The 57,671-nt window shown below is 33.6% G+C and carries 45 protein-coding genes and 1 riboswitch (1 of these 46 running past the window's edge); of the genes, 13 read left to right on the top strand and 32 right to left on the bottom strand.

The window, feature by feature from the left end; genetic code table 11:
* The 5 genes from FC80_RS09100 to FC80_RS09080 form a co-directional block, all read right to left on the bottom strand.
* Positions 1 to 1,056, bottom strand: the 5' portion of a protein-coding gene (locus FC80_RS09100) for a sensor histidine kinase (protein ID WP_057829828.1). Its footprint begins 57 nt before the window's first position; the window shows 1,056 of its 1,113 coding nt (coding positions 1-1,056); it begins with the start codon at positions 1,054 to 1,056; its stop codon lies off the left edge, out of view.
* The gene (locus FC80_RS09095; protein WP_057829827.1) at positions 1,046 to 1,810 is read right to left on the bottom strand and encodes an ABC transporter permease; all 765 of its coding nucleotides are present in this window, start codon (positions 1,808 to 1,810) and stop codon (positions 1,046 to 1,048) included. Before FC80_RS09095 ends, FC80_RS09100 begins: the two co-directional genes overlap by 11 nt.
* A 2-nt stretch (positions 1,811 to 1,812) precedes the next feature.
* Positions 1,813 to 2,700 carry an ABC transporter ATP-binding protein gene (locus FC80_RS09090; RefSeq protein WP_057829826.1) on the bottom strand — a complete coding sequence of 296 codons (888 nt, stop codon included), beginning with the start codon at positions 2,698 to 2,700 and terminating at the stop codon, positions 1,813 to 1,815.
* A gap of 107 nt (positions 2,701 to 2,807) precedes the next feature.
* Positions 2,808 to 3,272, bottom strand: coding sequence for a GNAT family N-acetyltransferase (locus FC80_RS09085; protein WP_235807267.1), 465 nt, complete (start codon positions 3,270 to 3,272; stop codon positions 2,808 to 2,810).
* Positions 3,273 to 3,359: 87 nt separating this feature from the next.
* Complete coding sequence (locus FC80_RS09080; RefSeq protein ID WP_057829825.1) at positions 3,360 to 3,743, bottom strand: MarR family winged helix-turn-helix transcriptional regulator; 384 nt, start codon at positions 3,741 to 3,743, stop codon at positions 3,360 to 3,362.
* A 219-nt stretch (positions 3,744 to 3,962) separates the two neighbouring features.
* Here FC80_RS09080 and FC80_RS09075 point away from each other — a divergent pair, with 219 nt between their 5' ends.
* Positions 3,963 to 5,237 carry a YhgE/Pip domain-containing protein gene (locus tag FC80_RS09075; RefSeq protein ID WP_057829824.1) on the top strand — a complete coding sequence of 425 codons (1,275 nt, stop codon included), beginning with the start codon at positions 3,963 to 3,965 and terminating at the stop codon, positions 5,235 to 5,237.
* A 549-nt stretch (positions 5,238 to 5,786) separates the two neighbouring features.
* On the opposite strand, the gene FC80_RS09070 is transcribed toward FC80_RS09075, so the two are convergent.
* Positions 5,787 to 7,184 (bottom strand): MFS transporter, encoded by a 1,398-nt coding sequence (locus tag FC80_RS09070; RefSeq protein ID WP_057829823.1) that lies wholly within the window; start codon positions 7,182 to 7,184, stop codon positions 5,787 to 5,789.
* Positions 7,185 to 7,362: 178 nt separating this feature from the next.
* Between FC80_RS09070 and FC80_RS09065 the strand changes: the two genes are divergently transcribed.
* Entirely contained in the window at positions 7,363 to 8,004 is a 642-nt protein-coding gene (locus FC80_RS09065) for a YdcF family protein (RefSeq protein WP_057829822.1), read from the top strand.
* A 139-nt stretch (positions 8,005 to 8,143) separates the two neighbouring features.
* Here FC80_RS09065 and FC80_RS09060 read toward each other — a convergent pair whose 3' ends face one another.
* From FC80_RS09060 to helD, 6 genes are all read right to left on the bottom strand, one after another.
* A complete protein-coding gene (locus tag FC80_RS09060) occupies positions 8,144 to 9,601 on the bottom strand; it encodes a glycoside hydrolase family 1 protein (RefSeq protein ID WP_057829821.1) in 1,458 nt (485 codons plus the stop codon).
* Between the two features lie 13 nt (positions 9,602 to 9,614).
* Positions 9,615 to 11,429: a beta-glucoside-specific PTS transporter subunit IIABC gene (locus FC80_RS09055; protein WP_057829820.1), complete on the bottom strand. Its 1,815-nt coding sequence runs from the start codon at positions 11,427 to 11,429 to the stop codon at positions 9,615 to 9,617.
* A 119-nt stretch (positions 11,430 to 11,548) separates the two neighbouring features.
* Complete coding sequence (gene licT / locus FC80_RS09050; protein ID WP_057829819.1) at positions 11,549 to 12,400, bottom strand: BglG family transcription antiterminator LicT; 852 nt, start codon at positions 12,398 to 12,400, stop codon at positions 11,549 to 11,551.
* 346 nt (positions 12,401 to 12,746) lie between these two features.
* Positions 12,747 to 14,285 (bottom strand): glutamine-hydrolyzing GMP synthase, encoded by a 1,539-nt coding sequence (guaA, locus tag FC80_RS09045; RefSeq protein WP_187327451.1) that lies wholly within the window; start codon positions 14,283 to 14,285, stop codon positions 12,747 to 12,749.
* Between the two features lie 137 nt (positions 14,286 to 14,422).
* Positions 14,423 to 15,343 (bottom strand): type I pantothenate kinase, encoded by a 921-nt coding sequence (gene coaA, locus FC80_RS09040; protein ID WP_057829817.1) that lies wholly within the window; start codon positions 15,341 to 15,343, stop codon positions 14,423 to 14,425.
* A gap of 57 nt (positions 15,344 to 15,400) precedes the next feature.
* Complete coding sequence (helD, locus tag FC80_RS09035; RefSeq protein WP_057829816.1) at positions 15,401 to 17,689, bottom strand: RNA polymerase recycling motor HelD; 2,289 nt, start codon at positions 17,687 to 17,689, stop codon at positions 15,401 to 15,403.
* 179 nt (positions 17,690 to 17,868) lie between these two features.
* Here helD and FC80_RS09030 point away from each other — a divergent pair, with 179 nt between their 5' ends.
* The 3 genes from FC80_RS09030 to FC80_RS09020 all read left to right on the top strand — a co-directional run bounded on the left by FC80_RS09030 (position 17,869) and on the right by FC80_RS09020 (position 21,296).
* Positions 17,869 to 18,510, top strand: a complete 642-nt coding sequence (locus FC80_RS09030; RefSeq protein ID WP_057829815.1) for a VTT domain-containing protein — start codon at positions 17,869 to 17,871, stop codon at positions 18,508 to 18,510.
* A gap of 165 nt (positions 18,511 to 18,675) precedes the next feature.
* Entirely contained in the window at positions 18,676 to 20,535 is a 1,860-nt protein-coding gene (locus FC80_RS09025; protein ID WP_057829814.1) for a cation:proton antiporter family protein, read from the top strand.
* Between the two features lie 89 nt (positions 20,536 to 20,624).
* Complete coding sequence (locus FC80_RS09020) at positions 20,625 to 21,296, top strand: histidine phosphatase family protein (protein ID WP_057829813.1); 672 nt, start codon at positions 20,625 to 20,627, stop codon at positions 21,294 to 21,296.
* A gap of 189 nt (positions 21,297 to 21,485) precedes the next feature.
* On the opposite strand, the gene FC80_RS09015 is transcribed toward FC80_RS09020, so the two are convergent.
* The 5 genes from FC80_RS09015 to FC80_RS08995 form a co-directional block, all read right to left on the bottom strand.
* Complete coding sequence (locus tag FC80_RS09015) at positions 21,486 to 22,439, bottom strand: ABC transporter ATP-binding protein (protein WP_057829812.1); 954 nt, start codon at positions 22,437 to 22,439, stop codon at positions 21,486 to 21,488.
* 16 nt (positions 22,440 to 22,455) lie between these two features.
* A complete protein-coding gene (locus FC80_RS09010) occupies positions 22,456 to 23,505 on the bottom strand; it encodes an ABC transporter ATP-binding protein (RefSeq protein ID WP_057829811.1) in 1,050 nt (349 codons plus the stop codon).
* Positions 23,506 to 23,513: 8 nt separating this feature from the next.
* Complete coding sequence (locus FC80_RS09005; RefSeq protein WP_057829810.1) at positions 23,514 to 24,539, bottom strand: ABC transporter permease; 1,026 nt, start codon at positions 24,537 to 24,539, stop codon at positions 23,514 to 23,516.
* A gap of 4 nt (positions 24,540 to 24,543) precedes the next feature.
* Positions 24,544 to 25,473 (bottom strand): oligopeptide ABC transporter permease, encoded by a 930-nt coding sequence (gene opp3b / locus FC80_RS09000; protein WP_057829809.1) that lies wholly within the window; start codon positions 25,471 to 25,473, stop codon positions 24,544 to 24,546.
* Between the two features lie 155 nt (positions 25,474 to 25,628).
* Entirely contained in the window at positions 25,629 to 27,254 is a 1,626-nt protein-coding gene (locus tag FC80_RS08995; RefSeq protein WP_057829808.1) for a peptide ABC transporter substrate-binding protein, read from the bottom strand.
* Between the two features lie 391 nt (positions 27,255 to 27,645).
* On the opposite strand from FC80_RS08995, the gene hflX reads away from it, so the two are divergent.
* Positions 27,646 to 28,929, top strand: a complete 1,284-nt coding sequence (hflX, locus tag FC80_RS08990; RefSeq protein WP_057829807.1) for a GTPase HflX — start codon at positions 27,646 to 27,648, stop codon at positions 28,927 to 28,929.
* A gap of 270 nt (positions 28,930 to 29,199) precedes the next feature.
* On the opposite strand, the gene FC80_RS08985 is transcribed toward hflX, so the two are convergent.
* From FC80_RS08985 to FC80_RS08970, 4 genes are all read right to left on the bottom strand, one after another.
* Positions 29,200 to 30,009 (bottom strand): DUF6681 family protein, encoded by an 810-nt coding sequence (locus tag FC80_RS08985; RefSeq protein WP_057829806.1) that lies wholly within the window; start codon positions 30,007 to 30,009, stop codon positions 29,200 to 29,202.
* A 15-nt stretch (positions 30,010 to 30,024) separates the two neighbouring features.
* Positions 30,025 to 30,477, bottom strand: coding sequence for a hypothetical protein (locus tag FC80_RS08980; RefSeq protein ID WP_057829805.1), 453 nt, complete (start codon positions 30,475 to 30,477; stop codon positions 30,025 to 30,027).
* A 61-nt stretch (positions 30,478 to 30,538) separates the two neighbouring features.
* Complete coding sequence (locus FC80_RS08975; protein WP_057829804.1) at positions 30,539 to 30,982, bottom strand: Fur family transcriptional regulator; 444 nt, start codon at positions 30,980 to 30,982, stop codon at positions 30,539 to 30,541.
* A gap of 61 nt (positions 30,983 to 31,043) precedes the next feature.
* Entirely contained in the window at positions 31,044 to 31,604 is a 561-nt protein-coding gene (locus FC80_RS08970) for a guanylate kinase (protein ID WP_057829803.1), read from the bottom strand.
* Positions 31,605 to 31,864: 260 nt separating this feature from the next.
* Here FC80_RS08970 and FC80_RS08965 point away from each other — a divergent pair, with 260 nt between their 5' ends.
* The 5 genes from FC80_RS08965 to FC80_RS08945 all read left to right on the top strand — a co-directional run bounded on the left by FC80_RS08965 (position 31,865) and on the right by FC80_RS08945 (position 38,795).
* Complete coding sequence (locus FC80_RS08965) at positions 31,865 to 33,253, top strand: amino acid permease (RefSeq protein WP_057829802.1); 1,389 nt, start codon at positions 31,865 to 31,867, stop codon at positions 33,251 to 33,253.
* 159 nt (positions 33,254 to 33,412) lie between these two features.
* Complete coding sequence (locus FC80_RS08960) at positions 33,413 to 35,839, top strand: Xaa-Pro dipeptidyl-peptidase (RefSeq protein WP_057829801.1); 2,427 nt, start codon at positions 33,413 to 33,415, stop codon at positions 35,837 to 35,839.
* 59 nt (positions 35,840 to 35,898) lie between these two features.
* Complete coding sequence (locus FC80_RS08955; protein ID WP_057829800.1) at positions 35,899 to 36,798, top strand: proline iminopeptidase-family hydrolase; 900 nt, start codon at positions 35,899 to 35,901, stop codon at positions 36,796 to 36,798.
* Positions 36,799 to 37,103: 305 nt separating this feature from the next.
* On the top strand, positions 37,104 to 38,411 hold the full coding sequence (locus FC80_RS08950) for an MATE family efflux transporter (protein WP_057829799.1): 1,308 nt from the start codon (positions 37,104 to 37,106) through the stop codon (positions 38,409 to 38,411).
* 30 nt (positions 38,412 to 38,441) lie between these two features.
* Positions 38,442 to 38,795, top strand: a complete 354-nt coding sequence (locus tag FC80_RS08945) for a VOC family protein (RefSeq protein WP_057829798.1) — start codon at positions 38,442 to 38,444, stop codon at positions 38,793 to 38,795.
* Between the two features lie 129 nt (positions 38,796 to 38,924).
* Here FC80_RS08945 and FC80_RS08940 read toward each other — a convergent pair whose 3' ends face one another.
* The 3 genes from FC80_RS08940 to FC80_RS08930 all read right to left on the bottom strand — a co-directional run bounded on the left by FC80_RS08940 (position 38,925) and on the right by FC80_RS08930 (position 40,822).
* A complete protein-coding gene (locus tag FC80_RS08940) occupies positions 38,925 to 39,416 on the bottom strand; it encodes a QueT transporter family protein (protein WP_057829797.1) in 492 nt (163 codons plus the stop codon).
* Positions 39,417 to 39,427: 11 nt separating this feature from the next.
* A riboswitch (PreQ1 riboswitch) is annotated at positions 39,428 to 39,474 on the bottom strand.
* A 91-nt stretch (positions 39,475 to 39,565) separates the two neighbouring features.
* Positions 39,566 to 40,288 carry a TerC family protein gene (locus tag FC80_RS08935; protein WP_057829796.1) on the bottom strand — a complete coding sequence of 241 codons (723 nt, stop codon included), beginning with the start codon at positions 40,286 to 40,288 and terminating at the stop codon, positions 39,566 to 39,568.
* Between the two features lie 96 nt (positions 40,289 to 40,384).
* Complete coding sequence (locus FC80_RS08930; RefSeq protein WP_057829795.1) at positions 40,385 to 40,822, bottom strand: helix-turn-helix domain-containing protein; 438 nt, start codon at positions 40,820 to 40,822, stop codon at positions 40,385 to 40,387.
* 94 nt (positions 40,823 to 40,916) lie between these two features.
* Between FC80_RS08930 and FC80_RS08925 the strand changes: the two genes are divergently transcribed.
* A complete protein-coding gene (locus tag FC80_RS08925; protein WP_057829794.1) occupies positions 40,917 to 41,753 on the top strand; it encodes an alpha/beta hydrolase fold domain-containing protein in 837 nt (278 codons plus the stop codon).
* On the opposite strand, the gene addA is transcribed toward FC80_RS08925, so the two are convergent.
* The 8 genes from addA to FC80_RS08885 all read right to left on the bottom strand — a co-directional run bounded on the left by addA (position 41,736) and on the right by FC80_RS08885 (position 55,654).
* Positions 41,736 to 45,473 (bottom strand): helicase-exonuclease AddAB subunit AddA, encoded by a 3,738-nt coding sequence (addA, locus tag FC80_RS08920; protein WP_057829793.1) that lies wholly within the window; start codon positions 45,471 to 45,473, stop codon positions 41,736 to 41,738. The genes FC80_RS08925 and addA overlap by 18 nt on opposite strands.
* The gene (locus FC80_RS08915; protein WP_057829792.1) at positions 45,460 to 49,026 is read right to left on the bottom strand and encodes a PD-(D/E)XK nuclease family protein; all 3,567 of its coding nucleotides are present in this window, start codon (positions 49,024 to 49,026) and stop codon (positions 45,460 to 45,462) included. The genes addA and FC80_RS08915 overlap by 14 nt, the downstream gene beginning before the upstream one ends.
* Positions 49,027 to 49,243: 217 nt before the next feature.
* Positions 49,244 to 49,894, bottom strand: coding sequence for a carbonic anhydrase family protein (locus tag FC80_RS08910; RefSeq protein WP_057829791.1), 651 nt, complete (start codon positions 49,892 to 49,894; stop codon positions 49,244 to 49,246).
* Between the two features lie 199 nt (positions 49,895 to 50,093).
* Positions 50,094 to 51,062 (bottom strand): ribose-phosphate diphosphokinase, encoded by a 969-nt coding sequence (locus FC80_RS08905; protein WP_057829790.1) that lies wholly within the window; start codon positions 51,060 to 51,062, stop codon positions 50,094 to 50,096.
* Positions 51,063 to 51,138: 76 nt separating this feature from the next.
* Positions 51,139 to 52,386, bottom strand: a complete 1,248-nt coding sequence (locus FC80_RS08900) for a glutamate-5-semialdehyde dehydrogenase (RefSeq protein ID WP_057829789.1) — start codon at positions 52,384 to 52,386, stop codon at positions 51,139 to 51,141.
* A 15-nt stretch (positions 52,387 to 52,401) separates the two neighbouring features.
* Complete coding sequence (gene proB, locus FC80_RS08895; protein ID WP_057829788.1) at positions 52,402 to 53,199, bottom strand: glutamate 5-kinase; 798 nt, start codon at positions 53,197 to 53,199, stop codon at positions 52,402 to 52,404.
* Positions 53,200 to 53,242: 43 nt separating this feature from the next.
* Positions 53,243 to 54,589 (bottom strand): hemolysin family protein, encoded by a 1,347-nt coding sequence (locus FC80_RS08890; protein ID WP_057829865.1) that lies wholly within the window; start codon positions 54,587 to 54,589, stop codon positions 53,243 to 53,245.
* A 246-nt stretch (positions 54,590 to 54,835) separates the two neighbouring features.
* On the bottom strand, positions 54,836 to 55,654 hold the full coding sequence (locus FC80_RS08885; protein WP_083486968.1) for a homoserine O-acetyltransferase/O-succinyltransferase family protein: 819 nt from the start codon (positions 55,652 to 55,654) through the stop codon (positions 54,836 to 54,838).
* Between the two features lie 148 nt (positions 55,655 to 55,802).
* On the opposite strand from FC80_RS08885, the gene pepF reads away from it, so the two are divergent.
* A complete protein-coding gene (gene pepF / locus FC80_RS08880; RefSeq protein WP_057829787.1) occupies positions 55,803 to 57,605 on the top strand; it encodes an oligoendopeptidase F in 1,803 nt (600 codons plus the stop codon).
* Positions 57,606 to 57,671: the final 66 nt, after the last annotated feature.

Here is a 57,671-nt window from a genome sequence, read left to right as displayed (position 1 = left end):
ATCATGATAGATTTCAAACTTCCCATTTGCTTGGGACATTCGTTCTCTCATTCCTCTAATTCCATTGCTACCTTCTCTGACAAACCCTTTGCCAATTCCATCATCAATTATTTCAACTCTATAAAGATCCTCATCTGAATAAAAAAGCAACTGAACTTGATGTGCCTTTGCGTGCTGCAAGATATTGTTAATTGCCTCAATCAAAGGCTTCCCGAAAATTGATTGCGTTTTTGTAGGCCATTTGGTTGCCTGCTCTTCGCCGCTCGTAAGTAACAAGATGTTTGCTGTTGCAAGATTTTTACCTTGTTCCATAAGAATTTCATTGAGAGACTTTTGATGCAAATTATTAACAATTGAGCGTACTAATTGTAAATTCTGGCGACTTGTTTGTTCAATATCATTTAATTCTGCAACTACTTTATCCGGATTCTTAATTAAGAGTTTTTTTGCCAATTCTGTTTTTATCGTAATCATCGAAAAGCTTTGCCCCAGTGTATCATGCAAATCACGTGCAATTCGTTCTCGTTCACCGCGCTGGATAATTGTCTCAAGTCTACGATTAGTTTGATTTAATTGATGCTGTCTAAATGATGAAATTGACAACATACTGGAACAGATTGGTGAAACTACTGGAAAAATTATTCCCATTGAGGAACCATCTCTCCAAAATTCAGGATATCTCAATTGTACTCTTACTAGAGTAATTATGATTATTAAATAATATGCCATGATAAAATATTTTTGATACTTTCTTGGATAATGCACTAAAATCCAAGGTACTTGCCAAGCCGGGAAAACGATCAAATACAGATTTAAATTAAAAATTGCAAATATTCCTGTCACTAATAACTCTAGCGGAATTGTGAGATAACGATATTCTTTGACTTCATTAACAATGATATAAAGAATCAGAAATAATCCCGCTAATAAAAGCCAGTAGATGTCTTCATAACTTTTAATTGGGATAAACTGTATCAATGTGTACGGTAAATATATTAACCAGACATATGCTACCCAATCGATTTTTTTTAATTTATTAACGTCACTAAGCTTCACTAATGCTTAACCCCTTCTTTTGCTGCGCTTTTACAACTATGACTGTTATGCTGATCATAATAACTATCCACGCAATAATACCATAAATGTCTCTTAAATCCAGTTCACTATGAAGCATTGTTTTTTCTACCAAATTATTTGCAAAATAAGTTGGCAATACTTTACCAATTGCTTGCAACCAACTTGGCATAGTACTAATTGGCCACCATAATCCGCTAATGATTGCTAATGGAAAGGTAATCAAGTTACTAGCAACACTCAAAGTCTCTTGCGTTTTAAAATTAGACATCAATGTTCCTAACAAAATCATTGGAATCTGTCCAATTAATATAATCAGTAAAATCATAGCAACTTGCTTTAAGCTAAACTCAACATTATTAACAAAACGAGCAAGTATTCCTAAAATGACTAGTGCACAAAGATTTAATAATACAGTAATTGCATATATCGAAATATAATAGTTTTTACTGCCGGTAGGTGTCATCTGCAAGAATAAAGTCAATCCCTTATCACGATCGCTTTTTAAAATTGTTGCCACCCCCATAACAGCCCCGATTACTCCACTATAGATTATCATACTGCCCATGTAGGTCATATAAAATTGACGCAATTCTGGGCCGTTCCCAACATCCATTACCTTTGTAAATAATAAATAAAACCCTGCAGGCATTAGTAGGGTAAAAAATAAAAATGATTTATTGCGAATCACTATCCTTAGTATATCAAATTTTAGCTGTCTTATAAATTTAGTCATTTTTATCGTTGCTCCTTATCTGTTGTCATTTGTAAAAATATTTTTTCTAATGTCTCATGTTCAACTGTAATATTTGAAACTTCTGGACATTCCAACAATAACTCTTTAAGAGTTTTGTCTCCGTCAATTGATTTGATTGCAACTTGACTGCCACTTTTTTCAACCTTAACTACTCCAACCAATTTTGCAAAATTGTATTGTTCACATTCAGCAGTAATGCTAATTGTGGTTTGTTTATGCAATGCTTGTAATTCATTTAAAGTCCCTTGAAATGTAAAGTTTCCTTTTTGTAAAAAGATTATGCGACTAGCAACTTGTTGGATTTCTTCCAGATAATGACTTGTAATAATCATTGTCTTTCCTTGTTCACGAAGTTCTTCAATCAACTCCCAGAAAATATGTCTTGCTTGTGCGTCCATTCCAACAGTCGGTTCATCTAAAAAAAGCAGCTCAGGATTGCTCAACAATGCCTGTGCAAATGTTACTCTGCGCATCAGTCCACCCGATAATTCTTTCAAAAATTTGTGTCGATGCTGTACTAAATCTAACTTTATTAGTATTGGCTCCAATGGAATACTATTGTTATACTGTGTCGCAACTTCTTCCAAAAATTCTTCAATTCTGACATTAGATAGTACTAAGTCTCCTTGTAGCATTGAACCAATCTTTTGTTTTGCAAGCAAAGAACCTGGACGACCACCAAACACCTTGACATTCTGCTTACTTGGTAATAATCCTAACAAAATATTCAATAAAGTCGTCTTTCCAGCTCCATTTTCACCAATTAACCCAATAATTTCACCTTTACTGATACTTAAATTCAACCCTTTTATAATTTCATTTCTACCATAACTAAAATTCAAGTTTTTTATACTTATTATCTGTTCCATGATGCACCTCCATGCAACTTATCTTAAGTCATGGCACCAAAAATCCCCAGTCAGGATTGTAACCAACTGGGGATGACAATTGTCATAATTTTTCTAATAAATAATTATCAGATTGATTTAGCCATCAAAACAAATGGATAAATTCCTCCATTTGTTTTTTGTTCGTGATAATTCACAACCTCAAAACCAATTTTTTGATACAACTTTTGCGCACGTATATTGAATTTTGCAACATCAAACAAAACTTTCTTGGAGCCAGTTACACGAGATATATACTTCAAGATTATTTTTACAAACTCTAGCCCATTCCCTTGGCCTGTTAACTCTGGTGCCATTCCCAGACCAACTTCGACTACTTCTTGTCTATCAGTCTTCTCAACTACAAAAAAACCAATCAACATTCCACTTTGTGTGACTTGATAATAGCCATCACCACGTTTTTCTTCGTCCATCAATTCTTGATAATCTTCTGGATCCGCTACCATATCATAAAAAGAATATTCATCAGGATAATGCCACTGTGCAACAATTACTGCACTTTTTTGAGTCATTTTCTCAATCACAGGTTTCACTACTATTCACCTCGATAACAATTATAACTTACAATTCAAAATCTTCATTTTGTAGAAATACCTTGATAAACTGTTAACCAATTATCATTAATTAAAAACCAACTTTTTTATATCCGTAATCTCTTTATATTGTTCTTTAAGCAAAGTCTCTCCAAGTTTGGTTAATTGTAAAATCAAAAAATTTTTGTTTTTTTGATTATATTTCGTTGTAATCATTTTTTTATCACGCAATGACTTAGTAAGCTTACTAAATTGTGACTTAGACAAATCCAAAATATTAATTAATTCTTGTACATCATTACTGTGATCCTTTGAAATATATAATAAAAATAATATCAATACTTCATTTTTTGTTAACAATGCACCACTAAATGGAAGTCTTACCCTTTTGGAGATCAATTTTTTTATTAAAAAAACCCGTTTTATATTTTCATAAAATTCTTCATTGAAATTATCTATGCCGTCTTTCACAGTAACTCCCCTCCCTACTTTTTATTATAGCTAGTATAGCATAAAATTTTAAAGTTGAGTTGACAAAAAGAAACTCAAGTTTATAATGATATTTACACACTAGAGTTCACTTTTTGAAACTCGGTAGAGAAAGAGGAGATTTTTTATGAGTTTAAAAATTTTATTTTCAGCAAGTTTACATTAATTGCTGTAATTTTTGGTATTTTCTATCATCTTGTTATGCTTGGAATATATTTACCTGGCTATAAAGTAGCAACACATAATTTAAAATATGCTGAAATAGAGCTTATTAATAATGATAAAAGTGATGGGCAGAAAATAGCTAATAGTATTGAAAAAGGAATCAAGAAATCTAAAAGTACACATTTTAAATTAATTCAAAAAAGTAATATTTTGCAGGCTAAAAATAATCTAGCTAATCATAAAAATGTACTAGTAATAGAAATTCCTAAAAACTACGTTGAAAGCTTAAAAAAAGGTAATTCGGTAAAATTAAATTTTTTTGTTAGCTCCGCTGGTGATCAGCTTAGTCACCAATTGGGCACCAAAATTGCCAATAATTTAACTACTAAATTTAATTCTGGGACCTTGAATAATTACTACAAAGCTACTATTTATAATATTTTGCTAAAAGCATCTGCCACAGCTACTAAATCTGAAATCACTAAACTAACTACTTTACAAGTTCAAAAACAAATGCAAAGTATTATTGCTGCAACACCATCACTCAAAAATGATAGCGTTGCGTTGCAAAACGAACAATCTAAAATCGAGGCTAACGTATCCCAAAAAATACAGTCTCAAGTATACAAAAAAGTTAAACAAACCATTAATGCACAAACAAACAAAATTGTAAAAACGACATTTGTTTCTGCAAATATTAAAGATCTTAACACTAACCGTTCGAATCTTTATGAAACTATGGCGCCAATGTTTTTCTCACTTTCTTCCTTTATTGCTGCTATGATTGGTGCCATGATTTTGTCTAGAGGACTTAAATTAACATTTCTTAAAGGAACTAAAAAGCTGCGTGGTTGGCTGTATCTTGAACTAACTTATTTAATAATTGCAGTAATATCTCCAATTATTGGAATCATAATTCTAAAATTAGTTGAACCATTTTCTGTGAAAACATTAATTGAAATTTATCTTCAACATATTTTAGTTTCATATACTTCTTTAAACCTAGTTGGTTTCTTATTTGAAATGCTAGGAAATGTTGCTGGTTTAGTTACCCTACCGCTCATTTTAATGCAATCTTTTTCATCAGGAAGTGTCATTCCCTATAAGATGCTCCCTACTGTATACAAATTTTTCTACAATATTTTACCAGTTCCTGCAAGTGTCCAAAATGATGTTTATCTAATGTTTAATGTAGGTAGTATGAATAATTCAATGACTCGCCTCGTAATAATATTAGTAATATCCCTGATATTACATTTTCTAACTGTAATTTTTAAAAAGTATCCCGTAATGTCGGTAAGTGAAAATTAGTTTCGCTAAACAAGAGTGCCAAAATTTTTTGATGGAATTAATTCATAAATTTTGCTAAGAAAAAAGTACCTTAAAAAGGGGATCCACAAGTAAAATTTGGCTCTACAAAGTTGGGTGTTGATGTAAATTTATCAATACCCAACTTTTTTTAATGTACAATAATGTACATTAAAAGGACAAGTATCAAAATGCATCACCAAATAACGCTAAATGTACAAGTAAAGACAAGAGAAAAATATTTCTATCGTAAATATCTACCATTAATTAATAACATGTTGGCAAGTAATTATTCAAATAGTCCACTAAAAAACATTAATCGCAAAATCAAATAAATTAGCATACGACTACATAAATTGATCACATTTTTTTACCAAAATTAAATTTAAATTTACGATTCGAAAAAAAAGAAAACCAATTCGAAAATGAATTGATTTTCTTATGAAAATTTTTTATCAACAACGTTTGTCTAAAAACCTACAATTTACAGTTCATTAAAATATTTATATTATAGCTTGATTTGTCATAAATTTAACTTATCTCTCAGAAATACTAGTCAGAACTTTTTATATGCTCCGAATTCAATAAATGATGAAACAGTGCAAAAATGATTATACCAAAAACAACTAATAATATAAATGCTATCATACTGCCAGCACTAATATTTTGTGCATGTGTGTAATTAGTACGGTTAACCGAATCCATCAATAAAGCAAGCACGGTTGTTCCGATTGCGCCAGTAATTTGCTGTCCAGTATTATAAAGCGCATTTGCGTCATTGCGAAATTTTTTATCTAGATGCTTCAATCCATAAGCAACTGTGTTCCCAAATGCCATCGAACGGCCAATTGCAAATACCAAATAGGCAATTGTCACACCCCATACACCAAGCACCGGACCAAAAATTGCTAACATAATTAACGACAATGTGAATAATATATCACCCACATAAAGTGGAATCTTCCCCCCTAAATGATCGAGCATCCAACCATATACTGGTTGCCCAAAACCGTTGAATAGACTGCCGGGTAAGAGAATCAAGCCACCTACCAAAGAAGTTGCTTGAAATACATCTTGTACATAGTTAGGTAATAAAAAATTAATTCCAACATTTGAAAACTGCAACAAGATATATGGTAAAAAACTAAATAAAAATGCTTTTTGCCTTAAGACAGCTAACGAAAAAAGTGATTTTGTTGCCTTTTTGGATATCTTAACAAATACTATTGTTAACCCAACACTAATTGCTATTAAAAACAATGACGTTACATAGAGTTGTGAACCCAAATCATTTAAGCCCACTATTAAGCAAAGCAATGCAATTCCTAGCAATAAAAATCTTGTCCAATCAAAAGCGTATTTTCCTTCAATCTTTGAATATTGACGAATCCTACTCAATCCTAATAATAATAACAACAAAGCTAACGGTAACGTTCCCCAAAAAATCATACGCCAACTTGCAAAAGCAACCACTGCTCCGCCAAATGTTGGCCCCAAAGCGGGTGCAATTAAAATAATTAAATTAGCTAATCCAATATAAGTCCCTAATTTAATTGGTGGCACTACATCTAAAATAATGTTAACCATTAACGGTGTACAAATTCCAACACATCCTGCTTGAATTATCCGTCCAATTAATAACATCCAAAAATTGGCTGCAGCACCACAGATGATATCACCAATACTAAATAAAATTGCTGCAGTAACAAAAAGCTGTCGATTGGAAAATTGCCTTTTCATATATGCTGATGTCAACATTACCAGAGCTGCCATAACTAAATACCCTGACGTAACCCACTGTACAGTACTCAAGGATTCATGAAACTCACTCATTAGCGCTGGAAAAGTTACATTCATAGATGTTTCTGTCAATACTCCCATAAATGACATCATGGCGACAATTGCCACCACCAACATTGGATTTTCCTTTTTTGTTACTGAAACTTGCATTTGAAATTCCCCTTTAAATAATTAAATTAACTTCCAATTTTTCTTGCCTTGATAATTATACAGCAAAAAATAAATTTACTGAAAATTAAATTTGTACCTTCTATCACCTTAATTTTGTTTATTTTTGAATTTTCTTGTTATTATATGTTTAATATAGATTCCATAAGGGGCTTAGCATATGAAAACAATCATTCCAAAAACACCAGAAGTTCCAGAATTAACAAAAGACGATATTGCTTTTTTAACAGAAATTACTTTTGGTCCTAAAAAAGCAATAAAAAATTGTGATTCTCTTTTTATTTTTAGTGGTACACATCCCGGACATTGGGAAAAAGCCATTTCTGCTTATCAAAATGGCTATGTTAACAAAATTATTGTTACAGGTGGACGAAGCCTGACTGGTGTTCCCCACAAAGATTGGCATTATGGTAATATGACTGAAGCTGCTGTAATAACTCACTATCTTTTGGAGGCAGGTATTCCTTCTAATATTATTATCACTGAAAATAACTCAACCAATACTTTAGAGAATGTTCTGTATGCAAAAACCGTCTTTGATTTCACAACCATACATTCCTTGATGTTCATCTGTAAAAGTCATGCAACAGGCCGTCAATGGCGAACACTTGCTAGACATCTGCCAGCTCGAATTGAATTTATTCCCTATACATTTGATGCCTCCTATCACAATAATATACTTGGACGGGATACTTGGTCAAAGACTCCGGAAGGTCAAAAACGTGTATGGGGCGAGTATCTTCGCATTTTGCATTATGGTAAAAAAGGCGATATTTTAGAATTGTCCGAAGAACTCAAATAAAACTTCTAATTTAAAGTCTTTCAAGTAGTAGGTTAACATTGTAAAAAAACTTAGTGGTTGCTTATATCGAATAAAAAATTAGAAGCCGAATGACTTCTAATTTTTTTATTGATAATCCAAATATAAATATAGTCTGTTGCTATTTAAGGTCTTCTCCATTAGATTTTATAACTTTTTGATACCAATAAAAGGAATCCTTTCGAGTTCTTTGTAGTGACCCATTGCCTTGATCATCTTGGGCAACATAAATAAAACCATAACGCTTAGACATTTCTGAAGTTGAAAAACTAATAAGGTCAATTGGTCCCCACATAGTATAACCTAATAAATTCACACCATCTTTGATTGCTTCTTTCATCTGTTGAATATGTTGACGTAAGTAATCTATTCGATAGTTATCATGAACTTTCCCATCTTCAAGCTTATCCAAGGCCCCTAATCCATTTTCAACCACAAATAAGGGTTTTTGATAGCGATCCCACATTTCATTCAATGTAATTCGCAGACCAATTGGATCAATTTGCCATCCCCAGTCTGACTCCTCTAAATAAGGGTTTCTACCTCCAGTAGCCATATTTCCGACCGCTGTCCCATCCTGATTAGACTGTGTCACGGTTGTCATATAGTAACTAAAGCTAACAAAATCAACTGGATATTGGGCTAAAATCTGTTGATCGTCTGGATCCATCATTATTTTAATCTTTTGTTCAGCAAAATACCTATTCATAAACTCTGGGTATTCTCCTCGTGCTTGAACATCTGAAAAAAATAGATTTTTCTGATCAGCTATTTGCGTTGCTTGCACATCAATTGGATTTGGTGTTGCCGGATATGTCTGCATTCTTGCTAGCATACATCCCATTTTAGCATTTGGGCAGAGTTCATGTAGCTGCTTTGTTGCCAATGCACTAGCAACAAGCTGATGATGGATTGCCTGATATCTTAGTTGAAGTTGTTCCTTTGAAGACAAATCTTGATCAAGCGCTCCAGTAGCATGAAAACCCCAAGTAGCAGTGTTAATCTCATTAAATGTCAACCAGTACTCAACTCGTTTCCCATAACGTGTAAAAACAGTCTCAGTATAACGCGTAAACATATCAATTACTCGCCGATCAGTCCACCCATTATATTTCTGAGTCAAAGCTATTGGCATCTCATAGTGAGAAAGTGTAATTAATGGCTTGATTTGATATTTTTCTAGCTCATCTAGTATATGATCATAAAATTTAAGCCCATCCTCATTAGGAAATCGATCATCTCCATTAGGAAAAATCCTAGCCCAAGCAATTGAAAAGCGAAAAACTTTAAAACCCATCTCCGCAAATAATTCAATATCCTCAGCATAATGATGATAAAAATCAATTCCGCGACGTTTGGGATAGTTATCTACTAAACTAGTATTTAAAGCTAAATTTAAACTCTCTTGATCAACATCATCCATTGACATTTTCTTCTTATTGGTCGCCTTTGATACAACTTCTGCAGTTGTTAAACCTTTTCCATCTACATTCCATGCTCCTTCAATCTGGTTAGCAGCTGTTGCTCCTCCCCACAAAAAATCTGCAGGAAATTCTTTAGGATAATCAGTATGATACATCAAAAACATCTCCTTATTTTTGTTTAAGTTCTAATAACCAATTGCTTTTGGCAGCTGTTTCAGTTGTCGTAATAACTTCGTAATCCTTGCTATTAGTAATAATCATCATAACAGTTGGGTCATATCCTGCAGATTTAATTTTCTCAAGATCAAACGAAACAAGATTTTCACCAACACTCACATGCTGTTCTTTTTTTACCAACGTTTCAAAATTTTTCCCGTTCAATTTAACCGTATCAATTCCAATGTGTAATAATATCTCAGCTCCCTGATCAGAAATCAAACCAATTGCATGTCCCGTTGGATAAACAGCACTGATAGTTCCATTCACTGGGGCTTTCAAATTACCTTTATCTGGAACAATTGCTATTCCTTTTCCCATTGCTTCGGAAGAAAAAACCTCATCATGTACTGTCTTCAACGGAATAATTATTCCATCCACTGGTGCAATTATCTTGTTATCCTCTTTTTCTTCTATCGTCGTAGTTTCTTTAGAAAAACCAAAAAAGTATGTCAAAGTTGCTGCCAAGAAAAAAGCCACTGTAATTCCAATCAATACTCCGTCAAATCCTTTGCCTAGATATGTTGGCAAGGCAAGTAGACTCGGTAATGTAAACGAACTTGCATGGGCTTGGAAAAGTCCAATAATTGCACCACCAATCCCACCAGAGATAACTGCGCAAATAAATGGTCTTTTCATTTTAAGAGTAAGCCCATAAATAATTGGTTCGGTAATTCCAAAAATTCCTGTGACAACACCGGAACCCGCTAATGCTTTTTGCTTTTTATCTTTTGTTTTCAGAAAAATTCCTAAGGCTGCTCCTGCTTGCGACAAAACTGCTGCACTTAAAATTGGTAATAAAGGATCATAGCCCATCTTGGCAATATTATTCATCATAACCGGCACGAACGTCCAGTGAACACCAAAAATAACAAAAACCTGCCAAAAAGCCCCCATGACAATTCCGGCAATGATTGGTGCAAAATTATAAAGTCCTGATACTGCTTCTGCTAAAATATTACTAATCCCCGAACCAATTGGTCCAACAACGATTAAAGTCAACGGAACCATAATCATTAGAGAAAATAATGGTGTAAAAATATTTCGAACTGCATCTGGAAAAATTTTGTCAAGAACTGGTTGCAAATATGACAGCACCCAAACTGCTAACAAAATTGGAATTACTGATGAAGTATAAGTAGTTGGAATTACTGGAATCCCAAAGAAATGAAGCGTAAGTGATTTAGTAGCTACAGTAACCATTGCTGGGTAGACAAGTGCTGCAGCTAATGCAACCGCAACAAATTGATTAACTTTAAGTCTTTTAGCTGCTGTAAATGCTAGAAAAATTGGTAAGAAGTTAAATAACGCATCTCCAGCTGCATACCAAATTTGATAAGCACCACTTGTTGTTGTTAACCAATTTAATGCAACAAACAAAGCTAAAAGTCCCTTTAAAATCCCAGCACCTGCCATTGCCCCCAAAAATGGAGTGAATGTACCAGAAATAAAAGCAATAAATCGATTAATCAAATTTTCTTTTTTCCCTGTATCTTCAGTTATTGCATCATTTTTATTCTCCAAGCCAGCTTGTTCGGCTATTTGATCAAAAACTTGTCCAACTGAGTTCCCGATTACTACTTGATACTGACCTGCAGATTGAACAACCGTGATCACACCATTTAAATTTTCAATATCCCTTGTATTTGCTTTCTTTTCATCATTCAACTTAAAACGAACTCTAGTCGCACAATGCCAAGCAGTATTAATATTTTCTTTTCCGCCAACATTTTTCAAAATATCAGCTGCTAATTTTTGATAATCCATTTTGGTCACCTCAAAATTTTTTTTAAAAGAAAAACCCAAACATTTCCGATAAAAAAGCTACAATCACTTTTCGAAAATATTTGGGTTTTGCCTAATTGAATAGTAACAATCCCTAATTATTATTTAGTTAATTCATCAATAATTCGTTGTACATGAATAGTCAAATACACTTGTTCATTATACGATAATCTTTGGTGCATTGAATCTGCAATAAAATCAACTACTTTTTGAGTACAAGCAAAAGCAGTTTGATATTTCTTTTTGATATGTTCAAACAAAAAAATATCTTCCTCGTTATCTGCTATCCCCTTTTTAGAAACTCGAATAACTCTCTCAGCTAGAAAACGCAAATGAACTAAAAAACGACGGTAACTAATTGAATCAGCATCTAAAGTAACTTGCAGTTGAAATTGAACAATTTGGATAACATCACCAATTATCTTAGTGAGTGTGGTTGTATCATAATTTTGTGGATGATTCAAACCATTTTCAACAAATTTAAGAGCAATAAATCCAGCTTCATCATCAGTCAAAGTAACTCCAAGACGCTGTCCAATTATTATTAAAGCTGATTTTCCAACTTGAAACTCAGTTGGATAATAGTGTTTCACCTCCCATAAAATTTCATTATGAATATCAATTTTTTGTTGATGTCGAACTACCGCAAAATGAATATGATCCATTAAAGAAATTAGTAAATATTCGTTGAACTTTGTTTGTAATTCAACTTCAGCCAAATGAATAATTTGTGCTGCCACCTCCAAATATTCTGGTGAAACATCTTTTAGTAAATCATTAAAAAGATTGAACCACTTACTTTCTGTTGGAGCAAAAACCTGCTCAACTTTTCCGGTTTGAATAGACATTCCGGATTTTTTTTGAAATCCAATTCCCTTACCAATTAGAATAATCTGATGGTTATTTTGATCTGCCAAAACAACATTATTATTAAATACTTTAATGATTTTCATAAATCACTTCCTCAAACTTCGGCAATAAAAAAACCCGACTACAAAAATTTACTAGTTCTAATCAATAACTAATAAAGTTCCACGCCAGGTTTTGCCCACTTTAGATAGCGGTAACAATCCTTCAATAACAATATATTACAACTTAATGCAAGTTTATGCAAGCCCTTTCTTAAAAAGAATAAAATTAAAGTAATTAAGTATGTTGGTGTTGACTACCATAGCTTTTCGGATTTAAAATTCGTGCACTTTATATCCTTCGAATTAAGACAAAAAAAGTTCTAATCACAAAGTAATTAGAACTCCAATATTTAGATTCACCGACAACAGTTGTCAAAGAACCTGCTTATTATTCCCACTCAATCGTTGCAGGCGGCTTTGAAGTAATGTCATACACTACACGATTAACATGTGCAACTTCATTTACAATACGTACAGAGATTGCCTGTAATACATCCCATGGAATCTTGGCAAAGTCAGCCGTCATTCCATCGATCGAAGTAACCGCACGAATTCCTACCGTATAATCATATGTCCGTCCGTCTCCCATTACACCAACGCTACGAATTCCTGGAAGCACTGTGAAGTACTGCCAGATTTCTCTTTCTAGGCCATGGTTAGCAACTTCCTCACGTAAAATTAAATCACTGTCGCGAACAATTTGAAGTTTCTCTTCTGTAATCTCACCAATAACACGAATTCCAAGACCAGGTCCTGGGAATGGTTGACGCCAAACTAACTCAGATGGCATTCCAAGGCGTTCTCCTAGCTCACGCACTTCATCTTTGAACAATGTGTTTAACGGCTCAATCAACTGAAATTGAATATCTTCTGGCAAACCACCTACGTTATGATGTGACTTAATTGTTTGGGCAGTATCGGTACCTGATTCAATTACATCAGTATACAACGTTCCTTGTGCTAAGTAATCAATCCCATCTAATTTAGCTGCTTCATCATCAAAAACTCGAATGAATTCATTACCTATGATTTTACGTTTCTTTTCAGGATCACTGATTCCTGTAAGTTTGTCCATAAAACGTTTCTTAGCGTCAACTTGAATGATGTTTAATCCAAATTTACCTTCTAGACTTGCCATCACTTGTTCAACTTCACCTTTGCGTAATAATCCATGATCAACAAAAATACTTGTTAGTTGTGACCCAATTGCTTTGTGCAATAGAACACCTACAACAGATGAATCTACTCCGCCAGAAAGCCCAAGTAAGACTTTCTTATCGCCGACTGTCTCACGTATTTTTGAAATTTGCATATCAATAAAATCATCCATTGACCAATTATCACGTGCCTTGCATACATCAAAAGCAAAGTGACGCAAAATTTCATTACCATGTTCAGTATTGCGAACCTCTGGATGAAATTGTAAACCATAGAACTTCTTATCGTCATTTGACATTGCAGAAATTGGGCAGTTTGCGCTTGTTGCTGCTACTCTAAACCCTTCTGGTACACTTGTTACCAAATCACCATGGCTCATCCAAACCGTTTGTGTTTCAGGGAGTTCCTTAAACATTGGTTCGAAAGCCGATGCAACATGAATATCAGCTTTACCATACTCTTTATTATTAGCACTTTCGACCTTTCCACCAAGTTCGTTAGCCATTAATTGCATTCCATAACAAATTCCAAGAACTGGAATTCCAAGTTCAAAAATCTCTGGATCTACATGAAAAGCATTTTCATCATACACACTATTAGGGCCACCTGAAAAAATAATTCCTTTAGGTGCTATTTTTTTAATTTCAGCAGCAGTCAACTTATGTGAAAGCAACTCTGAATAAATACCAAATTCACGAATACGGCGCGTAATCAATTGATTATACTGGCTTCCAAAGTCAAGTACAATAATCTTGTCAAAAGCCTGCATGTCAACATTAGTCAAGAAAGTTCACCTCGTCTTTTTATTTTGAATCATTTACTAAGTTCATTCTACCGATTACATCTTTTACGGTCAAATCAATTTGAACTAAATAACAGTTAATTCCGTACATTTTTTAGGATATTCTAATATTTACGCAAAAAAAGTTCGTTTACTAGGTGATTTTGGGTTTTATGCAAGATTAAATCTGCGCGATTTCTTGTGGGTAAAATATATTCACGTAAATTGGGACTATTAATTGTCTTCCATACTTGCCTTGCCATTGAAACAGCACGAAGTCTGTCACCAATTGCATATGGGTAATAATAATTAGTCGGATCCAAAAAGGCTGTATCCAATAACGTTTCAAAACGTTCAAGATACCAGTCTCTAATCAGGTCTTCTTTGGCATCAACATAAATTGAAAAGTCAAAAAAATCGCTAACATAAAGTTGCTGATTGCTCGGTAATTGTAAAACATTAATTCCTTCGACAATTAAAATGTCTGGATTATCTACAATTTCAAATTTATTTGGTAGAATGTCATATACTTTATGAGAATAAACAGGTGCCTTAGCTGGAAGACCATTTTTGACGTCATTAGTAAAGGTTAGCAATCTTGCCATATCATAGCTTTCTGGGAACCCTTTTTTTTGCATAATTTGCCGGCGCTTTAATTCCTTATTCGGAAAAAGAAAACCATCCGTTGTTATCAATTGAACATTTTTTTCAGGATAAACTGTGCTTAAAAGTGTCTGTAATAGCCTCGCAGTAGTACTTTTTCCAACTGCAACACTCCCTGCTATCCCCAAAATAAAAGGAACCTTGTGTGGTGCAATTCCCAGAAATTCAGCTTGCTTTTTCATTAATTTTCTTCTTGATTCTAAATGAATACCTAACAAATGGACAAGTGGTTGATAGATATCTTGCACATCAGCTAACGATATCCGATCATTCACTGACCTAATCCGGCCCAATTCTTCGGTCGACAAAGAGACCTGATATTTTTGATATAGATCCCGCCATTCTTCACGTGGAATCTTATAATAATTCATCTGATTATACATTACTACTCCTACGTTTTACTTAGACTATGGCTATTATAGCATCTTAATCAGCCGAAATTAATCTAATTGATAAGAATCCTTGTTAACCCGCTCGAATAATGGTGATAATTTAGTTCTTGCTATTACATCCAACCGATGCATTGCACGTGAACAAATTGTATACACTAGCTGTCTTTCATCTTCTTCGTGATAGTTTACTGCACTAGCATCCCACATAATTACTGCATCAAACTCCAATCCTTTAGCCAAAAATGCAGGTACAACAATATTGCCAGCTGCTAAGCGTTGATTCTCTGTCTTAATGAGAGTAACCTTGACCCCTTGTTCCTGTAATTTTAACGTTAATCTCTGACATTCTGCTAACGTCTTGCCAATAATTGCCGTAGTAAAACTTGCTTTATCATTTTCACGTAATTGCTGCTCAACTTTTTCCGTCATTTTATCCTCTTCATCAAAGACTTGAACTCTGGGTAACTCCCCTTTCCGTTCAAAAGCTTCAACTGAAGCCCCACTCAATAAAACCTGTTTCGTAAAATCAGTAATTTGTTTGGTTGAACGGTACGACTTGGTCAGCTGTACAACCTTAATCCCATCCTTAGGGAAGAGTTTACTCAGCTCTTCTAATAAAGTATAGCTTTCTTTTTTAGTAAAAATAGCTTGGTTAAGATCACCTAAAACTGTGAAACGTGCACGTGGGAAACTTGTTTTTAAACATGCTAATTGATATGGTGTATAATCTTGTATTTCATCAATAAAAACATGCCGAATGTCCAATTCACCACGCTTGCCAGTAATCAAATCATACAAATATAGATACGGGCTAACGTCTTCCATTAACATCCTCTTACTTTTAAGCATCATTATCACATTTTCAATCCCACTTTGCCATTTTGCTAGCAACTGCTTATCTGTAATATTCATAAGTTCAGGTGCACTAGTCAAAAAATGCACGTATTGCGCATTAATATTTAAAAAGCGATTATGCTGAATATCACGCTGAATTTGACGATATTGTTGTGTCACATAACGTCTCGCCAAAAAGCACAATTCTGCATCGCCATCTCCAAAATCGCGTGCACGATCGCCATAAAGCTTTGCTAATTCCTCCGGGCTTGATTCTTGAACTGCTTTTTCTACCCATTCTTTTTTAGACTCTTTATCAACTCGGCGACCAAGTTGTTTAAGCAGGCGTTCTTTCGTAGCCTCAAGACGATTTCTCAAATGATAGTTTTCATTAAAACTATAGTAAATATCTTCAATGTGTTCTTTTTCAAAAAAGACTTCTCCTCTAAAACGGATATCCTTGAAACGCATTCCTCTTCTTTCAAGGAAATTTCCGTAAACAGTCGTCGCATTAAAAAAACGTAAACTATCTTTTATAGATTGAATTTTCTTTTCTTCTTCAGATTTAATACGTTCAAATCTCTCCTGTAGTGTCTCGACTTTTAGCTTTGGGAGTCGTCTTTGAGCGTATTGATAATAAGTCATCTGAATCATATTTTGTTCCCCTAAATCAGGCAAAACCTGATCAACATAATCATTGAATAACTGGTTGGGTGAAAACAAAATAACCTGACTTGAGGTAAGATTACCCCTAAATCGATACAATAAATATGCAATTCTTTGCAATACTGCTGACGTTTTACCCGAACCGGCAGCACCTTGCACAAATAACAGTTGTGCCTTTGTTTCTCGGATAATCTGATTTTGCTCTTTTTGAATTGTTGTTACGATACTCTTCATCTTTGTGTCAGAAGAATCATCTAAAACATCTAGCAACATCTGATCACCCACAGCCTCATCTGTATCAAAAACAGTCTGAATTGTAGCATTTTCTACCAAAAATTGTCGTTTCAATAAAACATCGACTGTCTGTGTCCCATCAGGAGTTTCATATGCAACATTGCCTAAGCCACCATCATAATAGACACTTGAAATTGGTGCACGCCAATCATAAATTAAGAAATTATCTGGGCGATCACTAAATGAACCCAGTCCAATGTATACAGACTCCCTATGTTCGCCTTTTTCTTTAAAATCAATCCGTGCAAAATATGGTTTCTTTTCTAATTTGGCCAATACATCAAGTCGCCTAGTTGCTTGCTTCCAATTATTCTCACGTTCTTGCAAAAGTTGTTGCTGTTGTCTTACAGTCATTGCAGTCTCAAATATTCCTGAATAAGACTCAGTTTTAATCCGTAAATTATTCGAAAAATCATCGCGAATTGCCTGAGAATCTTGCTTGGCACTAGAAATATCTTTTTGATATTTTTCTTGTGCAATTTTGATTTTATCGACTACATTATCCATTCTTTGTTGTTCACTTGCTTTAATATCTGAACTCAATTAGTTCCCCCCCATTGCCTAAAATCCTAGTTATACAATTTTAACACCTTTAAGCTATAGTCACAATTAAGGTTATCTTGTGTTAGTTAAAAAAAAGTAAATCCTATGTAAATCACTAGTAATTATCCATCATTTTCGATAAAATAATGTACAACTCAACTCGTAAAGGAAGTGATGTCTTGATTAGCAGTCTATTATATTTTTTGGCACATTTGCAACTGTATCTTATTCCGGTAATTGAGACATTAGGCGGATGGATATATATAGCTATCTTTGTTCTTATATTCATGGAAACTGGATTGGTAGTTTTCGCTTTTCTTCCAGGAGAATCATTAGTATTTTTTGCTAGCACTTTGGCGGCAGTTACAGGTTCCTCGTTAGATATTAAAATTCTTATACCAGTATTCTTCTTTGCTGCATTAATTGGCGATACTGTTAATTATGAAATCGGCCGCAATCTTCATAAGTTGCCTTTTTTCAAAAAACTTCTCTCTGAAGATAAACTTACAAAAGCTCAAGCTTATTTCGATAAACATGGCGGTAAAACTGTTATGTTTGGGCGCTTTGTCCCTTTGATCAGAACTTTCATCCCTTTAATTTCTGGTAGTGCCCGGATGAATTACAAACGTTTTTGTTTCTACAACTTACTTGGTGTCTTACTTTGGGTCTTTTTGGGTTCATCGCTTGGATATTTCTTTGGTCAATTTGACTTTGTTCAAAACAATTTTTCAATAATTCTTGTAACCTTTGGCTTGATTTCTGTTGTTCCTGGCTTAATAATTTCTTGTTATCGCTTTATGAAGAAAAGAACTGCTGTTTAAACTATTTACAATTTATCACAATATAAAACTCAAAAACACGCTTCATGATATAAACCCTATTGTCTTATATCGTGAAGCGTGTTTATTTGTGTATTGTTGAAGTACTATGTATCATTAATTAACGTACTTATTATTTTTCAAATATTAGATTGGGGTTTTTACATCATGGATATTTCATTGATTATTGTTGCATTTGCTTCACTTGTAACACCGTTACTCTTGGCAAAATTAAAAATATCAACTTTGCCTACTGCAGTTGCTGAAATTATTGTTGGCATAGTTTTAGGAAAGAGTTTATTAAATTTGGTTTCTGAAACATCGCTACTTTCTCAATTATCAACAATTGGTGTCATTTACCTTCTTTTTTTAAGTGGCTTAGAAATCGATTTTTCATTATTTACCAAAAATAAAAACCCACAAAATACTTTTGAAAAAAGAAAAGCCGAACTTGAATCCAAAAAAAGTTCACCCGTGCAGATAGCAATCTTATCCTATGTCAGTGTAGTTATCATCTCCTCTTTACTTGCATATTTCCTAAAAATCACAGGTTTATATTCAAACTTTTGGCTCTCCTCAATTCTTTTTTCAACAATTGCACTCGGTGTTGTAATTGCAGCTCTGAAAGAAAAAGAATTACTTAGTAATGAATTCGGTCAAGTTTTACTGCTGATTGCTGTACTAGGTGAAGTAATCCCAATGTTAGAATTGACCACCTATGCATCAATTTTCGATGGACGAGCTCAAAGCCTATGGCTAATTTCCTTATTATTCTTAGCAGCGGCAGTTTTATTTAGGCGATTTCGAGCTTTCTTTGACTTTTTCAAAAAAATTAATAAATCAACTACACAACTCGACATTCGCCTAGCCTTTTTTGTGATTTTCTGTCTAGTAGTGATTGCTCAAGGAGTTGGTGCTGAAAATATTCTTGGCGCCTTTGTTGCCGGTATCGTTATTAAATTATTAGAACCAGAAGAAGATACAAGAGCCAAATTGGACTCAATTGGCTACGGTTTTCTTATCCCTATTTTCTTCATAATGACAGGAGCAGAGTTAAATATTCCTTCACTTTTTTCAAATTCAGAAACCCTGATACTAATTCCTGTTTTTTTAGTTGGCTTCATCCTAGCAAAAAGTGGCATATTCTTCGTACTTAAAAAAAATTTCAATGTACGTAATGATATCGCTGGGACGGTATTATCAAGCACAACTATTACCCTTGTTCTAGCAGTATTAGAGGTGGCAAAAGAACTAAAAGCGATTAACACACAACAATCAGGTGCATTTTTATTAGCTGCAATTCTTTCATGCATAATTTCACCATTAATTTTTAACAAATTATATTCAGCTAAAGTTGAAAAGCAAGAGAAAAAGCAACTTAATGTAATCGGATTAAATCTACTAACGATATCCGTAGTTAAACAACTTTCACCAAATTGGTATGATATTACATTTTACACTGATGATAAAGAGAGCTTTCGCACATATAATTCCGAGGTAAATGCCCAGTTATTACCTAGTTTAGATTCCAAACTATTAACCGAAAAGCAGATTTTTGATACTGATATCTTATTGTTGGGTTATTCAAACTATCATATTAATTACGACTTAGCTCTTTTTGCTAAGGAATATGGGACTCCCCGTGTCATCACTCGTTTTGAAAATCGTGACATCATGAACGACATGGGAAACAACTTGAAAAAAATGGGGATTGAGTACTTCAATTCTCTTGATGCTACAATTGGAATTTTACGTTCTCTAATTGAAACACCATCAACATTGAATTTCTTAAATTCAAGTGATTCACACATCTATGAAGTAATTGTCCATAATCGTAACTTTGTGCAAAAGCGCATCAAAGATTTGACCTTCATTGATAATATCACTATTAGCCGGATTTTTAGAAACCATCACTCAATTGCACCACATGGTGATACTCAATTAGAATTAAACGATCATATTATATTTACAGGTGACCCTGAATCTGTTCAAAAAATAAGAACTCAGATTGAAAAAATGAATGCATAATTTAAGAAAGGGCTTTTATAGTATTTCAACTATCTGTATACTATTAGACGAATACAAAAATAGAAATAGTTATACTTCAGGAGGAAAAAATGACTTTTACAATTTATTTTGTCCGTCATGGGCAAACCATTTTTAATCACTATAATAGAATGCAAGGCTGGTGCGATTCACCACTAACAGACAAAGGAATAGCTGATGCACACAAGGCTGGAAAGAGACTTGCAAAAAAACATTTTGCAAATATCTACCATAGTGATACTTCACGTGCAAAGAATACTTGCCATATTATTATGCAGGAAAATCAAAATGCAGCCACACTTTTGGAACCAACAGTTCTTCCACAGTTTAGAGAACAAGGATATGGATACTTTGAGGGTAACGATTCTGGACAAGCTTGGTTAATGGTTGGTGCCAGTAGAGGATGCCGTTCATTTAGTGAAATAATTTCTAAATATTCGATTGAAGATTCTCGTGATTTCATGAAGGAAATCGATCCTTTCCATGATGCTGAAAATAATGATGAATTTTGGACACGTGTTAATTCAGGATTCGAATATATCCGTAATCACCAAAAAGATGGGGATGAAGTATTAGTCGTCAGCCATGGTACAACTATCAGGAGTATTGTGCATCGTTTCGCACCTGAAATTGATATTGTCTCGCTAAGTCCACAAAATGGCTCTGTTACAAAAATGATTGTCTCAAATAACGATGTGGAAGTTGAATACTTCAATCATTACACCGATGAAATGAATTATTAGAAACATACTTGACAAATATCACAAGAAGTTGAGACTTAACAGAAACACTTTACTACTAAACATAAAACTTTAGGTATACCGTAATTTCTAGCAAAAATAAATAATTAGGGGCTAAGTCAAAATTTTACTTTTGACTTAGCCCCTAATTATTTAGAAACAAAGATTATAATATCGTTAAAATTGTTATTGTTAGTTTTCGTAACTCGCAGCACGTTTTTTATACTTTGCAACTTCATCTTCAGAACATCGTACAAAATGTCCTGGAGTAATTTCATGCATCTTACGTGGCTTGTTTTCTTCATCAACTTCTTGTGAAGCATCATATACAATTTGTTTACGATTTCTTTCAAATTCAGGATCAGGAACTGGGACAGCTGAAATTAAACTTGCTGTGTAATCATGCAATGGCTTAGTATACACATCATCAGAAGTTCCAACTTCAAGTAGTTTACCATAATGCATAACCCCAATTCGATCTGAGATGTACTTAACCATTGAAAGGTCATGGGCAATGAACAAATATGTCAATCCTTGTTCACGTTGCAAGTCCTTCAATAAATTAACAACTTGTGCTTGAATAGAAACATCCAAAGCTGAAATTGGTTCATCAGCAATAATGAATTTAGGCTGTACTGCTAATGCACGTGCAATCCCTATTCTTTGACGTTGTCCACCTGAAAATTCATGTGGATATCGGCTAGAATGGTCCTTATTCAACCCAACAATCTCAAGAAGGTCTTCAACCATTTTACTTCTTTCAGCATTATCTTTTGCCAAATGATGAATATCAATTCCCTCTGCCACAATATCCATAACTTTCATTCGCGGATTCAAAGATGCATATGGATCTTGAAAAATCATTTGCATTTCACGTCTAAACTCATGCTTTTCGCTTCTTGTTTTTAACTTGTTAATGTCTTGTCCATCAAAAATAATCTCGCCATCTGTTGGTTCATATAAATGGATAATACTTCTACCAGTAGTAGTTTTACCTGAACCAGATTCACCTACTAGACCAAAAGTCTCACCTTCATAAATATCGAAACTAACATCATCGACAGCTTTGACCAAATCAGATTTCCCCACATTAAAATATTGTTTAAGGTGCTTAACTTCTAAAAGTTTCTTTTTGTTTTCTGACATGGGTTCTCTTTCCTTCCTAGGCCCTAACTGACTTGTTAGCGTTCATCTGTGAAAATAATTTTTGACGACGCACAATTTCACTTGGTGGTGTCACTTTTGGTGCATCTGGATGTAGCAACCACGTAGCAGCATAGTGAGTATCTGAAACCTTAAAGAATGGTGGTTGTTTTTCCACATCAATCTTCATTGCATATGCACTACGAGCTGCAAAAGCATCGCCCTTTGGTGGATCCAATAAATCTGGAGGAGTACCTGGGATTGCTTCTAGTAAAGTACTTGAAAGAGTTGGCATCGAATTCAATAATCCCCATGTATATGGATGTTGTGGGTTATAGAATATTTCATCAACAGTTCCATATTCAACAATTTTTCCTGCATACATAACAGCAACTCTATCTGCCATACCGGCAACAACACCTAAATCATGCGTGATGAATATAATCGAAGTTTCAATTTTAGATTGAAGTTCCTTCATCAAATCAAGAATTTGTGCTTGAATAGTTACATCAAGCGCTGTAGTTGGTTCATCAGCAATCAAAACTTCTGGATAACATACCAAAGCAATTGCAATCACAATACGCTGACGCATCCCACCTGAAAATTGATGTGGATATTCATTAATTCTTTTTTCAGGATTAACAATTCCAACTAATTTCAAAATATCAAGTGCCTGAGCCCATGCTTTTTTCTTTTCCATTTTTTTATGTTTTATCAAAGGTTCAGCAATTTGTTGCCCAATTTTCATAGTTGGATCTAATGATGTCATTGGATCTTGAAAAATCATTGCTATGTCCTTACCTCGAATACTTTGCATCTCTTTTTCAGATTTTTTCAAAATATCTTGGTCGTGGTACATAATTGATCCGCCAACTACTTCTGCATTATTAGCAAGTAAGCCCATTAAACTCTTCGTTGTAACGGATTTTCCTGACCCGGACTCTCCAACTATCGCAAGTGTTTCCCCTTTATCAAGATGAAAACTTACATCGCGGATGGCTTTGACATCGCCAGCATAAGTATGGAAATTAATTTCTAAATTTTTTATATCTAAAATTCTTTCAGACATTTTGCCACCTACCTTCTAGTTTTTGGATCGAATGCATCACGTAACCCATCACCTAACAAGTTAAAGGCAATCATTAATACACACAATACAATTGCGGGATACCACATTTGATATGGTAAAAACTGAAAGTTCTTTTGCCCATCATTTAACAACACCCCTAAAGAGGTTTGAGGTGCACTTATTCCAATACCGATAAAGCTCAAGAATGCTTCAAAGAATATGGCTGTTGGAATGGTGTACATCGTTTGAATTATTATTATACTCGAAAGATTTGGTACCAAATGCTTCCAAGCAATTTTAGGAGCTGATTCACCCAATGAACGTGCTGCTAAAACATATTCCTGTGATTTAAGCTGGAGCGTTTCCGCACGAATCATTCTTGCCATCGTTGTCCAACTTGAAATCGCAATCGCTGCAATAATTGATGTCATCCCAGGCTTCAAAACTAACAACATTAAAACAACAATAACCAAACTTGGTACCGACGAGATGATTTCAATAATACGCTGCATTACATTATCAACTCGCCCACCTTTCCAACCGGAAATAATACCATAAGCAACACCTATCGTTAAATCAAAAAAGGTCGCCACTAAAGCTACAATTAGAGAGATTTTTGTTCCATAAATTATTCTTTGCGCTAATGATCTTCCTAAATAATCAGTTCCTAAAACAAAATATTTACCAGAAGGAATATTGTTTTGTTTGTACTCATCTACCCATTGACCAGAAACTTTTAACTTGCCGTTAAACCCATTAATTGAAATCCCAGGGATTTTAGCTGGTAAATTAGCATAATTTGGTGACGATTTGACTAATGAATTATGATCAATAAAAGGTGTTGAGCCAAAAGCTATAATCATCATCAAAACAATAATCCAAAGTGAGATAAACGCACCTTTATTTTTCTTAAGTCGGCGCCAAGCATCTTGAACAAAGGTTAATGGTGGAGCAGCAATTTTTTCATTATCTAACTCTTCTGCTTTGGGTAAAGCCTCGAAGCTATCTGGACTTAACTTAATTTTTTCTTCCATCTGCTTAATCTCCATTTCCACTTAGTCGAATCCTTGGGTCAATAATTCCATAAACGATATCTGTTAATAAAATAACAACAACTAGTCCTGCTGAAAACAACATAGTTACACCCATGATGGTAGGATAATCATTCGTTGTTATTGACTTAACGAATTGTTCCCCAATCCCTGGAATAGAGAAAATATTTTCAATAACCATTGATCCTGTCATAAGGGCAACTGTATATGGCCCTATCAATGTTACTAAAGGTATTAAACTATTTCTCAAGGCATGATGATAAACTATACCAAACTTTGTAAGTCCTTTTGCTCTGGCAAGTTCAATATAATCCGAATTTAAGACATCTACCATTCCCGTTCTTATAAAACGGGCAGTCTCAGCCAATGGTCCAACTCCAAGAGCGATTGTAGGTAAGACCGTGTAGCTGAATCCACCCCAATCAGCAATTGGGAACCAACCTAGCTTAAGAGCGATATAAAATTGCAATAACACAGCTAACACAAAGTTAGGCACTGACTTCCCAATAATAGAAAGAATTGTACATAAGGTATCAATCCAAGTGTTGCGATTGATTGCTGCAATAGAACCAATGATAATTCCAAAGAATACACCAAAAACCATTGCTTGGAATCCTAGTTGAGCTGAAGCTCCTATTCTACTTGAAATTAAATATGAAACTGGTTGGTTGCTATATTGGAAAGATGTCCCCAAATCTCCGTGTAGCATACCACCTAGATAAATAAGATACTGTAACCAAACTGGCTTATTCAATCCATATTGTTCGTTCATAATTCGAATTTGCTGTGGTGTCATCTTTTCCTGGTTAGAGTACGGTGTTCCCGGCATCAATTTCATCAAAAAGAAAGTGATTGTTGCTACTAGGAATAACGTCAATACCATGTAGAAGACACGCTTTAAAAGATATTTACGCATTATTTTTTTCCTCACATTCTAGTTCTTAATCCAAAGCTATGACAGACAATACTTATTTTACATTATAATATATTTTTATTCTATACGCCAATTGGGGGATAACTATATTCAGTTAATCCCCCAATTAGCTTCTAATATTTTTTTAACTCAACTAATTATTTTGCAATGTAAGCATTCTTAAAGTTGTAGTTAACACCAGCAGCGTTATAGATTACACCCTTAACTTTCGATTTAACTAAAGTTGCAGTTGCTTGTTGATATAATGGAGAAATTCCTTCATCATTCAATAAGATCTTTTGAGCCTTAACTAAGTCATTCCAACGTTTTGTTGTGTTAGAAGCATCAGTTGTCTTAGAAGCTTCAATTAACTTATCGTATTCTGCATTCTTCCATTTACCATTGTTTTGAGCATTATCAGATGTGAAGAGGTCCAAGAAACTAATTGGATCAGCAAAATCAGCGCCCCATCCAGAAATAACAATTCCAAAATCACCATTTGTAGAACGTGTTAAACGAGTCTTGAATGGTACATTTGAAACGGAAACCTTTGCACCAGGTAAGTTTTCTTCAATTTGACTTTGTAAGAAGGCTGTTGAATCCTTAGCAGAGTCTGTATCATCACTAAGCATTTGAATGTTCAATGAAGTTACACCAAGTTGTTTCAAGCCTTCTGCCCATAATTTCTTAGCTTCTGTACGGTTAGTTTCAACAGCACTCTTGACAGATGCAACATCAGCAAAGTCTTTACCATTTAATTTAGCTAATCCTGTTGATACAAGACCTTTAGCTACAGTAGAACCATCTCCAAGAACCTTATTCACAAATTGCTTACGATCAATAACTAATGAGATAGCCTTACGAATATCAGCATTTTGGAATTCCTTCTTTGTTTGGTTATATTGTAAGTAGAATGTAGAAGCACCACGACGAGTAACAAGTTCTTTTGAAGTAGCTAATTGTTTAGCTTGTTCACCACTCAAGTTTGTTTCATCTAACTTACCTGATTGATATAAGTTATATGAAGTTGTTGTACTCTTATTAACTTTAAAGTTAATTGCTGAAAGCTTAACATTCTTTTTGTCCCAATAATCATTATTCTTCTTCAATGTCCAGCTCAAGTTAGAACCTGTCCATTTTGTAAGTTCAAATGGTCCATTGTATACCATATACTTCGAAGCTGTACCGTACTTGCTACCATATTCCTTAACCGCTTTTTCACTTTGTGGGAAGAATACAGGGAAGCCCATTAATAACTTAAAGTATGGGAGTTTCTTATCCAAGGTAACAACTAACTTGTAGTTACCTTCCGCCTTAATACCTAAAGAAGAAACTGGTTTTTTACCATTCATAATAGCATCGGCATTTGAAATTCCACTAAACAAGTAAGCATATTGTGATGCTGTCTTAGGGTTAACCGTTCTTTGCCAACTGTATACAAAATCTTTGGCAGTAACTTTATCACCATTACTCCATTTAGAATCTTTGCGTAAAGTAAATGTATACTTCATACCATCGTTAGATACCTGTGTATTTGTAGCAATACCTGGTTCAATCTTGCTATCCTTACCTAAACGATACAAACCTTCATTTGTATTATTTAATGTATCAAAACTTACAACATCAGTTGCTGTTGATAAATCCATTGTTGGTAACTCCGCAGTCTCGTTCCAATTAAGAACTTGACTTGAAGACGTTGAACTGCTCTTAGAACCACAAGCTGCCAAAAATACTGCTGATAAAGCAACTGCTGCTCCGAGCTTAGCAAATTTACTTATTTTCATCGTGCTATTACTCCTTTTTTGTTTCGTATACTGAAACTATTTTTTTAACAGTGTTTAAAGTCTATATTATAATTAAATTAAATACAAGTATAATTTCTTACTTTATTCATATTTATTACACATTTAAAATATACTTTCGTCTAATTTTTTAATTTTATTAAATAAAAAAGGCACTAAAATTAAGTTTCCAAAGAAAAACCCTTCTTTTTTTTATAAAGCAAATATACTTCTCCAAAAATTAAATATTGTATACATTTTCTATTCATTTTCTAATATTTACTTTTTTGTTTAAGATTTTCTCTTCTCCTACCTTTTCTATTTTATTTTGTATGACTACATGTCTACCTGGATAAATGTTATACTGAAGTCACTAGTAAAGGAGGGATTTACAATGATACCAGTTATTACTGCAGGCATTGAAGCCCAACAAGAAAATTTTGATTACCTTATGGATGAATTAGCAGAACTTGCTAAAGCAAACAGTATGTCCGTTGTTGCAGATGTTCGCCAACGACTACAAAAGCCTGTATCTGCTACCTATCTTGGCAAGGGAAAGATTGCTGAAATTGCTGAAATTGCACGTGAAACAAATGCTCAATTTCTAATTCTCAATGATGAACTTTCACCTACCCAAATTAGAAATCTAGAAAAAGATGCTGCAATCTCAGTCTTAGACCGAACAGAACTAATTTTAGAAATTTTTTCAAATCGAGCACACTCAAAAGAAGCACAAATTCAAGTCGAAATTGCACGCTTAAAATACAAAATGCCCCGCCTACGTGTGGCACCAGACATCAAGTTAGATCAACAAAGTGCTAGCGGAGCATTAGCGAACCGTGGTGCCGGTGAAACAAAACTCGAATTAAACAAAAGAACGTTGCAAAAAAGAATTTCTTTTTTATCTCATGAGTTAAAAGAAATCGATAAAGAATTTGAAATTAAAAGTAAGTCTAGACGAAATTCAGATTTGCCTAGTGTTGCATTAGTTGGATACACAAATGCAGGTAAATCTACAACTATGAATGGCCTGCTTTCGTTATTTTCAGAGGATGAAAAGAAACAAGTTTTTGAAAAGGATATGCTTTTTGCAACCCTAGACACCTCAGTTAGAAGTTTAAGCTTTTCTGACAACAAAAAATTCCTTTTAAGTGACACAGTTGGGTTCGTAAGTAAGTTACCTCATAACCTTATTGAAGCTTTCAAATCAACATTAGCCGAGGTGCGGGATGCTGACTTATTAATCCAAGTAATTGATGTTTCCGACCCCCATCTGAAAGAAATGATTTCAACAACTAATAAAACACTTGAAGAATTAGAAATTGGCCATAAAACAATGATTTATGCTTACAATAAAGCAGATAAAATTTCATTGGAGTTCCCAACAGTTGAAGGATTAAACCTCACCTACAGTGCTCGCGATGAATCTTCCTTACAGGAATTGGCTTCTTTAATTAAAAAAAGCCTGTTTCCCGGATATCAAAAAATGAAATTTCTAATTCCTTTTACTTCTGGTGCGTATCTTGAAAGTTTAAATTCCAAAGCGAATGTACTTAAGACAGAATATACTGCTAAAGGTAGTATTGTTACTGCAGAAGTTTCTCCTATTCAAGCAAAGTATTATTCCAAATTTAGTTGGAATCCAGATGAAAATAAAACTTCTGCTGAAGAAATTTAGTAATTTTCAAAAATTTTCTTTCACTAGGCTTGGGAGTCACTTTAAAATCTACTCATTTTTTAGTTCTTTATATACAACAACCGCCTTTAAAAAGCCTTACATCATCAACTTTTTAAAGACGGTTTTTTATGCAATTTCATATTAACTTAAAGCTAACAAACTCTTCTCTCCAGCCTTGTAGTGCTCAGTAGATATGCACAGCATATCCTAAAACATAAAATCCACTAAGAAACTCGTGTTATAGTAAGTATGTTTAAGATAGCAAGTATTCTAAGTGAAGTTTTCCTTATACGCTACTTGAACACCCAAACTAAAGGTTTCTTCTTCTGAAACCAAAGAAGATCTTCCTGCAAATTTATGAATCCCACCTTGTATTACGACAGCCGCTAAATAGATTTCATATCTCCTATCCAAATCAGCAATAGGTGTCAATCCAATTCTGGTCAGCTCACCTAACTCCTTTTTCTCCAATGGATTTATTCCACCCAATACAATATAATTAGACCCTTGCTTTTCCAATTCAAAATAAGGGAGTGCAACTGGTTCTAATAATGCATTTATTCCATTTTTGTTTGATCTTGCCATCTTGAATTGCTGTTCTTCTGACAAACCACCGAAGTTTAAATTAAGATATCCTTGTTTTTCTAACTCAGTCACAATCTCTCTTAGATTGTCTTGTTGTTTTTTATCCCCTTTAATCGTAGCAGGCAACATTTTTTCATTATCAAAAATCCCGTTAGTTTGAACATATCCAGCATTACGCAAATTAGATTTTTGCTGTATTTCTTCTTTTGGTTTCATTCCCAATTTTTTTTCAAGCCATGGAGAAAAATCCAACCGTGCTTTTTTGTGTGTAAAATAATAAAAAATATTCAAATATGAGAAATATGCCAAAACAAGAAAGGCTAAAATAAAGAGCAATCCTCTACCCAAAAATCCATTCATAAAAAATTGATAAGCTACATACAGTATATAAAAATTCCCAATTGTTCCTAACAATGTATATACTCGATTTTTTAATTTCACATTTATATTAATATATCCCAAATAACTATTAATAAGACCAATTAAACTAAACACACGAAAACCTCCTTTCTATTCAGTCTTTGTTGATTGAGCACTTGAGCTTACTTCGTTTGTCTGATTATCTTGTGCTGTACCATTTGTGTCATTAGTGGAAGTTGCATTACTTGAACTACTGTCATTTTGGTTTTGTTGTTCATTATCATTTGTTGAAGAAGAACTGCTATTTGACTCAGAATCTTCACTACTTCGCGTAGTAGAGCTACTACTAATTTCACTGCTATCTGAAGAAAGCTCTTCGGAAGAACTACTGGAAAGTTCACTGCTTTGTGAACTACTACTTGATTGACTCGTACTAACAGAACTTGTTTCATTTTGAGACCTATCAACTGTTGAACTATTAGTAACAGTCCGTCCTTCATTTGTGTTTGTTACAGTATTCACTGCGACGTTGGTAGCTCCAAGAGCTAAAACTATCGACATCACGGCGAACGGTGTAATGAATGGTGGCGTTCGATATGCCATTTTTTTCGCTCCATTTCCTAAAAATAATTTATATTACTATTCTAAAGGATATCTACTTTAATTAACAACTCTCCGTGTAGTCTTTCCCTAATCTTATACAATCTGCACAGGTTCCATATAATTCAAAGTGATGATCATCAATCTGACATCCCGGTAGTTGTTCTTCAAAATAATCTAAAGGACACATCTGAACCTCTTGAACTTTTCCACATTTTTTACAGATAAAATGATGATGATGCAAATGTACAAAATCACACTGATATTTGACACATGCAACTCCATCCCGCGTTCGTTGTTCAATTATTCCTACTTCTTCAAACTCCTTGATATTTCGATAGATTGTATTATGACTCATTCCAGGATAGATTTCATGCATATATCTATCAACAGCGGCCACATTAACATATTGATCTTGAAAATGGCTGAGATATTCAAGCATGCTTTTTCGTTGTTTAGTTATCTTATAATTATTTTTTTGTAATATTTTTACCGCTATATCAATCATTTTCTTCCTCCATAAAAGATAGTCATTACGATTTAATGGTACAATAAATCTGTATTCATTTCTAATTATCCCTACCAAATTCTAATAATTTATCAATCTTTCTTTTAGTATCCTTCCAAAGAGCATTCTCAATTATTTCACAAAATGGCTCTAAATTTTGTGGGATTTTCATATCCCTTCTTGCTTCCACACTGGCCAATCTCTTTTTTACTTCTTCTTCAGACTGGCCCCGATTTAAAATTCGCATTTCAAGTTGTTTTTCACTGGGTACTTCTATATACCAAAATATCATTTCAAAAGCAGCCACAATTTTTGTATAACTTATTGCACCTTGGGTATCCAGTATAATGGTAGCCGTCTTTGACTTCTCAAAAGCTCTTTTAAGTCCTTCATGTGAAGAACCATATTGAAATCCAGCATATTTCACTTGCTCAACAAAATGATTTTTGAGAAAACTTTCTTCAGACTCAAAATAATAGTCTTTTTTGTCTTCTTCACCCTTTCTAGGTGCCCGAGTGGTATGCGTAATCACACGTTCAAAACCATATTTACTTGCCAGATAATTCTGAATTGTAGTTTTGCCAGAACCTGTTGCTCCACATATTATTATTAACCTTTGCATTTTTCCATCCATTCTTCGTTAAAAACTGCCTACATTCCAACATTTATTTTATTTGTTACCTTAATTATAATAATTACCCCTATTCATTACTATGGAAAAGATAAGAAAGATAAGAAAAATAATAATTCAATATTTTTCACACGTTTGTAAAATATTAAGTACAATTGAATCTCAATTAATTTCGCGAATTGACATATCGCTTAATATTCGTTTATCATCAAGTAATGTTTGTTAAACAAAGAAAAAATGGGGGATTTCTTTTGAATTTAAAAAAACGAATTTTTCGTAAAGAAAGTTTATCGCGTTACATTGATAAAGACAAGCACTTTGTGAAAACATTAAATGCTATTGATCTTATCTCACTGGGAATTGGCGCAGTAATTGGTGCAGGTATTTTCATTCTCCCTGGAACTGTAGCTGCTCTTCACAGTGGTCCTAGCATTGTTATATCTTTTATTCTTGCTGCAATTGTCTGTTCAATGGCTGCACTTTGTTACGCCGAATTTTCTGCCGCGCTACCTGTCGCAGGCAGTGCATACTCATTTGGCAATGTCGTTTTTGGTGAAATTATTGGTTGGTTTCTTGGTTGGGCCTTAATTCTTGAATATATGCTTGCTGTCGCAGCTGTTTCAACTGGTTGGGCAGCTTATTTCAAATCTTTTCTGGATGGTTTTGGTATTCAAATACCTAAAGCTATTAGTGGTAACTTTGATCCTAATAATGGAACTTATATCAATTTATTTGCAGTCTTAATTGTTATTTTAATTTCTTTTATGCTAACTAGAGGCGTCAAATCCTCAATCAAAATCAATAATCTTATCGTATTAATAAAATTGATTATTATTGCACTCTTTCTTATTGTTGGAACTTTCTATATCAAACCCCATAACTGGCAGCCATTCATGCCTTTTGGTGTCAAAGGAATATTTGTAGGAGCAACCTCAGTTTTTTTTGCATACCTCGGTTTTGATGCCGTCTCTGCATCAGCTGCCGAAGTTAAAAATCCTAGAAAAAACATGCCCCTAGGAATTTTAGGTACCTTGTTAATTTGTACAATTCTCTATATTCTCGTTTCTGTTGTTTTAACTGGGATAGTTTCTTATAAAAAATTAAATGTTGCAGACCCCGTGGCCTTTGCATTACAAGCTGTCAATCAAAATTGGATAGCTGCCATAATCTCAATTGGTGCCCTAGCAGGGATGTTTACTATGATGGTCACGATGATTTATAGTAGTTCACGCTTAATTTATTCAATTGGTCGCGATGGTCTACTACCAGATTTTCTTGGAAAAATAAATAAAAAAAGTCATACTCCTAATAACAGCATGCTAATAGTTACAATTATTATTGCTACACTAGGAGGCTTAGTTTCTCTTAACCAGCTTGCAAATCTTGTAAATATTGGTACTTTGATTGCCTTTACACTTATTTCATTTGGAGTACTTCCTTTACGTAAACGAACTGACATTTCACACGATGGTTTTAAAGTTCCATTCTACCCTGTTTTACCTTTACTTTCAGGATTTTTATGTCTCGCAATGATGACGCAACTTTCAATTGAAACGTGGATTACGTCAATTATTTGGTTTATTATCGGCATGGTTATTTATTTCGTTTATGGTATAAAGCACAGCAAAATTTCAATGTAGCAACAAGCAAGTTGTTATTCAGCCATTAAAAAAATTCCAAAAAGCACTGTTTCTTGCGATATCTAGGGGAAATCACTGTGCTTTTTTTACACTCTTTTTCAATTGTTGATTTATATTGTATAATCAAGCATTAAAGAACAGATTTTAGGAGGCAGTATTTTGAAAAATAACCAGTTTGCTCACATTCAAACATCATTTTCACAAAAGATTGAAGAACTCAAACGTATTAACTATATAACTGACCAAACACTGCTTGAAAAAAACATTGTTAATTTATGGCAATTATTAATCACTAAGGCATTCCCTGAAGCCCTTACTGAAAGTTCTAAGTTAGAAAAACTTTCTACTTTTTTAGCAGATGAAACTACTGACCTTACTACATATATTGCACAGAAAAACTTTTCAGTAACAGCCTTTTATAACGTTGCGTTGCAATTACTAGATTTTTCGCCTACAATTGATTTTAATTTTTTGGACCCTTTAGAAGCGATGAGAAAAATTAATCTTCCTTTTTGCAAACAAATTTCAAACACCAATGAATTACTTTCTGCTTGGTATGAACTCTTATGTACTCATACAAAAAATGGGCAATTATTAATTGATGTATTAGCAACCAAAGGATTTTTTGTACAATTCTATGGAAAAACTAGCAGTCCCATATTTTTTAATGGTAAAGCTCAACCAGTATTTGATACCGATAAATTAATTCGTGAAGTTGTTTATGTTGAATCTTCATTAGATACCGACCAAGATGATAAGCTCGATTTACTTAAAGTGGAAGTTATCAGACCAGCAGAAACAAATGCTGGGCTCAAAGTACCTGCATTATATACTGCTAGTCCCTACAACCAAGGGACAAATGATGAAGATGGCGATGCACTAATGCATCAAATGGATGTTGCCCTAAAGCATAAAAAGGAAAACAACACAACTTATAAAGATGTTGAATGGCACACGCCCAAACAAGATCTTCCTAGCCCAAGATCTATAATTTCTGAAACAACCCAAGCTAGTGAAACCTTTAATCGTGAGGCATCATACACTTTGAATGATTACTTTCTTGCAAGAGGGTTTGCCGCGGTCTATGCAGCAGGAATTGGTACGATGGATTCAGATGGTATCAGAACCTGTGGCTCAGAAGAAGAAACTTCTTCAACCGTTGCTGTTATTGAATGGTTGAATAATCAACGTGTTGCTTTTACAAACAAAACTGATAATATTCAAATTAAAGCTTGGTGGTGCAACAACTCAATTGCGATGACCGGTAGATCCTATCTTGGAACTCTAGCAACTGCTGCTGCTACCACTGGTGTCGCTGGTTTAAAAACGATTATCTCTGAAGCTGCGATTTCAAATTGGTACGACTACTATCGTGAGGGTGGTTTAGTCGTGGCACCAGGTGGATTCCCTGGTGAAGATGCCGATGTACTGGCACTAGAATGTTTTAGTCGTAAAAAACAAGCAGGTGATTATTTAAAAGTTAGTAATTTCTTTAATTCAAAATTAAACCAAATTACACATGATCAGGATCGTTCAAGTGGTAATTACAACAAATTTTGGGATGCACGCAATTACCTAAAAAGCGTTCAAAATATCAAAGCAGATATTATTATGGTCCATGGCTTAAATGATTGGAACGTTAAACCACGTAATGCATATAATTTGTGGAACGAGTTAAAAAAATTGCCAGTTAACCATAAAATCATATTACATCAAGGACAGCATATCTATATCAATAGTTTTCGTTCATTAGATTTCACAGATATGATGAATCTGTGGCTGTCATATAAATTATATGACGTTTCTAATAATGCAGCTGACGTTCTACCAGATGTACTGGTTCAAGATAACCTCAAGCCTGAAACTTGGAAAAGTTATTCTGATTGGAATACCACAAAAAAAGCTGAAGAATTAATCTTACAACAACATGAATTAGTTTCTAGAAACACTGACTTACAGGCTAGTGCAGCTACTTTTCAGGATTATCTATCTACAGAAGATTTTAAATTATATTCAACAAACCATACTCTTTGGAAAAAGCATTTGCTTCAAGTTGAAAAATCTCCGCTTAAAAACAATCGCCTAATTTTTAAGTCAGCAATTTTAAAAAAAGATGTTTTACTACGTGGTACACCTGAAGTAACTGTTAATGTTGCAACCAATAAGGATCATGGGCTACTAAGTTTTATGTTAGTAGATTATGGGGCATCTAAACGTTTGAAATCAACGCCTTCAATTTTGGGGAGAAAAACACTTGGTTTAGGATACCATTGGCGCGAAGACAACTTAACCGAATTCACACTAGATAGCGTGACTCCTTGGAAAATGATTTCTGTAGGACACATAAACTTACAAAATCGAACATCTCTATGGAAAAATGACGAACTACTCCCAAATAGTTTCTATCAGGTTTCCTTGAATCTCCAACCAACATTCTATAAAATACCTAAAAATCATCAATTAGGACTTGTTGTCTATGCTACAGATATGCGTATGACTGTTCGCGGCAATGAACAACAATCTTACTCGATACAGCTTTCAAGTAGTAGTCTAAAAATTAAATTTGAGGATATTGAAAATGAGTAAACATCCCCCCGTTCTAAGTGTTATTATTAACATATTGTTAAAGAAACTAGGTGGAATAAATGAAGCAAGGCACTACTATTTTGACATTAGACAACGGATATCATCTCTGGACACATACAGAAGGTCACGGCAATATTAAATTGCTCTGCCTTCATGGCGGCCCCGGTGGCAATCATGAATACTATGATAACTTTGCTGATAAGCTAGTAAATATTGGTGTTCAAGTTACAATGTATGATCAACTAGGGTCTTGGTACTCAGACCAACCAGACTTCACTATTCAAGAAAATGTTGATAAATTTTTGAATATGGATTATTTCATAGATGAGGTTGAAGAGGTTCGACAAAAACTTGGGCTCGAAAACTTTTATTTGATTGGACAATCTTGGGGAGGTATTTTAACTCAAGAATATGCTCTTAAATATCCAGAGCATTTAAAAGGAATTATTATCTCAAGTATGACTGACAATATTGAAGAATATGTCGATAATATCAATAAAATTCGTGAAAAAGAGTTTTCGAGTTCTGAGCTTGAATTCATGAAAAATTGTGAAGCAAATAATGATTATGAAAATCATCGTTATCAGGATTTAATTGATAAACTAAACCGCGGCTACGTTGACCGTCTGCAGCCACCTGCTATTTCTCACCTTACCAATACTATGGCAACACCCGTGTATAACTATTTCCAAGGTGATAATGAATTTGTTGTCACAGGTAAGATGAAAGGCTGGGATCGCCGGGCAGATATTCATAAAATACAAGTTCCCACACTAATTACTTATGGGGAACATGAAACAATGCCTCTTGCCACAGCCAAAAGAATGGCTGAAACAATTCCAAATGCTCGACTCGAAACAACACCAAATGGCGGACACCATCATATGATTGATAATGCTCCTGTTTACTTTGCCCACTTGAGTAAATTCTTGAACGATGTTGAAAATCAAACATTCTAAATAGTTTAAGTCTAAGTAATGTTTCTTGCTATTAGTTGATAAAAATTATTGCAAAGCCGGTTTAATTAATGTTAATTTAAAAACCCTATAAGTATTAGCAAATATTGCTAAAATTTATAGGGTTTTTTGTTACTTTTTATCCAAACTATACGTCATAACTTAAATTCAATATTATATTAATCTGCAACTTTTTTATTAGTTCTCTAGTTTATATTGATTATGGGCAACTTCTCAGAATTCTAGAATGTTAATATTCACTTTGATATACTGAATCTAGAATAACTAATGTCAAGGAGAATATTTTCTTGGAAAAAAATGGAATTATTAGAGAGTTTGGAAATTACACACTTAAAAATATCTTAGCTTCCCTAGGGCTCTCACTATATGTAATTATTGATACGTTGTTCATTGCACTTGCTGCTGGTGCAATTGGACTTGCTGCCTTAAATATTGTCTTACCTATTTTTAACCTTTTTAATTCCGTTGGTTTGATGTTTGGAATTGGTGGAGCAACAATTTATTCAATGAACAAAGAAACTAAACCCAATGAGACACTCTATGGTCAATTGCTTATTCTTGGAATTCTTGTGGGAATTTTCTTCATAATTGTTGCAAACACCTTTACCTATCAACTTCTATATATCATGGGGGCTAATTCGCAAACAATTAACGTTGCTGCTTCGTATCTTAAAATTATTTCTTTTGCAGCTCCCTTATTCATCGCAAACTACATTTCTGTAAATTTTATTAGAAACGATGGAAATCCCAAATTAACGATGTTTGCTACACTTTCAGAAACTGGCTTTGTTGTAATAATTGATTACATTTTTGTTTTTGGTTTTGGTTGGGGGATGAACGGTGCTGCATTTGCAACACTTTTTGCACCATTAATCAGCCTCCTTATTCTTACAAATCATCGTTTTTTCCCAAAAAGAGAGTTGACGTTAAAACTAAAATTTCCTAATATAAGTTTAGTTAAATCAGTAACCAGGCTTGGTTTCCCTTCATTATTGACTGAGATGAGTACGGGTATAAGTATATTCGTTTTCAATATTGTTTTATTAAAAATAGGTGGTAACTACGAAGTTGCCGCTTATGGTGTTATTACCAATATCTCCATTATTGTTTTAGCTTTTTTCAATGGCGTTTCTTTTGGCATGCAACCCCTTGTTGCTCGTGAATACGGAAAAAACAATTGGATTAATGTCAAAAAATTGATTCACTCTAGTTTATCTACATGTATAATCATAGCGTTAGTATGTTACTGTTTTCTTGTTGCCTTCAAGTATCCGGTAATTAATATTTTTAATAATGCACATAGCCATTTATTAGTAATATATGCTAGTTATGGTATTCCATTCTATTTTTTAAGTACTTTTTTTTCAGGAATCAATATAAATACCATGCTCTTTTTTGTGTCAATTAATCAACCAAAACTTTCCTTTTTCATTTCTATTTTACGCGGCTATCTAATCTTACTTCCTTCAATCGTAATTTTAGGATACTCATTTGGAGTAACTGGGGTTTGGTTAAGCGTTCCTTTCACAGAATTTATCGTCTCCTTATGTGGAATAATTTTTTTACAGAATACATTACCCAAAAGAATTAAATGATATACTATTTTTATTAAGGAGTGTTACCTAATGAATATTAAAGGAATTGATTCTCTTACTTTAGAAGTTGCCGATATAGCACGAGCTAAACGCTTTTACCACGAAGTTTTCGATTTACCTATTATTTCTGAAAACACACAACAAGTTACTCTTAGATGTGGCCATCAACAATTGAAGTTAACCTTGTCCAAATCCACAAATAAAGAAAAATCAATCAATTTCTCCATTGCTACTAGTACACCATTACCAGATGTCCTAAATCATTTAGCAAATTATTATATCCCTATTATTGATACAATTAGCAATACAGATTCTACTAGCAAAAAAAATATTATTATTGTTCAAGACTACGATACAAATACTATTGAAATTGTAGCTTTGTAGACACTAAAACTATCAATATTTAAAAACTGCTTTGCTCGCAATTTCCAAAACAATAAAAATTAAGGACTAGATCATATAAATTTGACCCAGTCCTTTTTTGTATGCTTATATCCGAAATAATGCTATCTACTATTTTTCTAAATTAATTCTTAGACTAGCTATCCCAATAACAACTGCTCCTAAAATCAATGCTCCCAATTCGCCCAATGCAACTGTCAAGTATGTTTCCCAAAATGGCGCATGGCTAATTAAGTATAGTTCAAGCGCAACACTCCACATTGAAAGTGTACATACAATTACACTAATTGTTAATTTTGTAATTTTTGTTTTTGCATACTTACTTAACCAATAGCTAATAGTTGTCATAATCAATGTACCTAATGAACCAAAAACAACATCAACCATTCCTAGGCTAGACCAAAGATTAGCTATTACACAGCCAATCGTTAAGGCCCAAATATAACGTTTATTGAACACTGCAAGATTATTCAAAGTTTCTGAAACTCTGAATTGGATAGGGCCATATGACAACCCGGGAACAGCCAATGTCAAAACAACATACATTGCAGCCACTAATCCAACTTTAATAATCCCCACTGTCTTTTCGTGTGAACTTTGCATCTAAGTAGTACCTCTTTCTAGTTTTTTATTTGGTGGGATTTTTGCGAACCACCATTGACACTGCTTATGATTGTACCAAAAATTTAGACAAATAAAAAGAGTTCAAGGCAAAATACTCACCCCAAACTCCTTACTAATTATAAATATTTTTATCTACGCACTCGATTCACAATAAATGTGATAATAATTGCTAATAAAACAATTCCCGCAAATAATGGTGCAGGTATCTCAATATCTATCATTGGAATCGAAATAAATAGTTTTATTGCAATTAAACCAATTAAAGCATATGCCATTACTTCAAGTTCTGGAATAATTTCCATCAACTTGATAATTATTTCTGCAATTCCGCGCATGCATAAGATTCCAATCATCCCACCTATTAAAACAATTACAGGATTCGTAGAAATTGCTAGCGAAGCCAATACAGAATCAATTGAAAACACAATATCCATTAATTCAATAGAAATTACAACTGACCAAAATAAAGGTAATAATTTCAATTTTTTTGATTTTTTTGTCTTACTTACTGGATGATACATATGATAGAAATGCGAACCTGCTAAATAAAATAAATACCCAGCACCTATTATCTTAATTTCCCAAAAATTAATTAAATAAGTTCCAATACCAATGATTAGAAACCGAAAAACATATGCACCCCACAACCCAAAGAACAAAGATTTTTCTTGTTCTTCTTTTGTCGGTAAAACCTTTGTCTGTGCAGCCAAAACAATGGCATTATCCACAGACAGAAGACATTCTATTAATGCAAGTGATAAAATAACAAGCCAATCACTTCCAGATTCAATTACCAACTTCCAATTTTCAACATCAAAAAATGGCCCATACAACTTAGAAACAATTTCCAACCACAAATCCCCCTATAATTTACAATTCTATCAATTGAATTAATCTTAACACATTACAGTATTCAATTAAACTTCTTGGTTAGGCCTTCCAGTTCTCTACTTTTTTTCTCCAAGTCTAAATGAAATTTCCTTGTATTCGCGACTATTCAATTCACTTTGCCTTTGCCCCATTTTAATTTCTTTCCCTACAAAATAACCCTTTAAGAGATTGTAGCTTTCAGCACGTTCTTTTCCTGAAAGGTGTTTTCCATCAAAAATTAAGTTGTTATTCGCTGCAAAAATTTTTTCAATATCAATCTGCTGATTAATTCTACCTACAATAAAGTCCATTGATACATCAAAAAAAATTGCTAATTTCATAACCTCATAATAAGACGGAGTATTGATTCCACGCTCCCAACTCCCTATTTGTGGTCCAGAATTAGGATGTACATTTAGCTGGTCATCTAATTCTAATTTGTTTAATTCATTTGCCAACTGTGATAGTGTATACCCACTACCCTTACGTAAAGCTTTTAATTGTTCAGGAAACATTTTTATCTCTCCTTTGCTATTTTAATTTACTTAGAAAATCATAAGTACTAAAATAATTAAAAATCCATAATTTAATGGAAGATTGGTGATATAAATGTCGATATCAAAAATAAAAATACCACTCGTTAATGAAACCTTTGTGTCTGTAACAGCCTATACCTTACCTCTTATCACCTCACAAGATAAAAATTTCCCAGGAATTATACTCTGTGCCGGTGGGAGTTTTATGCATCTTTCAGAACGTGAAAATACTTTTGCTGCTCTTGCGTTTCAGTCACGAGGGTTTAATGTTTATGCATTAAACTATTCACTGCTTTCCACAGGGACACTCCCTCTTTATCCTAAACCATTACACGAACTTGCAATGACAATTTCCTTTATTCGAAAAAACTCCAAAAAATTTAACCAGGATCCAAATAAAATTACGATAATGGGATTTTCAGCAGGTGGCCATATTGTTTCAGCGTTATCAGGTACTTGGTCAACTGTAAAATTAACTAGTGAACTTCAATTAAAAAAAGATGATATTCAACCAAATGCACAAATTCTTGCATATCCACTAACAGACTTAACGACTTTTTTCCGAGATGATGCTAACAAAATTGATGCTATAACTGATATACCAGAACTCATAAATACTCAAAAACTCATCAACTCCAAAGTACCGCCAACGTTTATCTGGAATTCATATACAGACAAAAATGTTCCATTAAATAACACACTGGGTTACATCAATCAACTGGCTAAAAATAAAATTCCCTTTGAATCTCACATTTTTTCTTCTGGCATCCATGGAACTGTACTAGCTAATTCACTTACAGCTCGTCTTGAAAAAGGAGCCGCCGACATCGATAACCATGTTGCAAAATGGGTTGACCTTTCAGTAGAATGGCTACTACAACAATTTAGTAGTTCAGAAAATCTCAACTAGTTCATCAATACTCAAGAAATACAGATACTTATGTGTTATTTTTTGTTCGAGCTCACTTTGCAATGCAGTCGCATAAAGTTTAATTTGTCCCTTATATCGGTTAACCAATTCATTTGTTTTTCTTGTGTCACCTTTAATTATAAAATCCGTTTTATAGTCTAGTAAAATCACTCCCTCTTTTGTTTGTAAATATACATCAACAATTCCATGGATAAGCACATCAGCCGAAATTTGGGTCCTAACGTCCGGAAATAATTCTTTTACTGGCATTAACATTGAAAACGGTACTTCTCTTTTTACTTGCTTAGGTTCTTGTAGAAATACCTGCCCTATATAACTGGTAAAGAATTTTTCTATTCGTTTTATTTCTATTTTTTCTGCAACTTTTTGGGAAATTAAACCTTTTTTAACTGAATCATCTATTGTTAACTTAATATTATCCATTGTAATCGGTATTTCTAAATTAATCTTTTGTAAAATTAGATGCGTCGCAGTCCCCACTTGTGTAGCTGTGACTTCAGTCTCATTACTATAAAAAGCTGGCAATTTTAATTCTTTATTTACCAATTTATTTGCATTTCGCTTAACTACATTCTTACCCCATTTCTCCAAAAACGGCAGTTCAGACTCTACAGGATCTGTGAATACTCTTTTAGCTTCTGAAACAGATTGATATGCTGTCGTCATCGTTAAATCTAGCTCCGGATATTCAAAATCAATTATTTTTTTAATTTCATTTTGAACCACCTTATTTTTTTCGTTGCCATTCAATTCGAATTCTTCATTCATATCACTAGTATTGAGTTCAGTTAAATTAAATTTTGAATTATCATAGAACTCAATTTTTAAGCTCACATCTGCTTCCAAGATCTCCTTGGGTGCCTTAGTTTCCATACCAAGTATTTTTCTACCATAATCGGTCCTTGAAATACACATTCCTATCCAATCCATAAAATTCTTTGTCTGTTGTCTAATTGTTGGGCTCAAAACAAAACCCTCATTTTGAATATCCTTTCCCCAACTTTCAATTGTCTTATTTCTATCTTCGTACGTTCCAACAATATATAATAACTGCTCTGTCCGAGTTAAAGCTACATATAGCAATCTCATTTGTTCTGCAGCCATCTTTTTTTGAGCCACATCTTTAATCAGTATCTTGGGAAGTGTTTCCTCTTTGACTCGTTCATCATTAAGATATGTTATTCCGATTCCGTCATGCACATCCAACAAATAATCTTCTTTTAAACTCTGTTCATTAAATTTGTGACTTGCATTCATTAAAAATACGACTGGAAACTCTAATCCTTTACTTCCATGGATTGTCATAACCTGAACCGCATTTTCAGATTTCTGAACTACTGCTTCTGCTAAATCTTGGTTTTGCTTTTGCATTCGATCGATAAACCTAACAAATTGAAAAAGGCCCTTAAAACTTGTTTTTTCATATGCGCTTGCTCGCTCATACAAAGCATGTAAATTTGCTTGTCTCTGAGATCCTCCTGGCATACCACCAACATAATCTAAAAAACCTGTATCTTCATATATTCGCCAAATTAATGTAGCTAACTCATTTTTTCGCGCAATATCTCTTAAATTAGCAAGTAATTGCATAAAGGCATCCACTTTTGTATAGATTTCTTTAGCAAAATTATTATTTGAAGTATCATCAAAATTCTGCAAGAAGAACTTTAACGCACCATAATAATCTCCTGTACGCTTTGTAATTCTTAAATAAGCCAATGCATTTTCTTTTAGTCCCACTATTGGTGAACGTAAGACACTGACCAATGGAATATCTTGTAATGGGTTATCAATAATTTTCAAAAAAGCAAGCATTATCTGAATTTCTGTTGTTTGAAAATAGTTTTGTGCATCGTTTAAAAAAATAGGTACTCCCGCTTTTTGAAATTCATCCATTATTAGTAAATTATTATTCCTTGTTGGTACTAATAACACGATGTCGCTATAGTTCATTTCTCTTATTTCTGCAGATGCACGATCATAAATCATTTTTTTTTGCGAAATTAATTGTTTAATTTTAAAAATCGTTGTTAAGATTTGACCTTGTGCTGCATCATCTGGAATAAAATCTTCCTTCATTGCTTCTGTATCAGTATTTTCAGAAATTTTTTGACTTTCTTTAGACTCATATATTAATATTTCAACGGTTGGATCAAGTTCTGGATAATACTCAGCACCAAATTTTAATTGTGCATCTTCATCATAATCTAGCTCGCCTACTCTGTGATCCATTAATTGTCTAAAAATCAAGTTGGTAAATGCTGTAATATTTTTCACTGAACGAAAATTTTCAGCTAAAATAACCCTCTTTCCCTCGCCAACCATCTTTTCTTCATTTTGCCCATATTTTTGATACTTTTCTATAAACATTGATGGATCAGCCAAACGAAATCCATAAATTGATTGTTTAACATCCCCAACCATAAATGTATTTCCCGGGGAATCTTTTGCTAAAAGGCTAATCAATGTTTCTTGTAGTTGATTGGTATCTTGATATTCATCAATCATTATCTCACTGAAATAATTTTTCAATTTTTGCCTAACTTGTTGTGCTTCTACTGTTTCGCTAGCCAAAATAGCAAGAGCAAAGTGCTCTAAATCATTGAAATCTAAAACATGTCGCTGTTTTTTTGCTTCTGCAAATGCACTGGCAAAGTTTCTAACTACTTCTGCTAACTTCAAAACAAGCTGTTTACTATTTTTCATTAGCCGATACTGTTCTTTTTCATCAAATAAAAAGAAATCTTCCGTTAACTTTGCAAACCTTTTTTTTACATCGTCCCTTAATCCTAGAATTTCATCTTTAGCACTTTTTTGCAATTCATCCAATTTAGTCATTCTTGGGGCCTTTTCCAGAGAAAAATTGATCAATTTCAAACGTAATGAATTCCAAGTATCAATTTCCAAATCATTTTTTAAGCAATCAATATTTGCTATATCCTGCCTTAAAATTGGTTCCCATTTATCAAAACTTTGTATCATCCCGACCTCTAGGGCTCTTTGTAAGTCCCTTTTAGCTTGTTGCAAGTTTTCTGCTATTATTGGCTTAATTTTTTCAGAATACATTTTGCTCTCAACTAAATTATCTGTATCAAGCTCATAACTTTGCCCCATTCTATCAAGCCATCCATTGAAATCTGCATTTGAACTTGCAAAATCAAAGATCCTAAAAACTAATTTTGCAATTCCATCATCACTACGATCATCAGAAAAGTTTTGCGTTAATTTTTCAAAAGTTTCATCTGATTTTCCATAATATTCTTCACGTAAATCACTCCAAACATCTTCACGCAGCAAAACTCGTTCTGTTTCATCAGTCAATAATCTAAAAACCGGATCCAAATTGATAACATAATAATATTTTTCAATTAATCGTAAACAAAAGGCATGTAAAGTGCTAATATTAGCCACACTTAGCAGATTCAATTGTTTAATATACCATTGCTGCTCTAAACCTTTGGCATTGCTTATTTCTATCTGTAATGCCTTTTGTATTCTTTCTTTCATCTCTTTTGCAGCTGCCTCAGTGAAGGTCACTATTAACATAGTATCAATCCCAACACCTTGCTTTACATGTGCAATTACACGTTCTACCAATACCCGTGTTTTCCCTGATCCAGCAGAGGCCGCAACTAGAATATTTTGCCCACTACTCGTAATTGCATCCTTTTGAGAAGATGTAAATTCAAACCTTGCCATTTAAATTACCTACTTTCTCTTCTATTAACTTGAGTACCTCTTCCGGCTTAATTTTTGATAATTGCTTGTAATTATTTTCTGGTAGCATTGCATCAAACTGAAAAATTGATCTATATGGTGAAAATTGTAATGCATTTCGTTTATTCGGCCATTGAACAGGATTCAAAGACAATTCGCCATTCAATATCTTACTTGCCGCTTCCTTTATCAAATTTTCATTGTACTGTAGCAATAATGTTAGTTCATCAAAAGTCACTAGTTGATGTCTTCCGCTTGATTTGAAACCACCTGTCTTATTTTTCCTATATGGATAAATGCTTGAATATCCACTACTTTCCTCAGCTAGTTTCTTGTCCATTGCTTGCAGTAGATTTTCATCAGAAATAATCAATCCATCATATTTATTAGCTTTTAGCCAAAGCTCTTCTTTTGACTGCTTTAAAATGTCTTTTGACTTTAATTTAGGATTATAAAGATGCATATACAATGCCCCGGCTGGTTTTGCAACTGTTTCTGCCGAAAATTTGTCAATATTGAGTAACAAAGCATCTAAATATGTCAACATCTGCAAAGCAAGACCATAATATGCATCTCGAAAATCAAAAACATGATTACTAGATTTATAATCAACAATTCCTAGATAGTTTTCATTATTCACAATAATTCGATCTATCCTGTCAATTTTTCCACGAACATTAACTTTTCGCCCATTACCAAGGTTAAATTCAAGTGATTTAATTCCATTTTCTGTACCGACATGACCAAACAAAACTTCAGTTTCTACTGTTTTCGCTGTACTCCTTCTTTGTTGCTTTTGTATTGCTCTAGCAACTTGAAAAACAGTCTCATCCAGTTGTCTAGCAAGATACTTCATTCTTTCAGTGCTTTTTAATATTTGAAACTGTGGTAATTCTCTAATCTGGGTTGTAATTAATTTTATTTTTTGAGTAAGTTGCTCAATTGAAACTTCTGCTAAAAGTAAATTTTCTGCTTTTATCATCTTCATTAATGAATCCATTGCTAAATGGAAAAACTCTCCCGTATTCGCAGCAGACAATTCAAAAATATTTCTTTCTTGAAGCTTAAGCCCATATTTAAGAAAATAAGCATATTCATTTGCATAAAATTCCTCTAATTTTGAAATTGAAGTATTAATTGTCTTGCCATATAACAAATCTGCAACATCGGAATTCAATTTTTCAGGAACATTCTGATACCTTAAACTTGATAACACTCTTTCTATGAAAGACTTTTGTTTTTGATTTCCCTCTAATACGTTTTGAATTTCCCACCAAATTTGTGGAATATCCATTTTACTTTCTCTAGCTTGCCTTAAAATATTAACTAACTTTCCGACCATCATCTTTGGAGTACTCAAATAATGACGCAACACAAATTCAGCATTATCATCAACTTGTGGCTCCTTGGCTTCAAGCAACACTTTAATATTATAATGACTTGCAATTCTCGCAACATATGGGGAAATTCTTAAACTTTCTTTCGTATCATCTGCTAGTGGGTATGAGATATAGAGTTTTTCTGAAGCACTCATAAAACTCAAATAAGCCAGATAAGGTTCTGCTTCAATCTGCGACATTATATCATCTTCCAAGTACTGTTCTGAATTCAAGATTGGTTCTAAATATATTCGATCCTCATCAGAAATAATACTGTTATTACTAATTTTATCCGGCATTACTGTGTCTGTAGCACCAATCAAAAACGTAATTTTACGATCATTCATTTGTACCATTCCACTTTCAGACACAATTACTTGATCAAGTGTAGATGGTACTTGGCTATATTGCGCCCCTTCAAATCCTTCCTGTAAAATCTCTATAAATTGTTCTCGGTCAAATTCGTGTTCTCCCAATAATTCAACATATTCATCTAATAATTGACAAAAAGTATTCCATGTTTCTTCTGGTTTAGAAGCTGCTTCTATATCACCTTTTTCAAGTGATATATCCCGCCAAGCTAACAATTGTTTTGTTACACCTGTCTCAATTAGAAACTCACAAAGTATCCTTGCAGCGTCAATTCCTTTTTTTGCCTTTTTTAATCGCTCAAAAAATGGTGGTAATGTTTCTTTAATTAGATTCCGGATTACATTAACTTTTTTTGAAATTTCAATTTCTTTATCAGTCTGTGTTCCTGTATCTTCTTCAAAAAAACGATAATAAACCCAATCATCCTTACGTAACCAACTACTACCCTCAAAACCAAATTTCAAGACCAAGTTTTCAGTTAAGTCTAGATAATCTCGATATTTACCCACCTCTAAAAAGTTCCCATCTATTTTAGGTAACAATAATTCAGTTTTTAAAAGGCGCATCACGTCGTCATAGCGATAATATTTTTTTTCTATCGCAAACAAAGAAATTATAAATTCAACAAACGGATGATCTGTCATCTTTTTTTGCAAATCAATAAAAAATGGCAATTGATATTGTTTAAAAACAGGAGCAATTATATTGCGATACAAATCTAAATGTCGTGTCAATATTATAAAATCTGAATAAAGATACCCTTTTTCTAATACACTTTGCTTGATTCTTGTTGCAACCTCTTCAACTTCTAGATAACGATTACTTGCCGCAAAAATTTTTAATCCTTCGTTTTCCTTCTTAAAATCAACTGTTTCAAAATTTTGCTGGGATGTCGTCCAATATTTTTCTAAGTCTAAAAGAATTGCTGACTTAATTCTATTATCAGAAATAAGGATATCCTGACTTTTAATATTTTGTTGTTTAGTGTAATCAATAAGGTGTTTATATAGTTTCTTGGCACGAAAATAAAGATCATTTTTGTCTTTCTCATTAACTTTTCTTTTTTCATCAAGCACCAAATCAATAAAAACCTTATGTGACTTTTTGATTAGGATCTCAATTAGGTTCTTCTCACTAGCTGTAAATTGTGAAAAACCCGTGACAAAAAAACAACTATTTGTTAACTCTAATTCAGCTATTTTTTTTGTTAATTCTCGTAGTAGTTGATTACTATCTATGTATATTCCAAGTAATTTCTTTTCAAACTCTCTATATATCACTTGTAAATCTTTTAATTTTCCATATAAATCATTTTGAGTGTCTGTTTGTTCTGCAAAGAAAGCAAGATCTTCACTACTAATTTGGCCTTTTCTAAATTCATCTAATTGTGAAACGACGCCACTTACAAACCCCGGCTGTACTTGTTCTCCCTTAAAAACAGTAAGTTCGTCAGCTTTTTCTTCTAAAATATTCAAAACAAGCATATTTAAACCAGCATTAGACAGCCTTGTTTTTTGATAGACCTCACTGTCTTTTAGAAAAAACCATGCCAATCTTGAAAAAGACAAAACTTGAAGTGAATTTTGTGCAAAGATATGTTTGTCTTCACCATAAAAGCTCCTTAGTTTTTGCAAAATAGAAATTTCTGAGGCAAACTTGATATGATTAGGGACCAATACATAGATTTTTTCTTCCTTTTTTTCTTTCTTTACTCTAATAATTTGTTTAACTAATTCAGTCTGATGATCTTTTGCTGCGTTCCCTAAAATAAAATTCAAGCTCATTTTCTTCCCCCTTAATCTAGTCACAAACATTTTATCACAAAACGGATATGATAATTGCCTAGTAACCGTTGAATATTACTTTAGCAAAAACAAGGTTTCCAATTCGAACACTTATTCAATTTTGTTAACCCATAAATGATAATAAACAAAAAGCCGCATCAAAATTTTATTTTTGACCCAGCGGCTATTCACATTTTAAAGATACTATAAAATTATATTAATTCTCATAATATATCACTTTTCGCTCATTAACTTTTTGAATTTCACGTGCATTTTTATGCTGAAATCTTTTCTTTATTCCCTCAAGTTGTTCAGAACTCACTGTAATTGCCTTTTGAATTACCCACCACTCCACATTTTTGACCAAAGGTGGGGTCGTTAATGAACCCAAGTAATGGTAAACACCAGAATCAAGATTCCCGATTAATCCATCTAAGCTTAGTTTTGCTGAAAATGGATCTTTTTCACTTTCAACAGCTGGAAAATCTCGGAAAAAGTCTCCCAACTCCCGATTAAAATCTCCAAGCTCCACAAACAATGCCACAACAGTAATTTGACCAATGATATTTTGATGAACAAAGTGTAATTCCATCGGATACACTTGCCCATCAATCTGGTGCTCCGCAGGAAAGTGAAAATGTAGCTGCTGAAAGTCGAATTTTCGCCCTTCAATAATCGCTACCCCTCTGCCATCGTACTGCAAATTATTTCCTTTATTTAAAATATTGATAAATTTATATTCCTCGTCAAATATTAATAAATCCTTATTCCATTTCTCTTTAATTGTATCAGTCGTAATAATATTTATCGGTGATTGCCAATTGGGAACAATCTTAGACCACCTTTCTTGTTGCTCATAGTTTAACATATAGGTACTTCTCCTCTCTTTAACCTTAAACCAGTATTACTGGTTTTCCACTATAGTTCAATTTATATGCCTATTAGTTAAATTATTATTGTTCATCAAAAGAAATCCCAATTATTGGAATATATCCATAGAAGAAACTAAAAAGCCAGGTCAGAATATACCTGACCCAGCCTTCTATAAATAATTTTTTAATTTAAGTTTATACGGTATGCTTTTTATTGAATAATGCATCAACAGACTTATTATTAAAAATCAAATCAATTGCCTTTGCGAACGTTTTTGAGACAGATAACACCTTAAGTTTATCAAAATTTTTTTCTTCAGGAACTGCAATTGTATCTGTTACCACTACTTCTTTATAATAAGAATTCTTAAGCTCATCAACTGCTAATCCAGACAAAATTGGATGCGTTGCACATGCATATATTTCTGTTGCACCAGCATTTTTTAAAGCAACTGATGCATCAGATAATTTTTTACCAGTATCAACCAAGTCATCAAAGACTATACATCGTCTCCCATTCACTTCTCCAATAACTGTCATATCTGCAGCTTTTGCCTCATCATCTCTTTTATCAACAATCGCAATCGGTGCTTTCAATAAAGTTGCTAAATTACGAGCCGCCTTCACTCCATTGTGATCCGGTGCAACTATTACGACATCACTAGTAATTCCCTTACTTTTAAAATACTCAGCTTGCACAAAAATCGCAAGCAAATGATCCACTGGAATGTTAAAGAACCCTTGTAATTGCCCAGCATGCAAATCCATTGTAATAACACGATCTGCTCCAGCCAACTGAATAAAATTAGCAATTAACTTTGCTGTAATTGGTTCTCTTGGTCGTGCCTTCCGATCTGCTCTTGCATAACCATAGTAAGGTAAAACAACATTAATTGTTCCAGCACTTGAGCGTCTAAGAGCATCCACCATAATCATCAATTCCATAAAATTCTCATTAACGGGATCTGATACTGATTGGATAACAAAAACATCGTCACCACGAACACTCTCATTAATATTTATCTGAATTTCACCATCGCTAAAATGCTTGACGGATGCTTCACACAATTGTGTTCCTAACTCAGCTGCTATTTTTTCAGCCAAATCCTGATTAGAATTCAATGCAAATAACTTTAAAGTGGCTTGTTCTTTCTTATCGCCCATGGTTGCCTCCAATTTTCTTCTTTTGATTTAATTATAATAAAAAAACCATAATAATACTATATTTTTATTGTAATTATTATTCTCTAATCTGCCCATTTCCTCTAACAACATACTTAGTAGTCGTTAAAGCCTCAAGTCCCATTGGCCCTCGAGCATGCAGTTTTTGTGTTGAAATTCCTATTTCAGCACCAAAACCATATTCAAAGCCATCAGTAAATCTAGTAGATGCATTGACATATACTGCTGCTGCATCAATCCGATTTAGAAATTGCTGACTTTTAGCATAATCGTTAGTAATAATCGTCTCAGAATGCTTTGTTCCATGTTGATTTATGTGCCTAATAGCCTCATCCATCGTTGATACTACTTTGACAGCAATAATGTAATCGTTATATTCTGTGTCCCAATCCTCAGCAGTAGCCGCTATTACATCATTCCCCATGATTTCTTGTGCCTTTTTATCAGCTCTAACTTCAACATTATAATTCTTTAATTCCTTCACAATTTCAGGCAGATATTCCTTTGCAACACTTTCATGAATTAATAATTTTTCAGTAGCATTGCATACAGCTGGTCTCTGACATTTAGCATTAATAATAATTTTTTTGGCCATTTGAAGATTTGCACTTTGATCAACATAAATATGACAATTTCCAGCACCAGTTTCTATAACAGGAACTTTAGCATTTTGAACAACTGTTTTTATTAATGTAGCCCCTCCACGTGGAATCAAAACATCTAAATAATCCGTAAGTTGCATAAAAGCATTTGCTACTTCATGTGAAGTATCCGTCAAAATTTGAATTGCAGATTCATCATACCCTTCTTGACTCAATGTTTTTTGCAAAAGTTCAACAAGTTTCAAATTGGTATTAAATGCTTCTTTCCCACCTCTTAAAATTACGGCATTCCCTGACTTAAAACACAATGCTGCAGCATCAACAGTTACATTCGGCCGTGCCTCATAAATGATTCCTACTACACCCAATGGTACCCGCTTTTGGATAATTTGTAAGCCAGCATGATTAACCCAACCATTAGTAACATTCCCCAATGGATCTGGCAATTTTGCCACTTGTTCCAACCCTTGAGCAACTTTTTCAATTCGGTCTTCATCCAGTGTAAGGCGATCAAGAAAGCTTGCAGAAACTCCTTTTGCGCTTATTAGGTCTTTTTGGTTCACTTCAAGAATCTGCTTTACATTTTTTCGTAATGTTTTGGCCATCTCAAACAAAATCTTATTTTTCTCTTTTGTTGGTACAAGACTTAATTTATCTGCTGCACTTTTTGCCTTAATTCCAATACTATTTAAATCAATTGTCATAAAGTTGCTCCTTTCCTAGTGCTTATTCACAAACAATGTTCCTACTTGTTTACCATTCAAAATTTCAAAAATTACCGATGGATTCTCACCATTCGCAAGTATCATTGCTTTATTTTCGGTTAACATTTTTTGTGCAGCTCTAAGTTTTGTTGTCATTCCACCAGTTCCAAATTTTGTTCCCGTACCGCTAGCCTTCATAAAAGTCTCATCTGTAATTGTATTAACTGTTTGGATTAGCTTCGCATCCTCAAACTTTCTAGGGTTTTTATCATAAAATCCATCGATATCAGACAACATTACCAACAAATCAGCATCAATTAACGTAGTAACAATTGCAGATAATTGGTCATTATCCCCAAATTTTGTATGATGATCCAATTCGTCAACTGCAACTGTATCATTTTCGTTAACAATAGGAATCACATTTAACTTTAATAAATTCTCAAAAGTATTCAAAACATTCTCTCTACTTTTTGGATAGTCCATTACATCATGTGTCAATAATATTTGACCAATCTTCTGACCATAAACAGAAAAACGTTGTTGGTAAACTGTCATCAATTGCGTTTGTCCAATCGCTGCAAGTGCTTGTTGCTCTGGAATAGAGCTTGGACGCTCTTTTATCCCCAATTGTCCTAGTCCAACTCCAATTGCTCCTGATGAAACTAGTACAATTTCCTTACCATCATTCACCAATCCACTCAGACTATAACACAGTTGATCAATTGCTTGTAGATTTAATTTACCATTTGAATGTGTCAAGGTACTCGTTCCAATTTTGACAACAATCCGTTGTGCTTCAATATGGCGCATTACAAATTCACCACTCTCTTATTTAATAAACTAGTCTGTCTTATTATTCCTTTAAAAGCTTATCAGAAACAGCTTCCTCATGCGGTCTAACCTCTAACCAGTCAATATAATTTCTATTAAATTCTGTTATCTTTAAATCCAACTGATCGATCGTTATAATATCATTTCTTTTAACCTTATAGTTTTCCAATAAGTATCCAGCGATAGTGACACTTTCAGATTCATCAAACTTTTTATTTCTTACTCTAAAAAAGCGTTCAAAATCATAAAGGGTTGTTTTCCCTGAAATTCGATAACTGCCGTCTGTGTTTTTTATAATATATTCACTAGAAACATTATCTATCTCATCTTTAACGACACCAAATAATTCTTCATAAATATCTTTATCAGTAACTATTCCACTTGTACCACCGTACTCATCTAAGACAACAACAATTGGTGTTTGCTTTTGAATCATCTGCTGTAATAAGCCTTGGATTGGTGTTACTTCTGGAACTGTTATAATTGTGCGCAATAATTTGCTTACTAAAATAGTATCGTCAACTTGCGCCTGTCTAATTAAATCATACACATAGACATATCCCAATATCCTATCTTTATCATTATTAGCTACAACCGGGAATCGACTAAAGCCTTCACGCAAATAATTATTTAATACATTCTTCACCGAATCTGTAATATCGACTACCTCTATACTCGTTCGGTCAACCATAATATCTTTAGCAATTTTGTCATTAAAGTCAAAAGCACGTTGCATATATAATAAATCATTCTTATCTAACTTACCGCCTGTAACAGCATTTCTGGACAGTCTTAAAATTTCTGCTTGTGTTAATACATCATTACTCTCATTGGCAGGAGTTAATCCAAACATTCTTATAATTCCCGCAGCTGAAACATTCAGTAACCAAACAAATGGATAAAACAGAATATGAAAATAATGTAGTGGGGTTACAACAAGCATCATCATTCGCATAGGCATTTCAATACTTAAATTTTTGGGAACAATTTCTGTTATAACAACCTCCAAGTATGTCAATAACAATACACCTAAAAATGCTCCAACCGCATGCATTGCTGTTGTCCCAAGAGGAGTCAGCTTTAATACGTCAACAATCATATCCTCAATCGTTGCTTCACCAACCCAACCTAAAATAATTCCGGCCAATGTTACACCAACTTGAGTAGTTGACAAATACTCATTCAGATTCTGGACCATTTTTAATGCTTTTGTTAACTTACGTCTATTTCCTTTTCCAGCCTCAATAGCACTTTCAAGTGCACTTTTTCTTGTTTGAACAAGTGCAAATTCCGCACCAACAAAAAAAGCTGCAAAATAAAAAACAATAACTATTATTAATACATTGGAAGCCAGCTGACCGCCTGTCAAAATTCCATTCCCCATTTCATTCTTTCTTCTACAAGTTAATCATATCATTTTTTTCACTATGATTGAGTTTTATAATCTTATTTTCTGGATTCTTTGTAAAAAATGAACCCTCAATATACAAAATAAGAGTCTGAATCAAATGTAATAACTCTGACCTAGACCCCGATTTACTTTGTACAATTATTCAAATCTTATACTGAAAAATGTTTCAAATCAACTTTACTATTCAATAATCTGTACCAACAATTATCCTATATCAATGTTGTCTTTTATTTGTCCTATCCAATTTTTAAAAAAGAGGTTTTGTGTCATTTCCCATGAAAAAATTGGGTTCTCCATATTTAGATAGTCTCCATAATAATTTTTAGGCTTTGCTAAAAGGTCTTTTTTTTCTGGGTAAGCAGCTAATTCGCGTTGATATTCCTTTGTCAATGCATCTTTTCCATATTCAAGATGTGCGAATAAAAAACTCTGGGGAGCAACTTTCGACTCCACCAAAAATAAATGACCCGATTTTGTAACTGCTTTAATTTCCAAATTAACATTTTTGCTAATCTGTTCATGATTCAATTCAGCATAACGCGCATGGGGGGCCTTAAAATTAACGGGCAGCCCTTTTAATAATGTTGATTTCTCACAAACTTCTTGTTCAAATATTCCAAATAGCTTATCAGTTAACATTTGTTTCTCAATTCCATAATAATAATTAGCTGCAGCCATTGCTCCCCAACAAACATATAATTGCGGTATCTTTAATTTTTTCAAAAAATCAAATAATTCCTGCAATTCTTCCCAATATGTAATATCTAGGAATTCTAGTTTTTCTAAAGGGGCTCCGGTAATTATGAAGCCATCCATCTTTTCTATCTCTGCTAATTCCAACGGTTGAGCAATCTCTTGCACTTCTTCAGGCACTCTACGATTTTTATAATGCATTTTGGGGTAAAAATATGTAGCTTTAATTGAAAAATTATTTTGAGATAATACATAATCAAATCTTTTTTTCGTATCAACTTTATCATGCATTATGTTTAAAATTCCAATGTTTAAAGACGTGGTTTCCAATTTCTTTCTCCTAACTATTACAAATCTCTACTGCTGAATAATTTCTAACTATTAATTTTATTATTTTACCGCTCAATAATAAAAACTTCTAGTATAATTAAAAATTAAATAAGATAATAAAAGTAACTAATCAAAAGGAGGCTCTCAAATGTCATTGCCTAAAAGAGAAACTGTTTTACAAGAACTAACATGGGATACTTCTACACTATTTAAGTCCGAAGAAGAATTCAACAAAAATGTAGAACAACTTCAACAATTATCATATTCTTTTGCTTTAAAATTCACTGGGAAGTTAACAGACCCTAAAATTATAGGTGTTGCTTTAAATGAGCTATCAGATTTATCAAAAAAAAGAGAGTGGCTTGAACATTATGCCTTTTTAAATCAATCAGTTGATATGTCTTCTGCAAATGCGAATACTCGGTTACACAAATTCGAAAATATTAGTGCACATTTATCTGCTGAACTATCTTTCTTTGATTCTGAGATATTAGATCTTTCAGAAGATGACCTTACACAACTTGCAATTAGTTTACCCGATTACAGTGCTGTTTTCCGCCATTATCTAAATAACAAAAAACAAAGACTTGCTCCAAATATTGAAAAAACACTTGCAGTCCTTGCTCCAACATTTTATTCTCCCGAAAACATTTATACTCAAATGCGCAGTTCAGACATGCAGTTTGAAAGTTTTAGTATCAATGGCAAGGTCTACCCCATGTCCTTTGTGCTTTATGAAAACTTTTATCAATATCATGAGAATTTTGAAATTAGGCATGCCGCTTTTGCAAGTTTCTCTAAAACACTAGATCAATATAAGAATACCCTTGCAGCTATTTACTATACAGAAGTATCAAAGCAAAAAACTTTTGCAACATTGCGTGGTTATGATTCTGTCATAGATTACTTGTTAGCAGAACAAGAAATCCCAAGAAATATTTACGAACAACAAATCGATACAATCATAAATAAATTTGGACCCGTTATGCAAAAGTACGTCAAATTAATAAAAAAGGAACGCAACATAAAGAAACTTTCATTTGCTGACTTACAAATTGATTTAGATCCCGAATTTTCTCCTGAAATTAAACTATCTGATGCTCCTAATTATATTTCTGATGCTATCAAAATTCTTGGAACAGGATATCACGATATGATTATGAGAGCATTCTCTGAACGTTGGGTAGATTTCCCCCAAAACAAAGGTAAGGAAACTGGTGGTTTTGAAACAACCCCTTACGATAATCATCCATTTATCTTAATGTCTTGGTCAGATCAATTTGCTGATTTGTACACTTTGGTTCATGAATTAGGTCATGCAGGTCAAGCATTGCTCACAGCAGCTAATAATCCAATTCTTACATGCAACCCGTCGACTTACATCGTTGAATCTCCATCTACTTTCAATGAACTATTATTGACACATTCATTATTGCAAAAAAACAATGATCCTCGCATGCAACGTTTTGCATACACAAAAATGCTGACTAATACTTATTATCATAACTTCGTAACTCATTTGTTAGAAGCTGCCTACCAAAGAGAGGTCTATCATTTAATAGATCAAGGTGAAAGTTTTGATGGCGATCGTTTAAGTGCTATCAAAAAAGAAGTCCTCCAACAATTCTGGGGAGATGCTGTCACAATTGATGATAACGCCGCTCTAACATGGATGCGTCAGTCTCATTATTACATGGGGCTTTATTCGTACACTTATTCCGCAGGTCTTACAGTTGCAACACAAATGTACTTGACAATTAAAAATGATGCTTCTAAAGTATCTGCTTGGCTTGATTATTTAAAACTAGGTGATCAAAAAGCTCCTTTAGATGCTACTAAAGTTGCAGGCATTGACATGACGTCAACAAAACCATTAGAACAAACTATCAAATTTCTTGATGATACAGTTAACAAAATTATTCATTTAACTGAAAAGCTTAATACTCATTAATTAATTTCTAACACATAACAAAAACTTTATATACGTCTTCAATTTTAGAAATTAAGTCAAACCCCA

The sequence above is a fragment of the Liquorilactobacillus cacaonum DSM 21116 genome, from assembly GCF_001436735.1.
In the GTDB taxonomy this organism is placed as follows: domain Bacteria; phylum Bacillota; class Bacilli; order Lactobacillales; family Lactobacillaceae; genus Liquorilactobacillus; species Liquorilactobacillus cacaonum.
Note: the sequence above shows the minus strand (reverse complement) of the source record. Positions and strands in the feature narration are given on the sequence as shown.

What these genes read in the sequence shown, in the direction of transcription:
- guaA (WP_187327451.1), bottom strand. Translation starts at nt 14,285, where the DNA reads ATGCAGGCTTTTGACAAGATTATTGTACTTGACTTTGGAAGCCAGTAT.
- FC80_RS09055 (WP_057829820.1), bottom strand. Translation starts at nt 11,429, where the DNA reads ATGGATTATCAAAAATTAGCAGCTGATATTTTGAAAAATGTTGGCGGA.
- FC80_RS08900 (WP_057829789.1), bottom strand. Translation starts at nt 52,386, where the DNA reads ATGACAATTGATTTAAATAGTATTGGAATTAAGGCAAAAAGTGCAGCA.
- FC80_RS09070 (WP_057829823.1), bottom strand. Translation starts at nt 7,184, where the DNA reads ATGCAAGTTTCAGTAACAAAAAAGGAAAATCCAATGTTGGTGGTGGCA.
- FC80_RS08955 (WP_057829800.1), top strand. Translation starts at nt 35,899, where the DNA reads ATGAAGCAAGGCACTACTATTTTGACATTAGACAACGGATATCATCTC.
- FC80_RS08940 (WP_057829797.1), bottom strand. Translation starts at nt 39,416, where the DNA reads ATGCAAAGTTCACACGAAAAGACAGTGGGGATTATTAAAGTTGGATTA.
- FC80_RS09095 (WP_057829827.1), bottom strand. Translation starts at nt 1,810, where the DNA reads ATGACTAAATTTATAAGACAGCTAAAATTTGATATACTAAGGATAGTG.
- FC80_RS09005 (WP_057829810.1), bottom strand. Translation starts at nt 24,539, where the DNA reads ATGGAAGAAAAAATTAAGTTAAGTCCAGATAGCTTCGAGGCTTTACCC.
- pepF (WP_057829787.1), top strand. Translation starts at nt 55,803, where the DNA reads ATGTCATTGCCTAAAAGAGAAACTGTTTTACAAGAACTAACATGGGAT.
- FC80_RS08915 (WP_057829792.1), bottom strand. Translation starts at nt 49,026, where the DNA reads ATGAGCTTGAATTTTATTTTAGGGAACGCAGCAAAAGATCATCAGACT.
- FC80_RS08925 (WP_057829794.1), top strand. Translation starts at nt 40,917, where the DNA reads ATGTCGATATCAAAAATAAAAATACCACTCGTTAATGAAACCTTTGTG.
- FC80_RS09060 (WP_057829821.1), bottom strand. Translation starts at nt 9,601, where the DNA reads ATGTATCATACTGATTATCCTAAAGAATTTCCTGCAGATTTTTTGTGG.
- FC80_RS08995 (WP_057829808.1), bottom strand. Translation starts at nt 27,254, where the DNA reads ATGAAAATAAGTAAATTTGCTAAGCTCGGAGCAGCAGTTGCTTTATCA.
- FC80_RS09065 (WP_057829822.1), top strand. Translation starts at nt 7,363, where the DNA reads ATGAAAACAATCATTCCAAAAACACCAGAAGTTCCAGAATTAACAAAA.
- FC80_RS08945 (WP_057829798.1), top strand. Translation starts at nt 38,442, where the DNA reads ATGAATATTAAAGGAATTGATTCTCTTACTTTAGAAGTTGCCGATATA.
- proB (WP_057829788.1), bottom strand. Translation starts at nt 53,199, where the DNA reads ATGCGCCATATTGAAGCACAACGGATTGTTGTCAAAATTGGAACGAGT.
- hflX (WP_057829807.1), top strand. Translation starts at nt 27,646, where the DNA reads ATGATACCAGTTATTACTGCAGGCATTGAAGCCCAACAAGAAAATTTT.
- FC80_RS09015 (WP_057829812.1), bottom strand. Translation starts at nt 22,439, where the DNA reads ATGTCAGAAAACAAAAAGAAACTTTTAGAAGTTAAGCACCTTAAACAA.
- FC80_RS09025 (WP_057829814.1), top strand. Translation starts at nt 18,676, where the DNA reads ATGGATATTTCATTGATTATTGTTGCATTTGCTTCACTTGTAACACCG.
- FC80_RS09075 (WP_057829824.1), top strand. Translation starts at nt 3,963, where the DNA reads ATGCTTGGAATATATTTACCTGGCTATAAAGTAGCAACACATAATTTA.
- FC80_RS08980 (WP_057829805.1), bottom strand. Translation starts at nt 30,477, where the DNA reads ATGGCATATCGAACGCCACCATTCATTACACCGTTCGCCGTGATGTCG.
- FC80_RS09010 (WP_057829811.1), bottom strand. Translation starts at nt 23,505, where the DNA reads ATGTCTGAAAGAATTTTAGATATAAAAAATTTAGAAATTAATTTCCAT.
- FC80_RS09090 (WP_057829826.1), bottom strand. Translation starts at nt 2,700, where the DNA reads ATGGAACAGATAATAAGTATAAAAAACTTGAATTTTAGTTATGGTAGA.
- FC80_RS08930 (WP_057829795.1), bottom strand. Translation starts at nt 40,822, where the DNA reads ATGTTTCCTGAACAATTAAAAGCTTTACGTAAGGGTAGTGGGTATACA.
- FC80_RS09020 (WP_057829813.1), top strand. Translation starts at nt 20,625, where the DNA reads ATGACTTTTACAATTTATTTTGTCCGTCATGGGCAAACCATTTTTAAT.
- coaA (WP_057829817.1), bottom strand. Translation starts at nt 15,343, where the DNA reads ATGTATAATCAGATGAATTATTATAAGATTCCACGTGAAGAATGGCGG.
- addA (WP_057829793.1), bottom strand. Translation starts at nt 45,473, where the DNA reads ATGGCAAGGTTTGAATTTACATCTTCTCAAAAGGATGCAATTACGAGT.
- FC80_RS08975 (WP_057829804.1), bottom strand. Translation starts at nt 30,982, where the DNA reads ATGATTGATATAGCGGTAAAAATATTACAAAAAAATAATTATAAGATA.
- FC80_RS08970 (WP_057829803.1), bottom strand. Translation starts at nt 31,604, where the DNA reads ATGCAAAGGTTAATAATAATATGTGGAGCAACAGGTTCTGGCAAAACT.
- FC80_RS08905 (WP_057829790.1), bottom strand. Translation starts at nt 51,062, where the DNA reads ATGGGCGATAAGAAAGAACAAGCCACTTTAAAGTTATTTGCATTGAAT.
- licT (WP_057829819.1), bottom strand. Translation starts at nt 12,400, where the DNA reads ATGAAAATCATTAAAGTATTTAATAATAATGTTGTTTTGGCAGATCAA.
- FC80_RS08910 (WP_057829791.1), bottom strand. Translation starts at nt 49,894, where the DNA reads ATGTTAAACTATGAGCAACAAGAAAGGTGGTCTAAGATTGTTCCCAAT.
- opp3b (WP_057829809.1), bottom strand. Translation starts at nt 25,473, where the DNA reads ATGCGTAAATATCTTTTAAAGCGTGTCTTCTACATGGTATTGACGTTA.